Source organism: Variovorax brevis (genome assembly GCF_030317105.1).
GTDB lineage: Bacteria > Pseudomonadota > Gammaproteobacteria > Burkholderiales > Burkholderiaceae_C > Variovorax > Variovorax brevis.
The window spans coordinates 56395-112749 of sequence record NZ_JASZYG010000006.1; the positions used below are offsets into that span (position 1 = coordinate 56395).

Here is a 56355-nt window from a genome sequence, read left to right on the forward strand (position 1 = left end):
CCGCGCGCTGGTCACCTCGATCGAGGACGCCATCAACAAGAGCCTCATCATCAAGTGGGTGCCGGTGACGCCGGCCTCGCGCATCGATGCCGTGGTCAATGGCCAGGTCGACCTGGAATGCGGATCCACCACCAGCAACGTCGAGCGCCAGCAGCGCGTGGCTTTTTCGCCGACGATGTTCGTGTCCGGTACCAAGCTGATGGTCAAGACGGGTTCGCCGGTGAAATCGTTTCGCGACCTCAAGGGCAAGAAGGTGGTGGTGACATCGGGCACCACCAACGAGAAGACCATGCGCGACTTGAACAGCAAGTTTTCAGTCGGCATGGAGATCCTTGTGGCGCCCGAGCACGCCGCTTCATTTGCATTGCTGGCTAAAGGTGAAGCCGATGCTTTTGCGACAGACGACGTTTTGCTCTACGGGCTGATTGCGCAAAACGCCGCCAAGGCCAATTACACGGTGCTTGGCGACTTTCTTTCGTACGACCCCTACGGAATCATGTTTCGAAAAGGCGACACGCAATTGGCAAAGGTCGTCAATGATTCCTTTCAGGTGCTCGCACAGGACGGCGAAATCGAACGGCAATACAAGCGCTGGTTCCTGCGCAAGTTGCCCTCGGGCACGAGCATCGATTTGCCAATGAGCGCTCAACTGGAATCCATCATCCAGACGATGAGCGTGAAGGCGGAATAGGCCTTCGTCCCGGCGGCAGAAGAGGCCTTGTTGCGCAAGGCCAATTCGGCGACAGCATGCCGATGGCACACACGTCATCGGTGATTGCTCGCATTGCAGCATTCACGTTTTTCAAATGAAATGCCGCCCAGGCGCACAGACTCAAAAGGTCTGTGCGCCTTTTCAATAATGATTCAAAAAGGGATACAAATGAAAAGAAAGCTGCCGCAGGCCGCCTGGATATTGATTGCCATGGCGGTTGGCATCGGGTTGGGCTACATGGTCTTCAAGAGCTTCCCGGACAAGAAGGCCGCCGCGGAAATCGCCGGCTACATCTCCATCATGTCCGACATCTTCCTGCGCCTCATCAAGATGCTGATCGGGCCGCTGGTGTTCTCCACGCTGGTCGTGGGCATCGCGCACATGGGCGATGCCGCTTCGGTGGGTCGCGTGTTCGGCAAGGCGTTGGGGTGGTTCGTGACCGCATCGCTCATCTCGCTGGTGCTGGGGCTGGTCATGGCCAATCTGCTGCAGCCCGGCGTCAACCTGGGATTGCCGTTGCCGGACATCGGGGCTTCTGCGAACCTTGCGACATCCAAGTTCACGCTCAAGGACTTCGTCAGTCACCTGGTGCCGAAGTCCTTCGCGGAGGCGATGGCGCACAACGAGATCCTGCAGATCGTCGTGTTCTCCATGTTCTTCGGCGTGGCCTGCGCGGCGCTGGGCGAAAAGGGCAAGACACTCGTTGCGGCCATTGACGAACTCTCGCACGTGATGCTCAAGATCACCGGCTACGTGATGAAGCTCGCACCGCTGGCGGTGTTGGCCGCCATGGCGGCAACGGTGTCGGTCAATGGTCTGGAGATCCTGCTGAAGTTCGCCGTATTCATGGGCGACTTCTACCTCGGCCTGTTCGTGCTCTGGGGCTTCCTGATCGCCGCAGGCTTCCTCTTCCTGGGGCCACGTGTGTTCAAGCTGATCGTGCTCATCAAGGAAGCTTTCATGCTTTCCTTTGCCACGGCCAGTTCCGAAGCGGCCTATCCGAAGATCCTCGACGCCCTCGATCGCTTTGGCGTCAAGCGCAAGATCTCCAGCTTCGTGATGCCGATGGGCTATTCGTTCAACCTCGACGGCTCGATGATGTATTGCACCTTTGCCGTGCTCTTCATCGCACAGGCCTATGGCATCGAGTTGTCGCTGGGCACGCAGGTCACCATGCTGCTGATCCTCATGATGACCTCCAAGGGCATGGCCGGCGTGCCGCGCGCATCGCTGGTGGTGATCGCGGCCACGCTGAACCAGTTCAACATTCCCGAGGCCGGCCTGCTGCTGATCCTGGGCGTGGACACCTTCCTGGACATGGGTCGCTCGGCCACCAACGCCGTGGGCAACTCCATCGCGACGGCCGTGGTGGCCAAGTGGGAAGGCGAACTGGTGTCGGAGCAGGAAGCTGAAGTCATTGCCAGGGACCTGGACAGCGCAGCGTCTGCCGCGGCCGCCAGGCCCGCGCACGCCTGAGGCCCGCGCATGAATGGCTTTGCGAAAGCATTCGGGCCGCTGGCCCGGGTCATGGCACTGCTGGGCGCGGCACTTCTGCTCGCGTCCTCGTCGGCGCACGCCCAAGTCGGCGGCCTCACCGGAACGCTGGCCAAGGTACGCGCCAGCGGAACCATCACGCTGGGTTATCGGGAATCTTCCATTCCCTTTTCCTACCTCTCCACACGCAACGAGCCGATCGGCTACTCGATCGAGCTGTGCCACGCGCTGGTGAGCGCCATCGAGGACGCGGTCAACAAGAGCCTTGCCGTCAAGTGGGTTCCAGTGACTGCGGCCACGCGCATGGACGCGATCGCCAATGGCCAGATCGACCTGGAGTGCGGCTCCACCACGAGCAATGTCGAGCGACAGAAACGCGTGGGCTTTTCGCCGACGATCTTTGTCTCCGGCACCAAGCTGATGGTCAAGAACGGTGCGCCGGTGCGTTCCTTTCGCGACCTGAAGGGCAAGAAGGTGGTGGTCACGGCGGGCACGACCAACGAGAAGACCATGCGCGACCTGAACGAGAAGTTCGGGGTGGGCATGGACATCGTCGTCTCACGCGACCATGCCGAATCCTTTGCCCTTCTCTCGAAGGGACAGGCGGACGCCTTTGCGACGGACGACGTGCTGCTCTACGGCTTGCTGGCGCAAAACGCCGCCAAGGCGGAGTACACGGTGCTGGGCGACTTTCTCTCGTACGACCCTTACGGCATCATGTACCGCAAGGGCGACGAACCCCTCGCCAGGGTGGTGAAGGACGCCTTTCAGGTGCTGGCCGAAGACGGCGAGATCGACCGGCAGTACAAGCGCTGGTTCATGCGCAGGCTGCCCTCCGGCGCCAGCATGGACCTGCCAATGAGCCCGCAGCTCGAACCCATCATCCACACGATGGCGATGAAGGCCGAGTAGGCCTTCGGCAAGCGATCAGGACGCGTCGGCCAGCGAGTCGGCGCGTGCCTGCGCCGTCGCGAAATCGAGGTCGCCGGAATAGATGGCGCGGCCGCAAATGACGCCTTCGACGCCGTCCGGCTCCACGGCGCACAGCTTGTCGATGTCGTCCATGTTCGACAGGCCCCCCGAGGCGATCACGGGAATCGTGAGCGCCTGCGCCAGCCGCACGGTCGCCTCGATGTTGATGCCCGACAGCATGCCGTCGCGGCCGATGTCGGTGTAGATGATCGACTCCACACCGTAGTCCTCGAACTTCTTGCCAAGGTCGGCCACTTCGTGGCCGGTGAGCTTGCTCCAGCCGTCGGTGGCCACCTTGCCGTCCCTGGCGTCCAGGCCCACGATGATGTGCCCACCGAAGGCGCTGCACGCGTCCTTCAGGAAACCCGGATTCTTGACCGCGGCCGTGCCGATGATCACGTAGCGCAGGCCATCGTCGATGTAGCGCTCGATGGTGTCCAGGTCGCGGATGCCGCCGCCGAGCTGCACCGGGATGTCGTCACCCACCGCACGCAGGATCGAACGGATCGCGCCGTGGTTCTGGGGCTTTCCGGCAAATGCGCCATTGAGGTCCACCAGGTGCAGGCGACGCGCGCCGGCATCGACCCACTTGCGCGCCATGGCGGCCGGGTCTTCACTGAAGATGGTGGATTGGTCCATGTCGCCCTGCTTGAGGCGAACGCAGTGGCCGTCTTTGAGATCGATTGCAGGAATCAACAGCATGGCAAATGCCCCACGGGCGGGGGCTAGGGGTTCCAATGGAGAAAGTTTCGGTAGAGCTGCAACCCGTGGTCCGCACTCTTTTCGGGGTGGAATTGGGTTGCAAAAATATTATCGCGGGCAATTGCGGCGGTAAAGCGGGCGCCGTAGTCGGCCTCGCCAACGCTGTGGCGAGATTCCGTGGGTCGGGCGTAGAAACTATGGACGAAGTAGAAGTAGCTCAAATCGGGAATACCCGCCCACAGCGCATGAGATTGCGCCTGCTGCACCTGGTTCCAGCCCATTTGCGGCACCTTGAAACGACTGCCGTCGGGTTGCAGGCGCCCTTCGAGCTCGAACTTGACCACCCGGCCGGGGATCAGGTCGAGACCGTCCGTGGCGCCTTCTTCGCTGTGCGACAGCAGCATCTGCATGCCCACGCAAACGCCAAAGAGCGGCTTGCTGGCGGCCGCTTCAAGTACCGATTCCTGCAAGCCGGAATCGCGCAGCTCACGCATGCAATCGGGCATGGCGCCCTGCCCCGGCAGCACCACGCGCGTGGCGGCACGAACCACTTCGGGGTCCGAGGTGACGAACACTTCCACGCCGACCTGATCGGCCGCGTGCTGAACCGCCTGCGACACCGAGCGCAGATTGCCCATGCCGTAGTCAACAACCGCTACTGAATTGGCCATGCGTTCTAGAGCGAACCCTTGGTCGATGGGATGACGCCCGCGGAGCGGGGATCGAATTCGAGCGCGCCGCGCAGCGCGCGGGCGAAGGCCTTGAACACGGTTTCGCACTGATGGTGCGCATTGACACCCTTGAGGTTGTCGATGTGCAGCGTGACGAAAGCGTGGTTGGCGAAGCCCTGGAAGAATTCGTAGGTGAGCTGGCTGTCGAAGGTGCCGATCATGCCGCTGGTGAAGGGCACGTCCATGACCAGGCCGGGCCGCCCCGAAAAGTCGATGACCACGCGCGACAGCGCCTCATCGAGCGGCACATAGGCGTGGCCGTAGCGGCGGATGCCCTTCTTGTCGCCCACGGCCTTGGCCACGGCCTGACCGAGCGTGATGCCGACGTCTTCCACCGTGTGGTGCCCGTCGATGTGCAGGTCGCCCTGGCACTCGATTTCGAGGTCGATCAGGCCGTGCCTCGCGATCTGGTCGAGCATGTGGTCGAAAAAGCCGATGCCGGTGGAAAGCGCGGCCTTGCCGGTGCCGTCGAGATTGACGCGCACCCTGATCTTGGTTTCGGCCGTGTTGCGGGTGACTTCCGCGGTGCGGGCGCCGACAGAGGTGACTGCTTCAGGTGCCGTAGGGGTGTTCATAGGGACTGTTCCAGAGCCGCCATCATCTGCCGATTTTCGTCGGGCGTCCCGACGGTCAGGCGCAGGCAGTTGGCCAGCAGGGGGTTCATTTTAGAAACGTTCTTCACGAGTACGCCGCGAGCCTTCATCGCCTCGAAGGTCTTTGTCGCGTCGGGTACACGCACGAGGATCATGTTCGCCTCGCTGGGCCAGCTTTTGACCGAGGGCATCCGGGCCAGGGCCTCGAAGATCGCCCGGCGCTGGGCGCGGATTTCCGTCGCCTGCGCGGCGAACACGTCGGCGTGCTCCAGCGCGAACAGCGCGCACTCGCAGTTGAGCACGCTGATGTTGTAGGGCGGACGCACCTTGTCGATTTCGGCGATGAGCGCCGCCGGACCCATGAGGTAGCCCAAGCGCACGCCGGCCAGGCCGAACTTGCTGAGGGTTCGCATCAGCAGCACGTGGCCGTGGCGGGCGATGCGGTCGAGGTAGCTGCGGCCGGCGAAAGGCTGGTAGGCCTCGTCGATGACCACCAGACCACCCTGCTCACCCTGGGCCGCGATGATGCGGTCGATGACGGCGTCGTCCCACAGGTTGGCGGTCGGGTTGTTCGGGTAGGCGAGGTAAACGATGGCCGGGCGTTCGCGGGAAATGGTTTCCAGCATGGCCGCCTCGTCGAGCTCAAAATCGGCCGTCAGCGGCACACCGATGAAACGCAGGCCCTGGAGCTGCGCGCTCATGGCGTACATCACGAAGCCCGGGACCGGCGCGAGGATCGACGCGCCCGGCAGGTCGCAGGCCATGGCAAGCAGCGAGATCAGTTCATCCGAGCCGTTGCCCATCATGAGCGCGAAGCCGGCGGGCAAGCCGGCGTGTTCGGCCAGCGCCTTCTGGAGGTCCGCGCCGCGATCACCGGGATAGCGGTTGATGGCCAGGCTGCCCAGTCGCTTGCCCAGCTCGGCCTGCAGTTCGGGCGGCAGGCTGAACGGGTTCTCCATGGCGTCGAGCTTCATGAGCCCGCGCGCATCCTGCACGGCGTAGGCGTGCATGGACTGCACGTCGGCGCGGATGCGTTGCAGGGCGGAAGGTCGGGCGTCGGCAGGTGGATTCATTTCGTTCAGCGGGTGCAGCGGAAACTGCTGCGCAAGGCGGATTCGACGACCAGCTCGACCGGCATGTCGGCTTCGTAGCTGTCGGCGTTGCGGGTGAGTTCGGATTGGTAGAGCGATCGTGCCATGGAGGGCTCCAGCCGGCGCCCTTCGACGCAAAAGGTCGGGGTTTGGCCGTTGCGCCTCGCATTGTCGCTGGCTTCGCGCAGGCCCTCCATCACGCCCACGAGGTAGTAGTTGGCGTAGAGCTTGCCGTCTTTTTCGTTGGCTTCGAGCGAGCGCAACTCGCGAATCGACATCGCCTGCGATGCCGTGGCGACAAAAAGCAGGCACAGGGCCACCGGGAGCGCCAGCGCGGCGCGAAGCTTTCGCATGTCAGCGCAGGCGCATCCGGGCGGCTTCCGCGTGCGCGTTCAGGCCTTCGCCTTCTGCGAGCGTGACGGCAATCTTGCCCAGCACCTGCGCGCCGGCTTCGCTGACCTCGATCAGGCTGCTGCGCTTCTGGAAGTCGTACACCCCCAGCGGGCTGGAAAAACGGGCCGTGCCGCTGGTGGGCAACACGTGGTTGGGGCCGGCGCAGTAGTCACCCAGGCTTTCGCTGGTGTAGGCGCCCAAAAAGATGGCCCCCGCGTGGCGCAGCAAGGGCTCCCAGCGGTGCGGCTCGCGGCTGCTCACTTCCAGGTGCTCGGGCGCGATGCGGTTGCTGATCTCGCAGGCTTCTTCCATGCTGCGCGTGTGGATGAGCGCGCCGCGGCCGTTGAGCGAGGCCGCGATGATTTCGGCCCTTGGCATGGTCGGCAACAGCCGGTCGATCTCGGCTTGCACCTTGTCGAGGTAGGCGGCGTCGGGGCTCAGCAGGATGCTTTGCGCCAGTTCGTCGTGCTCTGCCTGGCTGAAGAGGTCCATCGCAACCCAGTCCGGCGGCGTGCTGCCGTCGGCCAGCACCAGGATTTCGCTGGGGCCGGCAATCATGTCGATGCCCACGGTGCCGAACACGCGGCGCTTGGCCGAGGCGACATAGGCATTCCCGGGGCCGGTGATCTTGTCGACGGCAGGCACGGTGGCCGTTCCGTAGGCCAGCGCGGCCACCGCCTGGGCGCCGCCAATGGTGAAGGCCCGCGTCACGCCAGCCACGTGCGCGGCCGCCAGCACCAGCGGATTCTTTTCGCCGCCCGGCGTGGGCACCACCATGATGATTTCGCCGACGCCGGCGACGTGGGCCGGAATCGCGTTCATGAGAACGCTGGAGGGGTACGCGGCCTTACCGCCAGGCACGTAGATGCCGACGCGGTCCAGGGGCGTCACCTTCTGGCCCAGCAGCGTGCCGTCTTCGTCGCGATAGCTCCAGCTTTCGCCCGAGGCCTTTTTCTGCGCGTCGTGGTACTTCCGCACTCGCGCGGCCGCGGCCTCGAGGGCATCGCGCTGCGCCGCGGGCAGCGATTCGAAGGCGGTGCGCAATTCATCGGCGCCCAGTTCGAGCGCGCCCATGCCGGCCACGTCAAGCCGGTCGAAGCGCGCCGTGTATTCGAGCACCGCGGCATCGCCCCGCTCGCGCACGTCCGCCAGGATGTCGGCCACGCGCTGCTCGATGGCCGCATCCGTGTCCGCCGACCAATGCAGACGGGCCTTGAAATCGGCTTCGAATGTGGCGGATGCGGTCGACAGACGCGCGGGAGCGGCGGCGGGTTTCTTCATGGATTCAACGGGCTTCGAGGGCAGCGGAAAAGGCGTCGATGATGTGGCGGATCGGCTCGCGCTTGAGCTTGAGCGCCGCCTGGTTGACGACCAAACGGGCGCTGATGTCCATGATGCGCTCGACTTCCAACAGGTGATTGGCCTTGAGCGTGTTGCCGGTCGACACCAGGTCGACGATGGCGTCTGCAAGCCCCGTGAGCGGCGCAAGTTCCATGCTGCCGTAGAGCTTGATGAGGTCGACGTGCACGCCCTTGGTGGCAAAGAATTCGCGCGCCAGGCCCACGTACTTGGTGGCGACCTTGATGCGCGAGCCCTGGCGCACGGCCGAGGCGTAGTCGTAGTCGCCGCGCACGGCCACGCTCAGGCGGCAGGCTGCGATCTTCAGGTCCAGCGGCTGGTACAGGCCCTGGTTGCCATGCTCCAGCAGCACGTCCAGCCCGGTGACGCCGAGGTCGGCGCCGCCGTACTGCACGTAGGTGGGCACGTCCGAGGCGCGCACCAGCACCACGCGCACGTCGGGGCGCGTGGTCGCGAGGATGAGCTTGCGCGATTTCTCAGGGTCTTCCGTGACCTCGATGCCGGCTGCCGCCAGCAGCGGCATGGTCTCTTCGAAAATCCGGCCCTTGGACAGCGCGAGGGTGATCAATTGGCTTTTCCTGTGACGCGTTCGATGTCGGCGCCGATGCCGCGCAGTTTGGTTTCCATGCGGTCGTAGCCGCGATCGAGGTGATAGATGCGATCGACCAGCGTTTCGCCATCGGCCACCAGGCCGGCAATCACCAGGCTGGCGGAGGCGCGCAGGTCGGTCGCCATGACGGTGGCGCCCGACAGTTGCGGAATGCCTTCGATCACGGCGACCTTGCCGTCGGTCTGGATCTTCGCACCGAGCCGGTGCAATTCATCGACGTGCATGAAACGATTTTCGAAGATCGTTTCGGTGACGGTCGAGGTGCCTTCCGCAATCACGTTCAGCGCCATGAACTGGGCCTGCATGTCGGTCGGAAAGCCGGGATATTCCGTGGTGCGAAAGCTCTGCGCCTTGAGCCGGCCGTTGGACTGCACGCGAATGCCGCCATCGACGGCCGCAACCTGTGCACCCGCTTCTTGCAGCTTTTCGATCACGGCGTCGAGGTGATCCGCACGGCCGTGGCGCAGGAGCACGTCGCCGCCCGTGGCCGCGACGGCGCAAAGGAAGGTGCCGGCTTCGATGCGGTCGGCCACCACCTGGTGCGTGCAGCCATGCAGGCGCTCCACACCTTGAATATGGATGCGGCTCGTGCCGTGGCCTTCGATCCTGGCGCCCATGGCGATCAGCATTTCGGCCAAGTCGCCGATTTCCGGCTCTTGTGCGGCGTTTTCGAGCACCGTTTCGCCTTCGGCCAAAGCGGCGGCCATCAGGAAGTTCTCGGTCCCCGTGACAGTCACCATGTCGGTCGTGATGCGCGCGCCGTGCAGGCGCTTGCGGCCGCCGGCCAGCGTGGCAACCATGTAGCCGTGCTCGACGGCGATGTCGGCGCCCATGGCCTGAAGACCCTTGATGTGCTGGTCCACGGGACGCGAACCGATGGCGCAGCCACCCGGCAGCGATACCTTGGCGTGACCGAATCGCGCGATCAGCGGGCCCAATGCCAACACCGATGCGCGCATCGTCTTCACGAGGTCATAGGGCGCTTCGGGATTCGTGAGGTCGCGCGCGTCGAGGCGAACGGTGCCGTTGTCGTCGCGATCAGCCTTGACGCCCATGTTGCGCAGCAGCTTGAGCATCGTGGCCACGTCTTGCAGACGCGGCACGTTGTGCAGGACGACCGGTTGATCGGTCAGAAGCGCTGCACACAGTTCAGGCAGCGCGGCGTTCTTGGCGCCGGAAACGGTAACTTCGCCGCGGAGCGTGCGCCCGCCGCGAATGAGCAATTTGTCCATAACAATCCCAGATAAGAAGGAGCTAGCGCGGTTGGGATGCCCACTCGGCCGGCGTGAAAGTTTTCATCGAGAGGGCGTGAACCTCGTCGGTTTTGATTTTCTCACCCAAGGTCTTGTAAACCAGTTGATGGCGCTGGATCGAGCGCTTTCCTGCAAACTCTCCGGAAACAATTGTGGCAAACCAATGCCGCCCATCACCCTCCAACGTGATGTGTTCGCACACCAGGCCGTTTTCGATGATGGATTTCAGTTCTTCGGCGGTCATTTCTTATCCTCGAATCTTGTAGCCGATGCGCAGCAAGTGCACGGCAATGGCGCTGATGACGAGCCAGGCGGTCCCGACGATGCCCAGGCTCAGCCACGGCGACGCATCGCTCACGCCGAAAAAGCCATACCGGAATCCGTCGATCATGTAGAAAAAAGGATTCAGATGGCTCACGTGCTGCCAGAAAGATGGCAGCGAGGAAATCGAATAGAACACGCCGGACAGGAAGGTCATCGGCATGATCAGGAAGTTCTGGAACACCGCCATCTGGTCGAACTTTTCCGCCCACAGGCCGGCGATGAGGCCCAGCGTTCCCAGCATGGCGGCGCCCAGGAAGGCGAACACCACGATCCAGAGCGGCGCCACGAAATCGGGCATGGCGAAGAACATCGTGACGACGAACACGCCAACGCCCACCGCCAGCCCGCGCACGATGGACGAGCCCACGTAGGCAAAAAACCAGCCCCAATGCGACAGCGGCGTGAGCAGCACGAACACGAGGTTGCCCATGATTTTGCTCTGGATCAGCGAGGACGAGCTGTTGGCAAAGGCGTTCTGCAGCACGCTCATCATCACCAGGCCCGGAACCAGGAAAGCGGTGTAGCTCACCGTGCCGTAGACCTTCACGTGGTCTTCCAGCACATGGCCGAACACCATCAGGTAGAGCACGGCGGTGAGCACCGGCGCGCCCACGGTCTGGAAGCCGACCTTCCAGAAACGCAGCACTTCCTTGTAGAGCAGCGCGCGCCAGCCGGTGGCAGTGATCATCATGACTGCCCCCTCGCTCGGCACTTCGTGTCCTCGCTGCCCCCCGAGGGGGAGTTCGCTTGCTTGGGGCGGCCCGGCACTGAAGCTGTTGCCCCCACGCTCGGCACTGGCGTGTCCTCGCTGCCCCCCGAGGGGGCGTTCGCTTGATTGGGGCGGCCCGGCACTGCGCTCATCGCGCCACCTCCAGCGGGGTTTGCTCACCAGCCATCAGGTCGATGAAGACGTCTTCCAGGTCAGCCTTGCGCATTTCGACGTCCTCCACGGCCAGGCCCGCCTCGCGGACGGCGGCCAGCAGTTGCTCGACTTCATGGGCGTTCTTGGCGGGCAACTGGACGATGCGCCCGGTAATTCGCGCGTGCTGCGCAATGGCCCAGGGCAAGGTCCCGTCCGTCTTGAAGCGCAGCACGTTGCTTGCGGCGGAACTCAGAAGAGCGCTCGTGCTGTCCAGCGCAATCACGCGGCCCTGCTTGAGCATGGCGATGCGGTTGCACAGCGCCTCGGCCTCTTCGAGGTAATGCGTCGTCAGGAGCACCGTGCTGCCTTGCTTGTTGAGCTTGGCGACGAACTGCCACAAGGTCTGCCGAAGTTCCACGTCGACGCCTGCCGTTGGTTCGTCCAGCACGATCACCGGGGGCTTGTGCACCAGCGCCTGTGCCACCAGCACGCGCCGCTTCATGCCGCCGGAGAGCTGGCGCATGTTGGCGTTGGCCTTGTCGGTCAAGCCGAGGCTGTGCAGCAGCTCGTCGATCCACGCGTCATTGTTCTTGATGCCGAAGTACCCCGACTGGATGCGCAGCGCCTCGCGCACATTGAAGAAGGGGTCGAACACCAGTTCCTGCGGCACCACGCCCAACTGGCGCCGTGCCTCGGCAAAGTGGTTTTGCACGTCGAAGCCGTGCACGCAGACGGCACCGGCCGTGGGGCGCGACAAGCCGGCCAGGATGCTGATCAGCGTGGTCTTGCCGGCGCCATTCGGGCCGAGAAGCCCGAAAAATTCACCGTCTTCGATGTCGAAGCTGATCTCGTCGAGGGCACGCAAACCTTGCTTGCCTTGGGCTCGCTGTTGGCGTGAAGGGGGATAGGTCTTGGAGACAGACTGGAACGAGATCGCGGGCATGGGAGCCCGGGATTTTACGGGCCCGGAGATTTCCGCGCCCTTTAACGGCTGTTACGGGCCGCCGCCCGCGATCAAGGCGCGGCTGGCAGCAGCGCCGCGACGCCGTACAGCGTCGCCAATTCGCGCAGGCGCGCAGGCAGAGCCTTCACCGCAAATCCGCGGCCCGAGGCGTTGGCTTCGCGGCGGCAATCGAGCAGCACCGCGAGCGCCGATGAGTCGAAATGCGTCAGGGCGCTGGCATCGACCACCGTCGCGCTGCCGTTTTGCCCGGCCATGCCCTGTTGCAGCATGCGCATGCAGGCGGGCGCGTCTTCGTGCATGAGCTTGGCGGGAAGAACCAGCATGATGGTGATGAACTCGCCCTGCCCGGTGATCAGCTCTTGGACGCGCTGGACTTGTTGCGCGCGGCCAGCGTGGCGATCAGACCGTCGATGCCCTTGGTGTTGATTTCCTGCGCGAACTGCGTGCGGTAGGTATCCACCAGCCAGATGCCCAGCACATTGAGGTTGTAGATCTTCCAGCCGCCCGCTTCGCCGGGCGTCTTGACCAGGCGGTAGTCGAGCTGCACCGGCTCGCCGCTGCCACGCACCTCGGTGCGAACCAGCACTTCCTTGTCATCGGGCGAACCGCGGAAGGGACGCACGGTGACCTCCTGGTCCGTCACCTGATCGAGCGCGCCCGCATAGGTGCGCACCAGGAGCGTCTTGAATTCTTCCTGCAGGCGCTTTTGCTGCTCGGGCGTGGCTTCGCGCCACTTCGGGCCGACCGTGGACGCGGTCATGCGCTGGAAGTCGACGTTGGGCATGATCATGGTGTCGACCAGGACCATGATCTTGTTCACGTCACCGGCCTTGATGGACTTGTCGGTCTTGAGCTTTTCAAGCACATCGACCGTCAGGCGCTTGACCAGGGCATCCGGCGCCTCGTCCGCCGCGCGCGCCGGCTGAACGAACGCCACTGCGGCGCTGAACAGCATGACGCTTGCCAGCATGAACTTGCCCCAACTGCGGCGTTGAACTGCTTTATTCATTGAAAAACTTTCCCTTGATGATTTTTGAGTGGATATCGAGCCTGCGATTGGGGCCATTGTTGCGCGCAAGGTTCCCGCGCGGGTTTACCGCATGCAACCAGATGCAAAGCTTCAGTAAAGCCCGGCTTATTTGCTTTGATCCGGCGGATTGCCGTCGTAGACGTCATTCAGGCGCCGTTGCAGGAAGATGTCACGCGTGAACGAATACTTGTCGAGCGCCATCTGGCTGAGCATGCGATCGACCTTCAGCAGGTCGGTGCGGGCATCGATCAGTCGCATGCCGTAGAGCGAGTTTCGCACCGGAATGTTGTCCACATTGGAGATCAGGCCGCCCTGATAGTCCACGGGCAATGCGGCCGCGTCCCGCACGGTGGAAGGCCCCAGCAGCGGCAACACCAGGTAGGGACCGCTGGGCACGCCCCAGCGCCCGAGCGTCTGACCGAAATCTTCGCGGTGCCGCTCGATGCCTATTTCGCTGGCAACATCCAGGATGCCGCCCAGTCCAAAGAAGGTGTTGACGTTGACGCGCATGAAGGTTTGCGCGCTTTGCTGCGCACGCAACTGCATCACGCTGTTGGCAAAACTCCAGACGTCGACCAGATTGTTGAAAAAGTTGCCCACGCCGGTACGCACCGTCAGCGGCACGACCTTTTCGTAGGCGATGGCCACGGGACGCATCACCGCATCGTCGATCACGTCGTTGACGCGGGTCACGCCGCGGTTGAAGGGCTCCAGCGGATCGGCCGGATTGGCGTTGGGACCGGTGGCGCAAGCCGCCAGCGAAAGGGCAGCCAGCAGTGCGCCCGCGCGCAGCACACGATTCGCCGCAGGTCGCACGGCTGGCAGATTGGCAGAAAGCTTCATTTCTTGTTGTTGGATGACTCGGGAGACGAACTGCCCTCGGTAGCCTTGCTGTAGAGGAATTGGCTGATCAGATTTTCCAGCACCACCGCCGATTGCGTCGACGTGATCGTGTCGCCGGGTTGCAGGTTGTTGGCATCGGCACCCGCCTCGATGCCGATGTACTGCTCGCCCAGCAGGCCGCTGGTCAGAATCTTGAGCGAACTGTCCTTGGGGAAACTGTAACGGCTTTGCAATGCAAGCGTCACGCCAGCCTGGTAGTTCTTGTCGTCGAAGGCGATCGACTCGACCCGGCCCACGACCACGCCGGCGCTCTTCACCGCCGTTTGCGGCTTGAGGCCACCGATGTTGTCAAAACGCGCGTTGACCAGATAGGTCTTCTGGAAGTTCAGGCTCAGAAGGTTGGCCGACTGCAGCGCCAGGAACAACAGCGCCGCCGCGCCGATCAGCACAAACAGCCCGACCCAGATGTCACTGCGGGAACGTTGCATGGAAAACTCCTAAGCTCTCTTGAACGGGCTCAATTCCGTTCGGGAATCTGCGCGTGTGGGGTCGCGCTTTCATATGTTGAACATCATGGCGGTCAGCAGGAAGTCGAGCCCGAGCACCGACAACGACGACATCACCACCGTGCGCGTGGTCGCCCGCGAAACGCCTTCGGGGGTGGGATTGGCCTCGTAGCCCTGCAGCAAGGCGACGAAGGTGACGGTCAGGCCGAACACCACGCTCTTGATGACGCCGTTGCCCACGTCGCGCCACACATCGACACCGCCCTGCATCTGACCCCAGAATGCGCCCGGATCGACGCCCAGCATGATGACGCCCACCACGTAGCCGCCCATCACGCCGACCGCGCTGAAAACCGCTGCCAGCAGGGGCATGGTGATGACGCCGCCCCAGAATCGCGGCGCGAGGATGCGCTCCACCGGATCGACCGCCATCATTTCCATGGCGCTGAGTTGCTCGCCGGCCTTCATCAGGCCGATTTCGGCAGTCAGCGAGGTTCCGGCCCGTCCGGCAAACAGCAGCGCGGCGACCACGGGACCCAGTTCGCGGACCAGCGCCAGGGCCACGAGCAGCCCCAGTGCATCGGCGGAGCCATAGCGCTGCAAGGTGTAGTAGCCCTGCAGTCCGAGCACAAAGCCGACGAACAGGCCCGACACCGCAATGATGGCCAGCGAGTAGTTGCCCAGGAAATGGATCTGGTCGCGCACCAGCCCAAAGCGACGCAGTGCGCTGGCGCCGCGAAACAGGAGGCGCACGAAAAAGCGCGCGGCGTGGCCGATGTCCGCCAGCTTCGAGCGCACGGCAAAACCGACGTCCGCGGGATTCCAGAAACTCATTTGCCAACCCCCACGCTCGGCACTTCGTGTCCGTCGCTGCCCCCCGAGGGGGCGCGAGCTTGCTTGGGGCGGCCCGGCGCTGCGCTCATGCCCTGCCCCCGCTCGAATTGCCGAAATCATCCTCGACGCTCACGGCGGGATAGTGAAAGCGCACCGGCCCGTCCGGCAGCGCGTTGACGAACTGGTGCACCAGCGGATCGCTGCTTTGCCGCACTTCGCTGGGCGTGCCCTGCGCCGCGACGGTGCCATTGGCCAGCACCACGACGTGGTCGGCAATGCCGAAGGTCTCTTCCAGATCGTGCGACACCACGATGCTGGTGAGCCCGAGCGTGTCGTTCAGGCGACGGATCAGCTTGGCGGCCGTTCCCAGCGAGATCGGGTCCAGCCCGGCGAAGGGTTCGTCGTACATCACCAGGTCGGGGTCCAGCGCAATGGCGCGGGCCAGCGCCACGCGACGCGCCATGCCGCCGGAGACTTCGCTGGGCATCAGGTCGCGCGCACCGCGCAGGCCGACCGCATCCAGCTTCATGAGGACGATGTCGCGCACCAGCGATTCCGGCAAGGGCGTGTGCTCGCGCAGCGGAAATGCCACGTTGTCGAACACGCTCATGTCGGTGAACAGGGCGCCGAACTGGAACAGCATGCCCATGCGGCGCCGCGCCTTGTAGAGCGCGGTCTGGTCAAGGCTGGGGATGTTCTGGCCGTCGAACAGGACTTCGCCCTGCTGCGGGCGGATCTGCCCGCCGATGAGGCGCAGCGCCGTCGTCTTGCCGCCACCCGACGCACCCATGATGGCCGTCACGCGCCCCTTGGGCACGGCGAAGGACACCCCGTCCAGGATGGCGCGCGCGTCATATCCGAACCGGACGTTGCGAAATTCGACGAGTGATGAGGAGGCCAAGGCGTCAATCGAGCAAAAAAAGAGCCGGGCCGCCTCAAAGGGCTCCCGGCTTGCGGATTCTTGATGATAAATGATGCCAGTTGATGCCGGCATCACGCGGTTTCAGCGAGGTAGGTCGCTGAAACCCATCAGGAACTCATCGACTGCGCGTGCTGCCTGACGGCCTTCACGGATCGCCCAGACGACCAGCGATTGACCGCGGCGCATGTCGCCAGCCGCGAAAACCTTGCGAACGTTCGTTGCGTAGCCGCCCACGAATTCGACCGAGGCTTTGGCATTGCCGCGCGCATCCTTCTCGACGCCGAAGGCATCGAGGATGGAAGCGACCGGGCTCACGAAGCCCATCGCCAGCAGCACGAGGTCGGCCTTGAGCGTTTGCTCGGAGCCCGCCACTTCGACCATCTTGCCGTCCTTCCACTCGACGCGAACCGTCTTGAGGCCGGTGATCTTGCCCTTTTCGCCGATGAACTCTTTGGTGGAGATGGCGAATTCGCGCTCGCAGCCCTCTTCATGGCTGGAGCTGGTGCGCAGCTTGATCGGCCAGTAGGGCCAAGTCAGCGGACGGTTTTCTTCTTCCGGGGGCTGCGGCATCACCTCGAACTGGGTGACGCTGGCGGCGCCGTGGCGGTTGCTCGTGCCGACGCAGTCGGAACCCGTGTCGCCGCCACCGATGACGATGACGTGCTTGCCGTCGGCGCGGATCTGGCCCTTGACCTTGTCGCCGGCATTGATCTTGTTCTGCAGCGGCAGGAACTCCATCGCGAAATGGATGCCGTCGAGGTCGCGGCCCGGCACCGGCAAATCGCGCGATTGCTCGGCGCCGCCCGTCAGCACGACGGCGTCGAAATCCTTGTCGAGTTGCTCGGGCGTGACGACTTCCTTGGCCCAGTTCGTGACCTTGGAGCCCTTGCCCAGCGCATCCTTGGCGGCGCCGACGACCACGCCGGTGCGAAAGACGACGCCTTCGGCCTTCATCTGCTCGACGCGGCGGTCGATGTGCGACTTCTCCATCTTGAAGTCGGGAATGCCGTAGCGCAGCAGGCCGCCGATGCGGTCGTTCTTTTCGAACAGCGTCACGTCATGGCCGACACGCGCGAGTTGCTGCGCCGCGGCCATGCCGGCCGGGCCCGAACCCACCACGGCGACCTTCTTGCCCGTCTTGTGGCGAGCTGGACGCGCGCCCACCCAGCCCTCTTGCCAAGCGCGGTTGATGATGGCGTGCTCGATCGACTTGATGCCGACCGGGTCGTCGTTCACATTGAGCACGCAGGCAGCCTCGCAGGGCGCCGGGCAGATGCGGCCGGTGAATTCCGGGAAGTTGTTGGTCGAGTCGAGCACCGCAAAAGCGCTCTGCCAGTCGTTGCGGTAAACGAGGTCGTTGAAGTCCGGAATGATGTTGTTGACCGGGCAGCCGCTGTTGCAGAACGGCGTGCCGCAGTCCATGCAACGCGCGCCCTGGATCTTGGCCTGCGTGGCGTCGAGGCTGACAACAAATTCCTTGTAATGCTTGAGACGCTCCTCGACGGGCTTGTAGCCCTCTTCGATGCGCTCGTGTTCCATGAAGCCGGTGATTTTTCCCATCGTGCTGTCCTCTGTTCTTTTTTATGTGCCGCCGATCAGACGGCTGCCGGCGTGCGCATGGCGTGCGGCTCGAGGCCGACGTGCGCGTTGTTGCCGCTGCTGGTCACTTCCACCTTGCGGTCGTGGATTTCGGCGAGTGCGCGCTTGTACTCGTTCGGGAACACCTTGACGAAACGCGTGCGCGCCGTTGCCCAGTTGTCCAGGATCTCGCGGGCGCGCTTGCTGCCCGTCCAGCGGTGGTGGTCTTCCAGGAGCTTGCGCAGTTGCGCTTCGTCCGTCTGGCCCCCGTGCCAGATGGCGCGGTTGATGCTCGCGGTCTGCTCGGCCGAGGTCAGCACCTTGTCCAGCGAAACCATCGACAGGTTGCAGCGCGAAGAGAACTCGCCGTCTTCGTCGTAGACGAAGGCCACGCCGCCGCTCATGCCGGCCGCGAAGTTGCGGCCGGTCTTGCCGAGCACCGCCACCGTGCCGCCGGTCATGTATTCACAACCGTGGTCGCCGGTGCCTTCGACGACGGCCGTGGCGCCCGAGAGGCGCACCGCGAAACGCTCGCCGGCCACGCCGCTCAGGAAGGCCTCGCCGGTGGTCGCGCCATACAGCGCGGTGTTGCCGACGATGGTGTTCTTCGTGGCTTCGCCGCGGAAGTCCAGGCTCGGGCGCACCACGACGCGGCCGCCCGACAGGCCCTTGCCGGTGTAGTCGTTGGCATCGCCGATCAGGTACAGCGTGATGCCGCGTGCCAGGAAGGCGCCGAAGGACTGGCCGCCCGTGCCTTCCAGCTGGATGCGGATCGAATCGTCGGGCAGGCCCTGCGGATGCACCTTGGTCAGCGCGCCGGAGAGCATCGCGCCCACGGAGCGGTTGACGTTGCGGGCCACTTCCATGAACTGGACCTTCTCGCCCTTGTCGATCGCGGGACGCGAGCGCTCGATGAGCTTGACGTCCAGGCTCTTTTGCAAGCCATGGTCCTGGTTTTCGACGTGGTGACGCGGAACGTCGGCTGGCACATTCGGTTGCGCGAACAGGCGGCTGAAGTCCAGGCCGCGCGCCTTCCAGTGCTCGATGCCCTGGCGGGTGTCGAGCAGGTCGGCGCGACCGATCAGGTCGTCGAACTTGCGCACGCCCAGCTGGGCCATGATCTGGCGGACTTCCTCGGCGACGAAGAAGAAGTAGTTCACCACGTGCTCGGGACGTCCCGTGAACTTCTTGCGCAGCACCGGGTCTTGCGTGGCCACGCCCACCGGGCAGGTGTTGAGGTGGCACTTGCGCATCATGATGCAGCCTTCGACGATCAGCGGCGCCGTGGCAAAGCCGAATTCGTCCGCGCCCAGCAGCGCGCCGATGGCGACGTCGCGGCCGGTCTTCATCTGGCCGTCGGCCTGCACGCGAATGCGGCCGCGCAGGCGGTTGAGCACCAGCGTCTGCTGCGTTTCGGCCAGGCCGATTTCCCACGGGCTGCCCGCGTGCTTGATCGACGACCAGGGCGATGCGCCCGTGCCGCCGTCGTGACCGGCGATCACGACGTGGTCGCTCTTGCACTTGGCAACGCCTGCCGCGATCGTGCCCACGCCCACTTCGCTCACCAGCTTCGTGCTGATGCTGGCGTGCGGCGCGACGTTCTTCAGGTCATGGATGAGCTGTGCGAGGTCTTCGATCGAGTAGATGTCGTGGTGCGGCGGCGGGGAGATGAGGCCCACGCCGGGCACCGAGTAGCGCAGCGCGCCGATGTAGTTCGACACCTTGCCGCCCGGCAGTTGGCCGCCTTCGCCGGGCTTGGCGCCCTGCGCCATCTTGATCTGGATCTGATCGGCCGATTGCAGGTATTCCGCCGTGACGCCAAAGCGCCCCGACGCCACCTGCTTGATGCGCGAACGCAGCGAGTCGCCGTCTTGCAGCGGCAGGTCGACCTCGACGTTGGCTTCGCCGATCACGCTCTTGAGCGTGTCGCCCACCTTGACGGGGATGCCCTTGAGCTCGTTGCGGTAACGCGCCGGATCCTCGCCGCCTTCACCGGTGTTGCTCTTGCCGCCGATGCGGTTCATGGCAATGGCCAGCGTGGAGTGTGCTTCCGTGCTGATGGAGCCAAGCGACATCGCGCCGGTCGCGAAACGCTTGACGATTTCGGCCGCGGGTTCGACTTCGCTCACGGGAATCGCCTTGGCCGGATCGAACTTGAACTCGAACAGGCCACGCAGCGTCAGGTGACGACGGCTCTGGTCGTTGATGAGCTGCGCGTATTCCTTGAAGGTGTTGAAGTTGTTGGCACGCGTGGCGTGCTGCAGCTTCGCGATGGCGTCGGGCGTCCACATGTGCTCTTCGCCGCGGGCGCGCCAGGCGTATTCACCGCCGGCGTCCAGCATGTTGGCCAGCACCGGGTCGTCGCCGAAAGCCGCCTTGTGCATGCGGATGGCTTCCTGCGCGATCTCGAAAACGCCGATGCCTTCGACGCGGCTTGCGGTGCCGGTGAAGTACTTCTCCACCGTTTCGCTGTTCAGGCCGATGGCTTCGAACAGCTGCGCGCCGCAATAGCTCATGTAGGTGCTCACGCCCATCTTGGACATGATCTTCGACAGGCCCTTGCCGATCGCCTTGACGTAGTTGTAGATCGCCTTGTCGGCGCTCATGTCGCCGGGCAGGTCTTCGTGCATGGCGGCGAGGGTTTCCATCGCCAGGTACGGGTGCACGGCTTCCGCGCCGTAGCCGGCCAACACGCCGAAATGGTGCACTTCGCGCGCCGATCCGGTTTCCACGACCAGCCCCGCCGTGGTGCGCAGGCCTTCACGAACGAGGAACTGGTGAACGGCCGACAGCGCCAGCGCCGCCGGAATGGCCACCTGGGTCGAGCTCACGCCGCGGTCGCTCACGACCAGGATGTTGTGGCCGCCCTTGATGGCGTCCACCGCTTCGGCGCACAGCGAGGCCAGCTTGGCTTCGACACCCTCTTCGCCCCAGGCGAGCGGATAGGTGATGTCGAGCATGTAGCTCTTGAACTTGCCTTGCGTGTACTTGCCGATGTCGCGGATCTTCGCCATGTCGGCGAAGTCGAGGATCGGCTGGCTCAACTCGAGCCGCATCGGCGGGTTGACCTGGTTGATGTCCAGCAGGTTCGGCTTCGGGCCGACGAAGGACACCAGCGACATCACGATCGCTTCGCGGATCGGGTCGATGGGCGGGTTCGTCACCTGCGCGAACAGCTGCTTGAAGTAGTTGTAGAGCAGCTTGTTCTTGCTGGAGAGCACGGCCAGCGGGCTGTCGTTGCCCATGGAGCCGATGCCTTCCTCGCCGGCTTGCGCCATGGGGCTCATCAGGAACTTGATGTCTTCCTGCGTGTAGCCGAAAGCCTGCTGGCGGTCGAGCAGGCCGACGGCGCTGTGCGGCACGACCACCGCCTCGGCGTTGACGTTGTCCAGCTTGATGCGCAGGTTCTCGATCCACTGCTTGTAGGGCTTGCTGTTGGCGAGGGTGGACTTGACTTCCTCGTCGTCGATCATGCGGCCCTGTTCCAGGTCGATCAGGAACATCTTGCCGGGCTGCAGGCGCCACTTGCGAATGATCTTCTGCTCGGGCACGGGCAGCACACCCGACTCCGACGCCATGATGACCAGGTCGTCGTCGGTGACGCAGTAGCGCGAGGGGCGCAGGCCGTTGCGGTCCAGCGTGGCGCCGATCTGGCGGCCGTCGGTGAACACGATCGAAGCCGGGCCGTCCCACGGCTCCAGCATGGCAGCGTGGTATTCGTAGAACGCGCGGCGACGCGGGTCCATGGTGGCGTGTTGCTCCCACGGCTCAGGGATCATCATCATCACGGCCTGGCTGATCGGGTAGCCGGCCATCGTCAGCAGTTCGAGGCAGTTGTCGAAGGTGGCGGTGTCGGACTGGCCGGCGAAGCTGATCGGGTACAGCTTGGACAGGTCGTCGCCCAGCACCGGAGACGACATCACGCCTTCGCGCGCCTTCATCCAGTTGTAGTTGCCCTTGACCGTGTTGATTTCGCCGTTGTGGGCGACATAGCGGTAGGGGTGGGCCAGCGGCCATTCCGGGAAGGTGTTGGTCGAGAACCGCTGGTGCACCAGGCCCAGCGCCGAGATGCAGCGCTTGTCCTGCAGGTCGAGGTAGTAGGTGCCGACCTGGTCGGCCAGCAGCAGGCCCTTGTAGACCACCGTGCGGCTGGACATGCTCGGAACGTAGTATTCCTTGCTGTGCTTGAGCTTGAGGCGCTGGATGTTTGCGCTGGCGGTCTTGCGGATGACGTAGAGCTTGCGCTCCAGCGCGTCCTGCACGATCACGTCGTCGCCGCGGCCGATGAAGACCTGGCGCAGGATCGGTTCCTTCTTGCGCACGGCCGGCGACATGGGCATTTCGCGGTTGACCGGCACGTCGCGCCAGCCGAGCAGCACCTGGCCTTCGGCCTTGATGGCGCGTTCCATTTCCTGCTCGCAGGCCAGCCGCGATGCGTGTTCCTTGGGCAGGAAGATCATGCCGACGCCGTATTCGCCCAACGGCGGCAGTGTCACGCCCTGCTGGGCCATCTCGTCACGGTAGAGCGCGTCCGGCAACTGGATCAGGATGCCCGCGCCGTCGCCCATCAACTTGTCGGCGCCGACGGCGCCGCGATGGTCGAGGTTTTCAAGAATCTTGAGACCCTGCTGCACGATCGCGTGGCTTTTCTCGCCCTTGATGTGTGCAACGAAACCGACGCCACAGGCATCGTGCTCATCGGCTCCGGAATAGAGACCGTGTTCTTGAAGGTATTGAATCTCGGCAGCCGTCGTCATGGCGCACTCCTTAAGGTTTTTCTCGCGGGAAGCGAAGGATATTGCGTTGCACAAACAATGCCAAATGCTTTATTTAGGGTCAGATTCCAATTAAATTCCAACTGTTAAAGTCGGACATTAAATGGGGACACATCAAAATCAATAGCGCTGAGGCCGCGTCATAGCTCGCTCACTGGCGCTTTTCTCAGCTCTTTTCGACGCTCGGACGACGTCCCGGGCGGTTCTTCACTAGCCGGCGGTTTGTAGTTTTTTGTAGCAAATCGACAAATTCACTGTCGCCGGCGGCCCATCCACGCAAGGTGGATTCGGTCAAAAGGTTCGTATCGGCTTGCGAAACTCCGGCACGCACCAACTCGGCGTAGGCGGCCTCCCGCGCAAAGGGCGTGTTGCCCAAGGTCCAATAAAGCGGGTGTGGCGTGATCATCTTGTCCGAACGCAAGCCTGCATAGTGGCCATAGCTGGACCACGGGTAGTCGCGCGCCTCGGCGACCATGCCTGCACGCACCGGATTGAGGTCGATGTAGGCCATGCAGGCCAGGAAATAGCGATCGGTCTGGATCAGCGTGGACCGGTAGCGCCCTTCCCAGAGCGTTCCGCTGCGGCCGTGCCGGTCGTTGAAATAGCGCACATAGCGACGCCCGACGGCTTGCATCCATTGCGGCAGACCGTCGCTGGTGGACGGCGTCGCCAGCAGATGAAAGTGGTTGTCCATGAGCACGTAGGCATGCACCGCCACGCCCAGCCGCGCCGCGTGTTCGCCGATCAGGCCCAGCAGAATTTCCCGGTCGGCGCGGTCCACGACGATGAACTGGCGGTTGTTGCCGCGCTGGATCACGTGGTGCGGCTGATCCGCCAAGGCCAAGCGGGGAAGTCGGGCCATGTCAGGCGATGCGAAAGCGGGACTCAGAGAGGGATTGAAGGCCAAACTGCTCGAGCAATCCGGTCAGCCGTGTGGCCGCGCTCGCCTTCTTGTGACCCGTGTGGCGCGCGATGATGAGTTCGTTCTTCATGCTGTGCTCCCACCCCACGAGCTCCGTGACGGTGACCTGGTAGCCGTTCGCTTCCAGGTACAGGCAACGCAGCACGTTCGTGATCTGGCTTCCGATTTCGCGCGTGTGGAGCGGGTGGCGCCAGAGTTCCGCCAGCGGCGTGCGCGACAACGCCAGCGCCTTCGATTCGCGCAGGCAGGCGGCGATTTCCGCTTGGCAGCAGGGCACGAGCACCATGAAACGCGCACGCTTGGCAAGCCCGAATGCGATGGCATCATCGGTGGCGGTGTCGCATGCGTGCAGCGCCGTGACAACGTCAATCTGCGCAGGCAACTCAGAAGAATCCGTCGCCTGCGCCACGCTCAGGTTGAGAAAGGACATGCGGTCGAAGCCCAGCTTGCCGGCCAGCTCCCGCGATCGCTCGACCAGTTCGGCGCGCGTTTCGATGCCGAAGACATGCCCTCCCCCGCGCGCACGGAAGAAGAGGTCGTAGATGATGAAACCCAGGTACGACTTGCCCGCGCCATGGTCCGCGAGGGTGGCGTTGGCGCCCTGTTCCGGCAACTCCAGCAGAAGCTTTTCGATGAACTGGAACAGGTGATAGACCTGCTTGAGCTTGCGCCGGGAATCCTGGTTGAGTCGCCCTTCCCGCGTGAGGATGTGCAGTTCCTTGAGCAGCCCGATCGACTGCCCCGGCCGCAGTTCCTGCAACACTTCGGCCTGGGCCTTGTCGGCCCGGGACGTTTTCAGCGTCGCCTGGCTCATTGCACCGCTCCGTGCGGGCCGACGTCGAGTGCCGCCCAGCCGGCCGCACCGAGCGCCGTTAGAGTCTCGATGTTGCGCTCGAAGATCGCTTCCGCCTCCGGAAAGGCGTCCACGGCGCGGCTCACGCTGTCTTCACGCAGCAGATGAAGCGTGGGGTATGGCGATCGGTTGGTCGCATTGCCGATGTCGTCCGCCTCGCTGCCGGCAAACTGGAAGGCAGGATGAAAGCTTGCGAGTTGCAGCACGCCCTCGTAGCCTGCGCGTCCCAGGCGCCGCTCGGCACGCGCCACGAAGTCGTTGAAATCGAGAAAGTCGGACAAGGTATGGGGCGCAATCAAAAGTGTGGTGTCGCGAACGGCCGCGTCATGGGCCACCAGTTCGGCGGCTTCAAACAGCAACGCGTCCAGCAAGGAGGCGTCGTCATCCGACTGGTAGACGGCATAGTGGATCTGGTGTTTGACGTGCACAGCCTTTGCAAAGGGACAAAGGTTCAGCCCGATCACGGCTTTTTCAAGCCAGCGCAGGGTATCGGCTTTGACGTGGTCGGCGATCTCGGCGGCACGTGACGTAGTTGCGTCCATTTTCAATCACCCTCGCGCTTCGAAACGAAAGCTGCCAACTGCGACGCGGCCAGCATGCCGATCAACGAGCATGCCACCGTACCGACCCACGTCCATTGCCAACCACCGACCTGATGTGCAAGCCACGCCACGGCCGGCGGCGCGATGAACTGGCCGAACGACGACGCCTGCTGCATCAAGCCCACCGTGGTCGACACCGTGGCCGTCGACGGCGCAATCCGCACGGCGAGCATGAACAGCGTGGCCGGAACCATGCCTCCGCCCAGCGAAAAGAGGCACACCGCAGCGTAGCGCAGAGCCGGCGGCAAGCCCAGCGCATCGGCGCCAAGCCCCCACTGCGCGAAAGCGGCGAAGCTGCCACACGCCATCGCGGCAAAGCCCCAACGCAGCAAGCGTCCCGGCGCGACGCCGCGCTGCAGCAGATGACCTCCGGCGATATTGCCGACGATGTTCGTGGCCGCCGCGGCAGAGGTCAACACGGCGGTCCACGTCGCGGCAATGCCCGCGTCCGCGTAGATCGAGGGAAGAAAGCCGATGACGGCCATCCATTGCGAGGAGTACACCGCGAAGGCCAGCGCGAGCATCTGCGGTCCGCGCGCGCCGACTGTCTGGCGCAGGCGCTGCGACCATGCGGCATCATGCGACCGGGCACCGCCGCGTCGTGCGTCCGGCGGGACCACTGACGCCACCCACAGCGCCGCCGCCCCCGACACGGCCGACAGCGCCCACCACCATCCCTCCCAGCCGCTTCGAGCGATGAGCGCGGGGCCCACGAGGAGCCCAAGCGCCACACCGAGTGGCATGTACGCACCCCACATCCCCATGGCTGATTTTTCCGCTCTGGGGGACTCCAACGCGCGGATGAGTCCCGGCCCCGGCATCACGGCCATGAGGAAACCCACGCCTTCGAGTGCGCGCAGCATCAGGAGAAGGGAGACGGCATGGGCACCCTCGCCCACGAAGCCGCCGAGCGCGCTCGCCGCCGTCACGATGGCCAAGCCCGCCAGCATGCTGCGCCGCAGTCCCACGGCATCCGCCACAAGCCCCGCCAGCAGCCCCAGCGTCATGCCCGCGAACTGAACCAGCGACAGGAGGAAGCCTGCTTCGACCAAACCGATGCCCAGGGCGCTCCTCAACGCAGGCAGCGCCGGCGGCAACTTGCCGATGTGGAGCGCCGCGCTGACGCCCGCCACGACGACGGCCAGTGCAGCAACCGGCACCACGCCTGTGCTGCGCACGCTGGAGGGCGACCGCGTGTTCACGCGGTCCACGCCCGCCCCGTCAAGCGTTCGTGCTCGCGCATCGCGAAGCGGTCGGTCATGCCCGCGATGTAGTCGGCGACGGCGCGATGGCCATCCTGACGTTGCGCGAAGGACTCCGGCATTTCGCAGGGCCGGTCGATATAGGCGTCGAACAACTCGCGCACCACGTCCTGCGCCTGCGTGGTGGTTCTCATGACACGCGAATGCCGGTACAGGTTTGCATACAGAAAGCGCTTGAGTTCAACGGATTGGGCGCGCATCGCGTCGCTGAACAGGACCAGCGCCGGCGAGCGGCGTACGGCATCCGCGTCCGCGGGCGCCGCCTCTTCGATCGCGGCACGCGTGGCGTCGATCACGTCGTAGACCTGCGCGCTCAGCATTCGCCGAATGGTTTCGTAGAGCAGGCGCCGACCGGCAAGCGCCGGGTATTCCGCCGTGGCTTCCTGCCGATAGCGCTCGAACAGCTCGATCTCCGCCAGTTGCCCGATGTCGATCAGGCCAGAGCGAACGCCATCGTCGATGTCGTGTGCGTTGTAGGCGATCTCGTCCGCCAGATTGCACAACTGCGCTTCCAGGCTGGGCTGGGTGCGGTCGATGAAACGTCGCGCAACGCCATTGGGCTCCAGTGCCTCGATGCGTTCGGCATTGGCACGCGAGCAGTGCTTGAGGATGCCCTCGCGTGTTTCAAAGCTGAGGTTGAGGCCGTCGTATTGCGGATAGCGGTGCTCGAGCTCATCGACGACGCGCAAGCTCTGCAAGTTGTGTTCAAAGCCGCCGTGCTCACGCATGCATTCGTTGAGCGCGTCCTGCCCCGCGTGTCCGAACGGCGTGTGGCCGAGGTCGTGCGCCAGGGCAATGGCTTCGACCAGGTCTTCGTTCAGGCGCAGCGCCCGCGAGATGGAGCGGCCCAGTTGTGCGACTTCGAGCGAATGCGTCATCCGCGTGCGGAACAGGTCGCCTTCGTGGTTCAGGAAAACCTGCGTCTTGTAGACCAGCCGCCTGAATGCCGTGGAATGAACGATGCGGTCGCGATCGCGCTGGAAGTCATCGCGCGTCGGCGCGGGTGGCTCCGCAAAGCGCCTTCCTCGGGAGGCGAACGGATGGGCTGCGCAGGGAGCGAGGCTCATGTCGCAGCAGCCGAAGCGCAAGGCCGTTTCAGGCCTGGCAGCATTCCGCGAGCACCTCGCGAACGAGTGCATCGGGCGCGCCTCGCACCACCGCCGAACCGGGCGCATCGAGAACGACGAAGCGGATCTCGCCCGCCTCGGATTTCTTGTCGATGCGCATGAGTTCCAGGTAGCGCTCCGCCGTGAGCGCCGGGCCGACGACCGGCAGGCCGGCGCGCTCGATCAGGCGCGTCAGTCGGGCGACGAAGGACGCATCCACGCCGCCCAGGCGCTGCGACAAGTGCGCCGCCATCACCATGCCGCAACCGACCGCTTCGCCATGCAGCCATTCCCCATAACCCAAGCCGGATTCGATCGCGTGGCCGAAGGTGTGGCCGAAGTTGAGAATGGCGCGCAAGCCCGCTTCGCGTTCGTCCTGCCCGACGACCAGCGCCTTGATCTCGCAACTACGGCGCACCGCGTACGCGAGCGCCGACGGGTCGCGTGCAACCATGGCGTCCAGATGGGCCTCGATCCACTCGAGGAAGTCCAGGTCGTGGATCGGCCCGTACTTGATGACTTCGGCCAGCCCCGCGCTCAGTTCACGCGGCGGCAAGGTCTTGAGCGTCGAGAGATCGCACAACACCAGCTGCGGCTGGTAGAACGCGCCGATCATGTTCTTGCCCAGGGGGTGGTTGATGGCGGTCTTTCCCCCCACCGAGGAATCCACCTGCGCGAGCAGCGTGGTCGGCACCTGCACAAAGGGAACGCCGCGCATGTAGCTGGCGGCCGCAAAGCCCGTCATGTCGCCCACCACGCCGCCGCCAAGTGCAAAAAGAACGGTCTTGCGATCGCAGCCGTTGGCCAGCAAGGCGTCGAAGATCAGGTTGAGGGTTGCCCAATCCTTGTGGACTTCGCCATCCGGAAGCTCGAGGACGAACACCTTGCGAAATCGTTCCGCCAAGGTCTTGCGCAAGGCCGCGACGTACAGCGGCCCGACGGTGGTGTTCGTCACGATCAGGGCGCTCGCTGCGTCGGACACACCGGCGAGCTTGCTGGCGTCCTGCAACAGCTCGCTGCCGATCAGAATGGGATAGCTTCGGTCGCCGAGATCGATCTCGACGCGCTCGTGAGGGGCGGTCAATGGCATGGCCGCAAGTTTAGGCGCAGCGCAGGCCCCGTTCAGGCGCCTTGCCAAAAGACACTAAACGGGCGCTTCGCCGGCCGGCGGCACCGCAATGCCGGCGAGTTCAAGTTGCATCACGATCAGGTTGACCAGCATGGCCACGGTCGGCCGGCCGGTATCGACGATGTCGTGCGCCGTCTCGCGGTACAGCGGGTCGCGCACCGCGTGAAGTTCCCGCAGCCGGCCCAGCGGATCTTCAACCTGCAGCAAGGGGCGCTTCACGTCGTGGCGCAGGCGCCGAAACAGATCTTCGGGCGAGGAGCGCAGGTAGATCACATGGAAGTGGTTGCGCAGCTGCTGGCGATTGGCCTCGCGCAGCACGGATCCGCCGCCCGTGGCCACGATGCCCGAGGCCGAGCGCCCCAACTCGGCCAGCACGTCCTGCTCGATGTCCCGGAAGCGCGCCTCGCCTTCCCGCTCGAAAAAATCCCGGATGGAACAGCCGATGCGCTGCTCGATGACCGTATCGGAGTCTGCAAATGGCAACTGCAGTCGCTGCGACAAACGTCGCCCGACTGCAGATTTCCCGGATCCGGGGAGGCCAACCAGTGCTACCGCCACGCAGGTCGGCACGCCACGCGCGTCAGCGCGCGGCGTTGCGGTCGGTAATCATCTTCGGGGTGATAAAGACGAGCATTTCGGTCTTGTTGGCAACGCGATTGCGCGTACGGAACAGTGCGCCAAGGTAAGGCACTTCACCCAGTACCGGTATGCGAGATTCGTCGTTGGTTTCGGTGAGCTCGAAGATACCACCGATGACGACCGTGCCGCCGTTCTCGACCAGCACTTCGGTTTGCACGTGTTTCGTGTTGATCGCGAAGCCCGCCAGGGTTTGCTGGCCCACGGTGTCCTTGTTCACGTCGAGCGTGAGGATGATGTTGCCTTCCGGCGTGATCTGCGGCGTCACCTCGAGCTTGAGGTTGGCCTTGCGGAACGCGATGGAAGTTGCGCCGCTGGACGTTGCCACCTGGTAGGGCAGTTCCGTGCCCTGCTCGATCAGCGCCTTGGTCTGGTCGGCCGTCACGACACGCGGGCTGGACACCACCTTGCCCTTGCCGTCGGCTTCGAGCGCGGAGATTTCAAGGTTGAGAAGTCGCGAGAGGTTCGAGCTGAACAGCGACAGCGCGAAGGTACCCGGCAGGTTGCCCGTGCCACTGGGGCTGACCGCGGGCAGGTTGACGAAGTTGCCGTTGGTGTTCGAGCCGAAGGTGCCCGTGTTGCCGCCGATGCCTGCACCGCCATTGAAGGTGGGCGTTGCGGGCAGCGGACCCGCGGTGACGGTGGGGTTCAAACCGATGGAATTGGTGCCGTTGAGGATGGAGCCACCCAGCTTCACACCCAGCGACTTGCCAAAGGTATCCGACGCTTCGACGATGCGGGCTTCGATCAGCACCTGGCGAACCGGCACGTCCAGCTTCTGGATCAGTTCAGCCACTTGCGCCAGCCGCGAGGGGATGTCCGACACGAAAATCTGGTTGGTGCGCGATTCCGCAATCACGCTGCCACGCGCACTCAGGATGCGGGTAGCGGTTCCGCTGGCCGCGCCGCCGCTCGTGCCGGAACCCGTCAGGCCCTGCGCAATCGCGACAGCCTTCGTGTAGTTCAGCTGGAACGACTGGGTGCGCAGCGGCTCGAGGTTCTCGATGGCGTTCATCGCCTCGAACTCGACCTTTTCCTTGGCGTTGATTTCATCCTTGGGCGCGATCCACAGCACGCTGCCGTTCTTGCGCATGCCCAGGTTTTTGGCCTGCATGATGATGTCCAGCGCCTGGTCCCAGGGCACGTCCTTCAGCCGCAGCGTGAGGGCGCCCGTCACCGAGTCGGAGGTCACGATGTTGAAGTTCGTGAAGTCGGCGATGACCTGCAGCAGCGAGCGGATCTCGATGTTCTGGAAGTTCAGCGACAGCTTCTCGCCGTTGTAGCCGGCACCTTGCGTGAGCTTGGTCGGATCGATCTTGCGGGGACGCACTTCGACGACGAACTGGTTCTCGCTCTGGTAGGCGCTGTGCTCCCATTCGCCCTTGGGCTCGATGGTCATGCGCACCCGGTCACCCTGCTGTTGCGTGGTGATGAGTTGCACCGGCGTGCCGAAGTCGGCGACGTCCAGGCGGCGGCGCAGGCCTTCGGGCAGTGTCGATTTGGTGAATTCGACCACCAGGTTCTTGCCCTGCTGGCGAATGTCCACACCCACCTGGTTGTTGGACAGGTCGACGATCACGCGGCCCGTGCGGTCCGTGCCGAGGCGGAAGTCGATGTCGCGAATCGGCTGCGAGTCGCGGTTGCGGTTCTCGGCAAAGGCCGACGTCGTCGTCGCGGCCTGTGCAGGGCCTGCCACCGGAACCAGCGACACCAGCACCGACTTGCCCTGGAGCTCCGCCTTGTAGTTCGTGGCTTCCTTGAGGTTCATCACCAGGCGCGTGCGGTCACCGGCCTGCACCACGTTCACCGAGCGCAGGTTGCCCTGGTTGACATCGATGGTGGAGCGCCCGATGGCGTTGGTCACGCCGGGGAAATCCAGCGCAATGCGCGCCGGCGTCTGGATCACAAAGCCCGTGGGCAATGCTGCCAATGGTTGCGTCAGGTCAATGCGAATGACTTCGGAGCCCGACTGCATCGAGCTGGTCACTGCTTCGATGGCGTTCTGTGCATGGGCGGCAATGGCCGTTCCCAGCGCAAAAACTGTCGCGCCCATCACGCGTAGCCATTTACCCATCGCGTTTTGTTGTTGGTTCATTTCTTCGACCTCTCTTGCAACTCCAGCGTCGCCGGGCGTTCAATCCACTCACCGGCGGCGTCCTGCACGATTTCACGCAAGCCGAGTTCGGTTTCAGTAATACGGGTGATCTTCCCGTAGTTGAGTCCAAGGTAGTTGCCCACCCGGACTTGATAAAGCAGCTTGTCCACGCTGATGAGCGCCACAGGTTGTCCGCTGCGGCTCAGGCTTCCGACCATTGCCATGGAGTCCAGCGGAAAGGCCTCGAGCGCTTCCTTGCGTCGCGTCAACTCCGGCGCGATCAGCCCGGACATGCTGGGCTGATTGGAGTCGCGGCGCAGCGCCTGCGTCAGCTTCAGGCTGTTGAACGGATCAAAGGCCGCGCCCTCGGTGTACGCCTGCGGCGTGAACTTCTTGGGCTCGGAAATCGGCGGCACGTTCGGGCGCACCTGCGCGCGCTGCTCCGTCATCCATTGCTGGAGTTCTTCGCGATCCGAACCCGAGCAGCCGGCGAGCGTCAGCGTGGCAAGCCCCAGCCAGGCGGCAGTGTGCAGCGCCCTCATGGCTTGCCCTTCTGCGCCGTTGCGCGTTTCTGGGCGGCCTGCTCATCCTGATCGAGGTAGCGGAAGGTCTTGGCCGTTGCATCCATCGTCAGCGAACCATCCTTTTGCGGAACGATCGTCAAGTTGTTCAGCGTCACGATGCGCGACAGGTTGGCGATGTCGGCAGCGAAGGCGCCCATGTCGTGATACCGACCCGTCACGCGCACCGCAATCGGCAATTCGGCGTAGTAGTCCTTGACCGTGACCTGACCGGGACGGAACAACTCGAACTGCAGGCTGCGGCCCAGGCCCGCCTGGTTGATGTCCGACAGCAAGGCATCCATTTCCGCCTTGCTGGGCAATTGCTTTTCCAGGAGGAAGACGTATTGCTGAACCTGCTCGCGCTGTTTCTTGAGCAGGTCGAGGTTGGCCGCTTGCGCCACCTTCTTCGTGTAGTCGGCGCGCAGCGTCACTTCCTTGGCGCGTGCGGCTTCCAGTTCGTCATTGGAATTGGTGAGCCACAGGAACCACAGCGCCACGACGACGGCCGCCATGACCACGATGTAGAGCGCCCAGCGCGGCAGCGGCGGCCACACGGACGGGTCGTTTGGATTCAACCCGCGGAACTGGTCCCCGAAGCGCCGCAAGGATGCAGCGATATCGACTTTTGGAGCGGAGGAGCGTTTGGTTGCCATGCGCTTACCCCTTCGCCGCCGAGGCTGGTGCCTTGACCGCGGGCGCACCCGGCGCGGGCTTCTGCGCGTCCGTCGGACGCTTCAGCCCGATGCGCATCGTGAAGTTGGCCACCCGGCGCTGATCGCGGGCGCTGAGGGCAACGGTCGATGCGGTGATCTCGACCAGTTCCGGCTTCACCAGCCACGGGCTGTTGTTGCCAAGGTTGCGCAGCAACTCGGAAACGCGTTCGTTGGACTGGGCCATGCCCTGCAAGGTGACGGTCTGGTTGTCCTGTTTCATGTTCACCAGATAGACACCATCAGGCATTTGGCGCACGAGCTCGTTGAGCAGGTGCACCGGGAGGTTTCTGTCGCCCTGCAGGTCTTCGACCGCCTGCTGGCGGGCGCGCAAGGCGGCGATCTCGGCTTGCAGCGTCGAGATCTCCTTGATCTCGGCTTCGAGCTTGGTGATCTCGGATTGCAGGTAGACGTTCTTGGACTGCTGGTTCGAGATCTGGGCCTCGTACCAGACGTAGGCCGCACCGGCGATCAGGCCGCCGATGAGTGCCGCCGCGCCCAGCGACGCATAGAAGTTCTCCCGCCGGCGCTTTCGGGCCGCCTCGCGGTGGGGAAGCAGGTTGATCAAAATCACTGCTGGAACCTCCGCATGGCCAGCCCACACGAGGTCAGATAGGACGGCGCCTCGCGACGCACCTTCTTCTCGCGAATCCCGGCGGCGAACTCCATGCCGTCAAACGGATTGACCAGCGAACAGGCAAACGAGGTCTGCCGCGTGACGGCGCTCGTCAGGCCCGGAAGCGATGCCGATCCGCCCGCGAGCAACACATAGTCCACCCGGTTGTAGGGCGTGCTGGTAAAGAAGAACTGAAGCGCACGCGCGATTTCCTGCGCAATGCTCGCCACGAAGGGCTTGAGCACACCGGCGCCATAGTCGTCGGGCAGGTCGCCATTGCGCTTCTTGGTTTCAGCCTCTTCGGCCGAGAAGCCGTACTGGCGAACGATCAGCTGCGTCAGCTGCGCGCCGCCAAACGCTTGATCGCGGTCGTACAGCACTTCCTGGTTGCGCAGCACCTGCATGCTCGTGGTGGAGGCGCCCACTTCGAACAGCGCCACCACGGCATCCCGCCCTTCGCCCGGCAACTGCTCGATCAGGCGCGAGGCAGCCAGCCGCGAGGCATAGGACTCCACATCCAGGATCAGCGCCTTGAGCCCGGCCGCCTCGGCCAGGCCTTGCCGGTCTTGCACCTTTTCCTTGCGCGAGGCGGCAATGAGCACCTCGACGTCGCCGGAAGAGTTGGCGCTCGGCCCCATCACGCAGAAGTCCAGACTCACTTCGTCGAGCGAGAAGGGAATGTATTGGTTGGCCTCGGACTCGACCTGAATCTCAAGCTCCTGCTCGCTCAAGCCGCCGGGCAGGATGATTTTCTTGGTGATGACGGCCGATGGCGGCAAGGCCAAGGCGGCGTTCTTTGTGCGCGTTCCGCTCTTGCGGACCACGCGCCGGACCGCGTCGGCCACTTCGTCGAACTTCTCGACGTTGCCATCCGTGATCCAGCCGCGTTCCAGCGGTTCGATCGCACAGCGCTCGAGCAACAACTTGCCCGACGCGTCGCGCCCGAGCTCGACCAGCTTGACGCTGGACGAACTGACGTCGAGACCGAGCAATGGCCCAGGCTGACGGCGAAACAACGATCCAAAAGCAGCCAAGTTCGATCCCGATTAAGTTGTAACGATTCGAAAAATGTGCATGAAATTTCCGTCTGAGGCACATGCTAGCAGCAAGGTTTGTGACGATCCAAGCTGGAAGATGTGGTCTAGGTCACATTCGTTGTCAAAAGCTGACGTAAATGTTGGTCCGTGCAACTTAGATCACAAATTGGAGTACTTGGGACTTAAGACGCTTTGACGACGCCCGGCACCGGAGTGCGTTTTTATAATGTGCATTGACTTCGTCTGCCTACATGCCCGCCACAAATCGCCCGACCGGGCCCTCGCCCAAGAGCCCCCCACCTCCTTCCAAGCGCCCGACGTGGTTGACATGGCTGCTGCGCCTCGTGATTTGGAGCTTCGGCATTGCCGCTGCCGGTGTGCTCTCGCTGCTGTTCGTCATTGCCGTGGCATTGGCCGTCGCATATCCGAATTTGCCCGATATTTCCGAGATGTCGGAGTACCGCCCCAAATTGCCGCTGCGGGTATTTTCTTCCGAAGGGGTGCTCATTGGTGAGTTTGGTGAAGAGAGGAGAAATCTCACCCCTATTGACACGATTCCCAAAGTGATGAAGGACGCCGTCCTCGCAGCCGAGGACTCGCGCTTCTATTCGCACGGCGGCGTGGACTACAAGGGCGTCATGCGGGCGGGGGTCGCCAATTTGAGCCGCGTCAAGAGCCAAGGCGCATCGACCATCTCCATGCAGGTCGCGCGCAACGTCTACCTCAGCTCCGAGAAAACCTTCACGCGCAAGATCTACGAGATCCTGCTGACCTTCAAGCTGGAGCACGTGCTCACCAAGGACCAGATCCTGGAGATCTACCTGAACCAGATCTACCTTGGCAACCGCGCCTATGGTTTTGCGGCGGCCTCGGAGTCCTACTTCGGCAAGCCGCTCAAGGACATCTCCATTGCCGAAGCGGCCATGCTGGCCGGATTGCCCAAGGCACCGGGCGCCAACAACCCCGTCAACAACCCCAGCCGTGCGCGCGGCCGCCAGTTGTATGTGATCGACCGCATGGTCGAGGCCGGCTTCATCACGGAGGCGCAGGCAGACGTTGCGCGCAAGGAGCAACTCCATTTGCGCGATGGCCAGGACCCGAACAAGCTGCACGCCGAATACGTGGCAGAGACCGTTCGCCAACTGATGTACGCGCAGTACGGCGACACCACCTATACACGCGGCCTGAAGGTCTACACCTCCATCGTCGCCGCCGACCAGACCGCTGCCTACCGCGCCCTGCGCAAGGGCATCATGGACTACGAGCGCAAGCAGATCTATCGCGGCCCCGAGAAGTTCATCGACCTGCCCAACGATGCGCGCGACCAGGACGACGCCGTCGACGATGCGCTGTCCGACCACCCCGACAACGACGACGTGCTGGCCGCGGTCGTCCTCAAGGCGACCGCCAAGCAGGTGGACGCCGTTCGCGCCAACGGCGACGCCATCCAGATCACCGGCGAGGGCCTGCGCCCTGCGCAATCGGGGCTCTCGGACAAGGCGCCGCCCAACATCAAGATTCGCCGGGGCGCGGTCATCCGGGTCGTCAAGACGCCCAAGAACACCTGGGAGATCACGCAGCTGCCGGAAGTGGAAGGCGCCTTCGTCGCCATGGACCCGCGCGACGGTGCGGTCAAGGCACTGGTCGGCGGTTTTGATTTCGGCAAGAACAAGTTCAACCACGTGACGCAGGCGTGGCGCCAGCCGGGCTCGAGCTTCAAGCCTTTCATCTATTCGGCCGCACTCGAAAAGGGCTTCACGCCGTCGACCGTCATCAACGACGGCCCGCTCTTCTTTGACGCAGGCACCACCGGCGGCCAACCCTGGGAGCCCAAGAACTACGGCGGCGGCTTTGATGGCCCCATGTCGATGCGGCGCGCTCTGGCCAAGTCCAAGAACATGGTGTCCATCCGCATCCTGCAATCCATCGGCACGCACTACGCGCAAGACTGGATCACCAACTTCGGCTTCGATCGCGAGAAGCACGCCGCCTACCTGCCGATGGCCCTGGGCGCCGGTTCGGTGACGCCGATGCAAATGGCGGTGGGCTACTCGGTCTTTGCCAACGGCGGCTATCGCGTGAACCCGTACCTCGTCACGAAGATCACCGACCATCGCGACAAGGTGCTCGTCGACAAGCAGCCGCCCCTGCTCAACGAAACGATCCGCGCCATTTCCGCGCGCAACGCTTTCGTCATGGACAACCTGCTGCAGGAAGTCGCCCGCTCCGGCACGGCCGCCAATGCGCAGCGGATGCTCAAGCGCCCCGACCTCTATGGCAAGACGGGCACGACCAACGATTCGCTCGATGCGTGGTTTGCCGGCTTCCAGCCGACGATGACCGCGATTTCCTGGATCGGCTACGACACGCCGCGCAGCCTCGGGGACAAGGAAACCGGCGGCGGCCTGAGCCTGCCCATCTGGATCAACTTCATGGAGACCGCCATCAAGGGTGTGGCCGTGAGCGAGTATCCGGCGCCCTCAGGTGTCGTGAACGTCGGCGGCGAGTGGTACTTCGACGACTACGCGCCGGGCAGGGGCGTTGCAAGCTTGGGCGTTGAAGCCGCCGCCGCGCCCTCAAGTTCGGGCTCGGGTTCCAGTTCCTCGAATGAATCCTCGGGCGGCGGTGGTGCTGCACCTGCCCATGAACAACAACCGCCGCCTGAAGAACGCAATCGGATTCTGGATCTGTTCAGGAACTGACGGGCATCAGGACGGGGCCTGACCCCGTCTTCTTCGCTGCGCTGCGTTATGCCGGCAAGAACTCAAGCGCTTGGCCCGCTTGCGCTGTCGCCTCGCGCGACAGCGTCTCGAAGAACTCATCGCGCGTCTTGGTGTCTCGCCAAGCCTGTCCGTCATGGCGATAGTGGTAGCCGCCCGAACGTGCGGCGAGCCAGATTTCCTGCAAGGGTTTTTGCAGGTTGATGATCAACTGGCTGCCGTTGCGAAAGGTGATCGTGATCATGCCGCCCACCCGCTGGTTGTCGATATCGGCATCGGTCGCGTCGTTGATGCGGTCGCAGGCACGCTCGATGGCTGCCAGCGCCGCTTCAGCGCGGTCCATGTACTCGGGGTCGGTCATTACAATTTCGATATGTTGAGAGTTCGTCAAATTCTAGTGAGCGCCATTGGCCTTTCGGTGCTCGGGGTCGGACTGGCCGGATGTGGCCAGCGCGGCCCCCTGCGCCTGCCGACGGAACCCGCCGCGGCCAATCGCGCGACTTTGCCGCAAACGCTCACCCCTTCCATCCCGGGCACGGGTTCCAAGACTGATTCCACGAAAGCGCCTGCCGGCGCACCTGCGGCTCCTGCGGCCAACGCGCCGGCCGGATCGACTCCATGACCCACCCCTCCCGCCTGCCAGGCCACCCGCACATTGCCCGCCTGGACAACGCACTGAAAGTAGAAGGCGTCTCGCTGGACGCCCTCGCCCGTGAACACGGCACGCCGCTGTTCGTGTATTCGAAGCAATGGATGCTCGACGCGCTTGCCGCCTACCAGCGTGGCTTCGCCGGGCGCGACGCGCTGGTCTGCTACGCGATGAAGGCCAATTCGTCGCTGGGCATCCTGCGCGTGTTCGCCGAGGCGGGATGCGGATTCGACATCGTCTCCGGAGGAGAACTCGGGCGCGTGCTCGCCGCAGGCGCCGTTCCGGCCAAGGTCATCTTCTCCGGCGTGGGAAAGACGCGAGCCGAAATGCGCCAGGCCTTGCTGGCCGGCATCGGCTGCTTCAACGTCGAAAGCGAAGAAGAACTGGACGTGTTGAACGCGGTGGCCGTGGCCGAAGGCAAGCGTGCCAAGGTGAGCATTCGCATCAACCCCAACGTCGATCCCAAGACGCATCCCTACATTTCGACGGGCCTGAAGGGCAACAAGTTCGGTATCGCGCACGACCGCGCGGTGGTGGCGTATCGGCATGCGGCGTCGCTGCCCGGCCTCGAAGTGGTGGGTATCGATTGCCACATCGGTTCCCAAATCACGGAAGCGTCGCCCTACCTTGACGCAATGGACCGCATCCTCGATCTGGTGGAGAGCATCGAGGAAGCCGGCATTCCCTTGCACCACATCGATTTCGGCGGGGGTCTGGGTATCGACTACAACGGCGACACGCCTCCCGCGGCCGATGAACTCTGGAAGCAACTGCTGGCCAGGATCGACGCACGCGGCTTTGGCGACCGCAAGATCATCATCGAGCCGGGCCGCTCCATGGTGGGCAATGCCGGCGTCTGCGTGACCGAGGTGATCTACACCAAGCCGGGTGAAGACAAGAACTTCTGCATCATCGATGCCGCCATGAACGACCTGCCGCGCCCGGCGATGTATCAGGCCTACCACGCGATCGTGCCGGTGACGCAGCGCTTCTCCGATGCGACGGTCTACGACGTGGTCGGCCCGGTGTGCGAAAGCGGTGACTGGATCGGCCGCGATCGCGCGCTGGCGGTGGAATCGGGCGACCTGCTGGCCGTGCTGTCGGCAGGTGCGTATTGCATGAGCATGGCCAGCAACTACAACACGCGCGGTCGCGCCGCTGAAGTGCTGGTCAGTGGCGACGAAGCCAGGTTGATTCGCCGCCGCGAAACGGTGGAAGACCAGCTGCTCGCCGAACGCGTCTGACGCCAGCGCAGGCGTCAGCGCTTATCGCGTCGACGGCTGCGGCGGGCGCGAGACGGAGGGCGTCGACTTCAGCTTCTTGCTCGCGTAGTTCCACACGCGCCACGCCAGCAGCGCACCGATGATCGCGGCGTACACGAACACTTCATTGAAGTTGTTCTTGCCCGCGCGCATCCAGAAGAAGTGCAGCAAGCCCAGGCAGGAGATCACATAGACCAGCTTGTGCAGCAGCTGCCAGCGCTTGGCGCCCATCGCCTTGATGGCGCGGTTGAACGAGGTGGCGGCCAGCGGCGTCAGCAGCAGGAAGCCCGTGAAGCCCACGAGGATGAAGGGCCGCTTGGCGATGTCCTTGGCGATGTCGGCAAACTCGAAGCCCATGTCGAACCAGCTGTAGCTCAAGAGGTGCAGCACGACGTAGAAATAGGCGAAGAGCCCCAGCATCCGTCGAAAGCGCGCGAGTGCATTCCATTTGGTGATGACGCGCAGCGGCGTCACCGCCAGCACGATGCAGATGAAGCGCAGCGTCCAGTCGCCGTTCTTGCGGATCAGGTACTCGGCGGGATTGGCGCCCAAGCCGTTGGTGAAGGCGCCGTAGACCATCCAAGCGAACGGCAAAAGGCACAGCACGAACAGCACCGGCTTCACGGCCGGATGCATGAGCAGCTTGTTCATGGCCGCGCTCAGTAGTTCTTTTTCAGGTCCATGCCCGCGTAGAGCTGGCCGACCTGCGCTTCGTAGCCATTGAACATCTGGGTCTTGGTGCGCTTGGCGAAGAGGCCCGAGCCGTCACCGATGCGGCGCTCCGTGGCCTGGCTCCAGCGCGGATGGTCCACATTGGGATTCACGTTGGAATAGAAGCCGTATTCCTGCGCGGCGGCCTTGTTCCAGGCGGTGCCCGGCTCCTTTTCGACAAAGCGGATCTTCACGATCGACTTGGCCGACTTGAAGCCGTATTTCCACGGCACCACGAGGCGCACCGGCGCACCGTTCTGGTTGGGCAATACTTCGCCATACATGCCGAAGGCCAGCAGCGTGAGCGGATGCATGGCCTCATCCAGGCGCAAGCCTTCGGTGTAGGGCCAGTCGAGAACGCGCGAGCCCACAAAAGGCATCGTCTTGGGATCGGCCAGCGTGACGAACTCGACGTACTTCGCGTTGCCTTGCGGCTCGACCTTCTTGATGAGTTCGGCCAGCGAATAGCCGACCCACGGAATCACCATGGACCAGCCTTCGACGCAACGCAGGCGGTAGATGCGCTCTTCCTGCGCGCTGAGCTTGATGAGGTCCTCGATGCCGTACTTGCCCGGCTTCTTGACCAGCCCTTCCACCTCGACGGTCCAGGGACGCGTCTTGAGCGTGCCGGCATTCTTGGCCGGATCCGCCTTGTCGGTGCCGAACTCGTAGTAGTTGTTGTAGCTGGTGGCGTCCTTGTAGTCGCTGAGCTTTTCCATGGTCTGCGCACCGGCGACCGTCGACGGCACACCCTTGAGCGGCGCCAGCTTGCCCGGAGCAGTCGTCGCCGCCCATGCATCGCGGCCGGCCCAGGAAGCCAGTGCCGCGCCGGCAACGCCGCCGGCCATGAGCTTGAGCATGTCACGCCGGCTTTCGTAGACACCGCGCGGCGTGATTTCGCTCGCAACAGGATGCTGGAAGCCGTTATCGCTGGATCGAATCAACATGTTTGCCTTTAGATCAATGTGTGAACACTACTTCGTGTGTCCCACTGAATTGGTTACGCCGGCAGCCGAATGGTTCAAGCAGCCGGCGCAAAAGGCGATGCTCAGAGCGTGCCGTAGCTGTGCAGCCCGCTCAGGAACATGTTGACCCCCAGAAAAGCGAAGGTCGTCACCGCCAATCCGGCCAGCGCCCACCAGGCCGCGACGGTGCCGCGCAGGCCCTTCACGAGGCGCATGTGCAGCCAGGCTGCGTAATTGAGCCACACGATCAACGCCCAAGTTTCCTTGGGGTCCCAGCTCCAGTAGCCGCCCCAGGCGTCGGCTGCCCACAGCGCACCCAGCACCGTGGCGATCGTGAAAAACGCAAAGCCGACCGTGATCGACTTGTACATCACGTCGTCCAGCACCTCGGGTTGCGGCAAGCGAGCGGCGATGCGCTTGCGGGCCATGAGAATGCCTGCGGCGATCAGCGCGGAAATGGCCGCGTAGAACACCCAGTAGCTGCCGCCCGCCTCTTGCGCACGCTGGCGAAACGCCACAGGGACAAAGCACAAGGCAACACCGAGCAGCCAGATCGGCGTCAGCTTGTGCCAGCGCGTTTCATTGGCCTGTTGCTTGATGAGATAGGCGAAGGCGACCATCGCCGCCAGCGAAAAAGTGCCATAGCCGATGAAATTGGCGGGCACATGCAGCTTCATCCACCAGCTCTGCAGCGCCGGCACCAGCGGCTGGATTTCATGCGCCTCGCGAACGAGGGTGTACCAAAGCAGAAAGCCCACGGCCGCACTGACCACCAGCATGACGAAGGCACCCAGCGAGCGCGTGCCGTAGCGCGATTCGAAGTAAAGATAGAAGGCCGTGGTGATCCAACTGAACAGCACGAAGACTTCGTACAGGTTGCTGACCGGGATGTGGCCGATGTCCGGACCGAGTTGGTGGCTCTCGTACCAGCGCACCATCGTGCCGATCAGGGCCATCGTCACGGCCGCCCAAGCGATGCGCGAGCCGATGAGGTCCATGGCGTCGGCCTGCTTGCCGCCGAAGAAGCCCAGCCAATAGAAGGCCGTGCTCATGAAGAAGAGCACGCTCATCCACAGGATGGCCGACTGGCTCGACAGGAAATACTTGAGCCAGAACACCGTGTCGGCGCGCGCAAGATCACCCTGGTACGACGCGATGGCCAGCAAGGATGCAGCCGCCACCACGATGGCGAGGACACGCAGCGGACGCCAGAAAAAGCCGAGCCAGATGCCCGCCACCATGGCCGCTCCGAGAATCGCTTTCTCGTAGTAGTCCATCGTTCCCGAATAGCGCGCAAACGCAAACAACCCGCCAGCCACGACCAGCGCGGCGAACACCCAGTCGAATGCATTGCGGCGAGAGAGCCAGCTGTCGTTGAGCGTGAGGGTGGTGGTCGTCATGGCGCCGAATCCTTCTTGATGGCCAGCAGCTTGTCTTTGAGATTGTCGAATTCGCGGTCGCTGTCGATGTTCTTGCGATTGACCGACAGCGCCAGCGTGGCGGCCGTCGCGCCGGCCTGCTGTGTGGAGGGCGCCAGCCAGATCCAGAGCCGACGCTCACGCACGTACAGCATGGCAAAAATACCGACGATCAGCAACAGGCAGCCCAGATAGACGATGTTCTTGCCAGGGGCACGGGCCACCTGGAAGACGCTGGCCTGCACCTGCTTGAAGTCGGTCAGCATCATCGCAACGGGCGCGGGGTAGAAATAGGCATCGCTGATGGCCAGCACCGCCTGTGTCAGGAAGGCCTGGCTGGAGTCGGCGGCCGGCAGTGCCGCCAAGCCGGCCTTTTCGCGGCTCAGGTTGAGCACTTCGAACAACACGTCGTTGAGAATGCGCACCAACACACCGCCCGCACGCTCGCGCTCGGCCTCCGGCACGTTGCCTTCGATGAACTCGGCAATCGCCTGCCAACCGCCCGCGCTGGTGGCGTCGGCCTTGGCCCGCTCCGCGCCCGCAAAGAGGGCCAGCGCGCGCGTCGCGGAGGTACGCAATTGCTCGGCCATCTCCGGCCGCTTGGCGTCGGCCATTCGCACGATGTAGCGGTCGACGGCCTGCGAGCGGAGTTGCGGGTCGGACAGCGCATTGCGCATGCGCACGAAGCTGTCCATCGAGCCGTTTTCGTCTGCCGGCACGCGCAGGTAGCGGAAGGGTTCGTCAAGCTTCTCGCGCACACCCAGCAGGAACACCGGGGAGCCGTCGCCGGTGTCGACCGGCACCATGTAGTTCTGGAATTCGCGCGCCTGCCCCGCGGCGTCGCGCAGCTTGTAGCCGATGCTCGGGCCGACGTTGCGCAATTCCTTGGGCTTGTTCGTCTTGTTGGCCGCGCCCAGTCGCGACTCGATGCCATGCGCCAAGTCGACCTTGCGCACGTCCGCCCCGCTGCCGGACTGCGGCGACGCAAAGTTCTCGACGTTGATGGTGCGCAGCGCCGTGTACTCCAGCGTCAGCTGCTCCTTGCCGTTGGTGATTCGCGACGTGCCGCCGATCGTGCCTTCGATCTCGAAGGGCTTGGCGCCCGAGCCAATCGGCACCGCCTTGAGCGTGACCGTCGAGCCGCCATCGTCAAAGCTGGACTGGTAGATCTCCACGCCCTTGTAGCTGGCGGGGTGGTTCACCTCGATGCGCGCGGGGATCTGCGCGCCCGTCTCGCGGTCGTGCAGCACCACTTCGCTCGCGAAGAGCTTGGGCATGCCGGTGGAGTAGTAGTCGACGATGAACTTCTTGAGCTCGATCGAGAACGGCAGGTCTTGCAGCAGCACGCCGTCGGACTGGTTCAGGATGGCAACGCTCGACCGCTGTCCTTCGGGCACCAGGATGTTTCCACGGAAGGTCGGGTTGCCGGGCGACAGTCGATGCTGCGGCGGCACGTCGGCAATCAGGCCGCCGCCTGTGTAGACGCTCTTGCCGTTGAACCAGGTCTGCGCCCGCACGACCAGGTCGCCGTCCAGCAGGCCGCCGATGCACACCAGCACGATGGCACTGTGCGCAGCGATGTAGCCCAGCTTGTGCGCCCCGCCCGCGCGCGCGGCCACCATCCAGCCGGACGCGCCGGTGGCGACGCCGTCGACCATCGACTGCTCACGGCGTTGCAGCTTGACCTTCCAGCCGCCGCCCACCAGCAACTGGCCGATGCGGTTGGCGGCGTTCTCGGGCGACTCCGCCAGCGTCGCCTCGGCCCGCTGGCCGAACGCACGCAGGCTGCTTTCGCGGATGTCTTCCTTGACGGTCTTGAGCTCGTTCAGGATGCGCGGCGTGTTGCGCGCGATGCACAGCGAAGTGCTGATTACCAGGAACAGCAGGATGAGCAGGAACCACCACGCGCTGTACACCGCGTCCAGGTTCGCCGCACGGAACACGACGGACCAGAAGGGCCCGAACTGGTTGACGTAGTTGGAGAAGGGCTCGTGCTGCTTGAGCACGGTGCCGATGATCGACGCGATGCAAATGATCGTGAGCAGCGCGATCGCAAAGCGCATCGACGACAACAGCTCCACCGCGACGCGGACCGCATGGGGGCCGCGATGTACGCGAATGCCGTGGGTAGAAACTGACATGAGGATGTAGGGCGCGCCGGGGACCAAGAAACAAAGGCGGGCGATCCTCCTGGATCAGCCCGCCCTGTTGGGTTTGTTCGTCTGCAGTTAGTTCAAGATTCGCGCCGGTGCATCAACGAAGACCGGCGATGTAATCGGAGACCGCCTTGATTTCGCGGTCGTTGAGCTTGGCGGCCACGTCGTGCATGGGCACGCTGTTGGCGCGGGTGCCGTCACGGAAGGCCGTCAGTTGCGTCACGACATAGTCGGACTGCTGGCCGCCCAGGCGGGGGTACTGGGCCGGAATGCCTGCGCCGTTGGGGCTGTGGCAGCCTGCGCATGCCGCAATTTCGCGATCGGCGACGCCGCCGCGATAGATTTTTTCGCCCAGGGCCACCAGGTCTTTTTCCTTCGCGAAGCCCGGCTTCATTTTCTTGGAGCCGACGAAGTAGGCGATGTTTCGCATGTCTTCGTCGCTGAGCGGCGTCGCGAACACCTTCATGATCGGGCTCTTGCGCTTGCCGGACTTGAAGTCTTGCAGCTGCTTGATGATGTATTCCGGATGCTGCCCTGCCAGCTTGGGGTTTGCCGCGATGGCCGAGTTGCCGTCGGCGTTGTGGCAGGACGCGCAGCTCTGGCTGTTCGTCGGGGTGGCGTTGTAAATCGTGTCACCCTTCGCCGGGTCTGGCTTGGCCGGCTTGGGCGCCGCCGCCGCCGGGGCGGCAGCGTGCTCATCAGCCGCGAAGCTGGCACTGGCACTGAACAAAGCGGACGCGGCCATCAAGGCTGCGAGCAGAGAGTGAGCAAACGACTTCATATCGAGGGGCTTGGTTTTAGGGCGCAAAACCTCACGATTCTACAATGGCCCCCCAACCCGAAAACGCACCAATGACCACCCCGCCATCGAAACCGGCCGCGCCCTCCGCAACAAAGGACGCCGCAGCCGACCGCGCCCGAGTGGCCATGGGATGGCTGCACACAGCGCATTTCCTGACGAGCGCCCCGCAACTCGAACATCTGCCCGCCCTGGACCTGCCCGAAATCGCTTTCGTGGGTCGCTCCAACGCCGGCAAATCGACCGCCATCAATACGCTCACGCAGCAGACGCGGCTTGCCTTTGCCTCGAAGACGCCCGGTCGCACCCAGCACATCAACCTCTTTGGCGTGGGCAAGCAAAAGGTCGACGACGCCGTGCTCGCCGACCTGCCCGGCTATGGCTACGCGGCCGTGCCGAAGGAAGCCAAGCTGCGCTGGCAGCGCGTGATGGGCAACTACCTCATGACGCGCCAGTCGCTCCGGGGTGTGGTGCTGATGTGCGATCCCCGCCACGGACTCACCGAGCTCGACGAAATCCTGCTCGACGTGATTCGCCCCCGGGTCGAACAAGGACTCAAGTTCCTCGTGCTGCTGACCAAGTCCGACAAGCTCACCCGCTCCGAAGGCGCCAAGGTGCTGTCGATTACGCGACTGCAGGCGGGCGGCGGCGAGGTCAAACTCTTCTCCGCACTCAAGCGCCAGGGCGTCGAAGAAGCCGCCGAACTGCTCTGGCAATGGGTGCATCCCGCAGAAAGCACCGCCTCGGAGGAGACCTGAGGCGCCCGTAACAACGGAGACCTCGATGATCGAAACCTTCCAGCGCGACCTGCCCAACGGCATCACCCTCAGTTGCAGGGCGGCCGGCCAGCCGGGAAGGCCGCTGATGGTTTTCCTGCACGGCTTTCCGGAAGGCGCGTTCATCTGGGATTCGCTGCTCGCGCACTTCTCGCAGCCCGAGCACGGCGGTTTTCGCTGCGTGGCGCCCAATTTGCGCGGGTTTGAAAAATCCAGTTCGCCGGTCGAGGTCGAGGCCTATCGTGCGAATCTGCTGATCAAGGACGTGCTGGAACTGGCGGCCCTCGAAACCGGCAACGCCACGGGCAGGATCGACACGCTGGTCGCGCACGACTGGGGCGGCGCCTTTGCCTGGGGCTTGGCCAACCAGCACCCGGACCGCCTCGACAAGCTTGTCATCATCAATTCGCCGCACCCCGGCACCTTCCTGCGCGAACTGCGTGACAACCCGGCGCAGCAGGCGGCCAGCGCGTACATGAACTTCCTTGCGCGCCCGGACGCCGAGCGACTGTTGGCCGAGGACGACTTCAGGCGCATGTGGCCCTTTTTCCTGAATATGGGCGCGGGAGCGGATCGCTTTGGCTGGCTGACCGAAGCGGTCAAGGACCAGTACCGCAAAGTGTGGAATGCCGGTCTCACCGGCGCCTGCAATCTCTATCGCGTGACGCCGCTGAAGCCGGCACGGGCGGGCGAAGCGCCACGCGACTTTCCCGCCGTGCCGCGCGAGCGGTTCACGGTGGATGCCCCCACGCTGGTCGTGTGGGCGCTCGACGATGCGGCCTTGCTGCCGGGCCTGCTGGATGGACTGGAAGACTTCGTGCCACGCGCCGAGATCCACAAGGTGCCCAACGCCACGCATTGGATCGTTCACGAACAGCCGGCCTGGGTGGCCGGCGAGATCGAGCGGTTCATCGGCCGGCACGACCGGCACTGACGCTTCAATAGACCGGCGCTTCGCCGGTCGGACGCGTCTTGAACCGTCGATGCACCCAGTAGTACTGGGACGGCATCGTTCGGATGTAGGCCTCCAGTTGCGCGTTCATGTGCGTGGTGTCGGCCACGATGTCGCCGGTGGGAAAGTCACGCCACGGCGGCAGGAGTTCGATCTCGTAGCCTTCGGGTGTCACGCGCGAGAGCACCGGCATCACGGTCGCACGGCCGAGTTGGGAGAAGCGCGACAACGAAGGCACCGTGGCGGACGTGATCCCGAAAAAGGGCACGAAGATCGACTGGCTCGGGCCAAAGTCCATGTCGGGCAGCAGATAGAGCACCTCGCCCTTGCGCAGGCGGCTGAGCACCGGCTTGACGCCGTCGGTTCGCTCGAGCGCCGTCACGGTGCCGAATCGGGTTCGCCCCTCGCGCGCCCACTGGTCGATCATCGGGTCGCGCTGGGTCGTGTAGATGGTCATCGACGGGCGCGACATGTGCATCGTCAGCGTGGTGGCCGCAGCGTCGAGTCCGTAGAAATGCGGCGCGAAAAGAATGATGGCCTTGCCGCCTTTTTCCAGTTCAGCCAAGTCTTCCGGCGCGCCACGAAGGGCAAGCCGGCGCTCGACCACGTCGCGCGGCGCGTGCCAGAGCCAGGCGCGATCGAGCCAGGATTGCGCGACGTAGACAAAGGTCTCCTTCGCAATGCGCCGTCGCTCGTCTTCCGACTTTTCCGGAAAGCAGACCCGGAGGTTGACGTCCACCACGCGCCGGCGGGGCACCGCGACCACGTACAGCAAACGCCCCAAGCCTGCTCCGAATGCGCGAAGCGCAGGCAGCGGAACATGCGCCAGTACGCGCATCAGCCCGATGCCCAGTCGTGCTGACAGACTCATCTGTTTTCTTCCTGAGTGACTTCGCCGCGCGGCTCCTTGTAGCGCGCGTAGTCCCACACGTATTGACCCGGCAATTCGTGGATGAGCTTGTCGATGCCGATGTTCATGGCGGTCGCGGCCGCTTCGGGCGTGGCCTTCGGGTCATTGAGCGCCGTGCGGTCCAGCGCTTCGAAACGGATGGCGTAACCCTTGCCCGGCGCCAAGCGCTCGCACACCGCGAGAAAAACCTGTGCACCGGTTTGCTGCGCCAGGCGCGGCAGCAAGGTCATGGTGTAGGCAGGCCGACCAAGAAATGGCGCCCACACGCCCTGCCCTTGCGGCGGCACCTGGTCGGGCAGGATGCCGGTGTAGCCGCCCGAGCGCAGCGCGCGCATGAGGCCACGCACGCCGGCGGTGCTGGTGGGCAGCATCTTCAGGCCGCGCCGGTCGCGCGAGCCCGTCACGAGTTCAGTCATCCACGCCTTGCGCGGTGGTCGGTACAGGGCCGTCATGGGGCCATGCGCGTCCACGAATCGCTCGCCGATCGCCTGGCCCAGCATTTCCCAGCTGCCGATGTGCGGGGTGATGAAGATCACCCCGTGTTTGGCTTGCAGCGCCGCTTCCACGGCCTCGACGCCCGTCCAGCTCCTGATGTGCGGCAGCACGCTTTCTCCCTGCGGGCGCAGCCAGAGCCAGGGGAGTTCCGCCAGCGCGGCGCCGGCTGCACCGATGGCAGGCTTGTACTGCGCGGGCGTGAACCCGGCCGCCTCGGCATTTGTCCTGAAACGCGCCCTGTATGTGGATGAGCCCCACCACACCAGCCAGCCCAGAAGCTTGCCAATGCGGTGCATCAGCGGCAGCGGCACACGGGCAAGCAGACGAAACAGCGCAATCATCAAATGAGAAGAGGGAATCAATATCCGGACGATTCGCCGTGAATAGGTGCAGCGGTTGCACGTCGGCGTGGCTCTTATAGAATGCAAATTGTCGCTGAGTTATGGAACTACTTGCAGGGCGACGTTAAACATCACTGCTAAAGCGTTCGCCAGAGCTCCTCCCGGGTTGGCAACGCGCCAATTGTCATAACAGGAGTTTTTTCAACATGGCGAACGACTTTCTCTTTACCTCCGAATCGGTTTCCGAAGGCCATCCCGACAAGGTCGCGGACCAGATCTCGGACGCGATCCTCGACGCGATCTTCGAACAGGACCCGCGCAGCCGCGTCGCCGCTGAAACGCTGACCAACACCGGCCTCGTGGTGCTTGCCGGTGAAATCACCACCAACGCGCACGTGGACTACATCCAGGTGGCGCGCGACACCATCAAGCGCATCGGCTACGACAACACCGAATACGGCATCGACTACAAGGGTTGCGCCGTGATGGTCTGCTACGACAAGCAGTCCAACGACATCGCGCAAGGCGTGGACCACGCAAGCGACGATCACCTGAACACCGGCGCCGGCGACCAGGGCCTGATGTTCGGCTACGCCTGCGACGAAACGCCCGAGTTGATGCCCGCGCCCATTTACTACGCGCACCGCCTCGTGGAGCGCCAGGCGCAACTGCGCAAGGACGGCCGCCTGCCTTTCCTGCGCCCCGACGCCAAGAGCCAGGTCACGATGCGCTACGTGGACGGCAAGCCGCACAGCATCGACACCGTCGTGCTCTCCACGCAGCACAGCCCCGACCAGAGCGAAACGCCCACCAAGATGAAGTCTTCGTTCACCGAAGCCATCATCGAAGAGATCATCAAGCCGGTCCTGCCCAAGGAATGGCTGAAGGAAACGAAGTACCTGATCAACCCGACAGGCCGCTTCGTCATCGGCGGCCCGCAGGGTGACTGCGGCCTGACCGGCCGCAAGATCATCGTCGACACCTACGGCGGCGCCTGCCCGCACGGTGGCGGCGCGTTCTCGGGCAAGGACCCGTCGAAGGTCGACCGCTCGGCCGCCTACGCCGCGCGCTACGTGGCCAAGAACATCGTGGCTGCCGGCTTGGCGCGCCAGTGCCAGATCCAGGTGGCCTACGCGATCGGCGTGGCCCGTCCGATGAACGTCACGGTGTACACCGAAGGCACCGGCGTGATCCCGGACGACAAGATCGCCGAACTGGTGCAGGAGCACTTCGACCTGCGTCCGAAGGGGATCATCCAGATGCTGGACCTGCTGCGGCCGATCTACGGAAAGACGGCCGCCTACGGGCACTTTGGCCGTGAAGAGCCTGAGTTCACTTGGGAAAGCACGAAGGCCGCAGCGCAGCTGCGGGCGGCAGCTGGCCGCTAAGGCCAGTTGAGAGCTGCGAAGCAGATCGTCCGGGTTTCGGCGCAGCCAAAGCACGAAGGCCGCAGCGCAGCTGCGCGCTGCCGCAGGCCTCAAGTAATCTGCGACCGCTTGAGCAGGTCACGGACTTCATCGTCCGAGGTCTGGTCAAAGTCCCGATACCAGAGCCCGACCGCGTGAAAGGGCTCGGGCGTTTCCACGCACACCACCTCGTCCGCTTGCAAGCTCAAGCTGGCAACCGCGTCCTGTGACCCCACAGGCACCGCAACCACCACACGCGCAGGCTCACTCAAACGCACGCTTTGCACCGCCGCGCGCATCGTGGCGCCCGTGGCAAGGCCATCGTCCACCAGCAGGACGACGCGATCCTTGATCGTCGGGCGCTTTCGATCCCCACGGTAAAGCTGCTCGCGACGCGTCAATTCAGCCTGCTCGCGGCGCACTGCTTCTTCCACCGCCTCTTCCGACACAGGCCACATGCCGGCCACATCGGACATCACGCGAATGCCGCCGGACGCAATGGCGCCCATCGCAAACTCCTCCTGGCCGGGATAGCCGAGCTTGCGCACGATCAGAACATCGAGCGGCGCCTGGAGTTCATGCGCGACTTCGGCCGCAACCGGCACGCCACCGCGCGGCAAGGCCAGCACGAGCAGGTTCGGCTGGCCGCGCCATGCCGCCAGTGCCTGCGCGAGACACTTTCCGGCGTGGCGCCTATCGTCGAATTTCATGGGGTCTGAGGCCCCCCCGAAAGAGCCTCAGAAACGATACGCCGCGCCCACCCCTGCTGTCCAGTTCCGGCCCGGCGCGGGCTCGATGTAGCGCCCATTGCCCTCGTTGACGATGACGGAGCCGATGTATTGCTTGTCGAACAGGTTGTCCACGCGGGCAAAGGCGTTGAACTCCCATCTTTGCCACTTCTGGACGTAGCCGGCATGGATGGCCGCGACGGCATAGCCCGGCGCGCTGACGGTGTTGGTGTCGTTCGCGTAGATCTTCGCGACGGCGCGCATTTCAACGCCGGCGCGGAATCCCTCAGGTGGCACATAGCCAAAGGACGCAAAGAACATCTGCGGCGCCACGCCGGGAATCTGGTTGCCGGCCTGCACAACGGCCGGCGGGCTGCCGACCACCGTCACGCAGCAGAAGCTGTCGGAATAGCGCGCGCGCAACCATGTGTAGGCCACTTGAGTCCGCCAATGGCTGGCGGTCTCCTGCGTCCAGGCCAGTTCGGCACCGTCGCGCTTGGTGCTCGGGGCGTTGCGATAGGTCGTGCGGCCGTTGGCGTTGGAATCCACGACGATTTCATTGCTCGTGCGCGTCTCGAACAGGGCCGCGGTGAAGAAGCCGCTCGCGATGCGCGACTTGACGCCGATCTCATAGCTGTCGCTCACGGAAGGCTGCAGCGCGAAGTTGAATCCGGGCACGCCATCCGGGCGATAGGAAAGCTCGTTGAGCGTGGGCGTTTCGTAGCCCCGACCCCAGGTCCCGTACAGCGAGACGTCCTGGGTCGCCGCGTAGCGCAGCGCCACGACGGGCAAGACCTTGCTGTAGTCGACCGTTCCGCTGTCGTTGCCGTTGGGCGGGCGGATGTAGTGGTCCTGCGAATCGAAATTCACCGTGCTGTAGCGCACGCCGGCTTCCAGCGACCACTTGTCGCTCAGGTGCAAGGTGCCCTGCATGTACGGATCGACGTTGTGCACCTTGTTGGTCTCGTCGCGGCGAAGCGCGCCTTGCACACCCAGCGTCGAGCCGATGAAGTTCTGGTAGCCCCTGCGCTGTTCGTTGAGGGTGTCGTAGGCCAAGCCCGTCGCCAGTTCGAAGGCCCGGCCCGCCACTTGCCCGCGCGTGGTCCAGCGCGCGTCCAGGCCGTTGTAGTGGCGCTCCAGATCGATGACGCCGCCGGGGCTGAGCGGCGACGCCTGCTGCGCCACGGGAATCGACTGGAACTGGGTGATGCCGCGCTCGCCGCTGTAGACCAGCAGGCGCAGGTCGTTGTCGGCATTGAGCTTGCGCTCGTAGAGCAGGCCCGCCTGCATCTGGTCGACTGTCTTGCGCGTGTTGAACTGATTGGCTTGCGGCGACGCGGCTCGCGGATTGGCCGCGTATTGCGCCGGCGTGAGCCCCATGGGGTCGTCCGCGCGGACGCGCACGCCGTTCATGACCACGGTGAGCTTGCTGTCCTCGCCCAGCGCGATGCCCAGCTTGCCGTTGACGATGTCGCGTCGGGCCGCACTGTGTTCGCGATAGCCATCCGTCTCGAAGTGGCTGCCGCTGAGCAGGTAGTTGACGGCCCCCGAGGAGCCGCCGATTTTCAGGCTCTCGCGCCAGGTTCCGTAGCTTCCGGCCATCACCGAAAACCCGAGGCGCGGCGGCCCTTCGCCGTCTTCCGTGAAGATCTGCATCACCCCGCCGGATGAATTGCCGTAGAGCGCCGAAAAAGGCCCGCGTAGCACCTCGACCCGGTCGGTCGAGCCAATGTCGATGTTGGACGTCTGCCCTTGCCCGTCCGGCAACGTGGCCGGCACGTTGTCGACATAGATGCGCACCCCGCGCACGCCGAAGGTCGAGCGGGCGCCAAAGCCCCGCACCGAAATCTGGAGGTCCTGCGCGTAGTTCTGCCGGTTCTGGATCTGCAGTCCGGGCACGCTGCCCATGGCCTCCGACAAGTTGACCTGCAGGTTCTGGTCACGCAGCTGGTCGCCATCGACCACGTCCACCGAGGCCGGCAATTGCAGGGGTGAGACGGCGCCGCCGGGCGTCGACACCGTGACCTCGCGCAGCGTCGGCGTCGCGTTGGTTGCGGTGGGCGTCGAGGGGTCCGGCGCGCCCGGAGTCTGGGCCTGCGCCGAGACGGCGATCATCACGAGAGCGGCACTTGCCAAGTGTTTCATCGGGGGAATTCTGCGGTGCAATGCGAAATGGGCACCCCCTCCGCAACCCGAATATCGGACGCGACGGACGCGGAATGGCTACGATTCGCCGCACTTCGATTCCGTTGATGTCATTGAGACTTGCGCATCTGTTGCCGCGGTGGCTGGCCGCATGTGTGCTCATCGCATGGCTGTGCGGCTGCGCTGGCTTGCCGCCGCGTAGCCCGGTGGCGGCCGTGCAGGCGATTGCCGCATCGCCCGACAACGCACTGGGCCGGGCCGCGGCCAGCCTCGACAAGAACCGCGACGGCCTTTCGGCCTTCCGCACGCTGATCCAGGCGAGTTTCGCGCTCGATGCGCGGCTTGAATTGATACGCCGCGCGCAGTCCTCGATCGACCTGCAGACCTATCTGGTCGGCAGGGACAAGACCGGCCTGCTGATCCTGCGCGAATTGCGCGATGCGGCTCGGCGCGGCGTTCGGGTGCGCCTGTTGCTCGACGACTTCTACACCTCGGGGCTGGATCCCGCGCTGCAGGGCCTGTCGGCCGAGCCGAACGTGGAGGTCCGGCTTTTCAATCCCTTTTCGGGCGGGCGCGCGCACTCCGAGACGCGTTTTCTGGAGTTCGTGGGCAACTTCAGCCGCCTGAACCACCGGATGCACAACAAGCTCTTCATCGCGGACGGCGCCATGGCGATTGCCGGTGGCCGCAACCTGGCGGATGAGTATTTCCTGCGCAGCAACGGGCCAAACTTCATCGATTTCGAACTGCTCATGGCCGGCCCGGTCGTGGCACAGTCGGCCGCGATTTTCGACAGGTACTGGAACAGCGACGTCGTCTATCCCTTGCGCCAGATGGCGCCGGCCGATGCGCCGGCGGACGCGCTGCGCGACAGCTTTGAAAGCCTGACAGCCGATGCGTGGGCCAGCCGCCCCGCGCCGCTGACCGACCTCGATTTCTTCGGCGACCCGTCGCTTGGCACCCAGCTCGACGGCGGCGACCTGCCCTGGATTCGCGCACACGCCACGGCCGCCGCCGACAGTCCGACCAAGGCGCTCGGCGACCCACCAACCCGCAAATCCCTGGCCGACCGCTCCTATGAATTGATCGACGCTGCGCGGTCTCAGGTGCTGATGGTCTCGCCCTACTTCATTCCGGGCGACGACGGGATGGAGCGAATCCGCTCGGCGCACCAGCGCGGCGTGCGCTTCACCGTGGTCACCAATTCGCTGGCCGACAGCGACGAACCGCTGGTGAACATCAACTACAACCGCTACCGGGTCGAACTGCTGAAACTCGGCGTGGACCTGCGCGAAGTAAGCACGCGACAGCTCACGCGCAACCCGGAACTGCGCCGGCTACTGCGCAAGGCGCGCGGCCGGATGCACGCCAAGCTGGCGCTCATCGACCGCGAATGGGTGCTGGTCGGATCCATGAATTCCGACCCGCGCTCGGCGCACCTGAACACCGAGTTCGGCGTCAGCATCCAGAGCTTCGAGCTGGCGCACGCCGTGATCTACGGCTACCAGCTGGACGACATCGAAGGGGTGTACCGCGTCGTCCTGGCGCCCGATGGCAAGCGCGTGCGCTGGATCGGCACCGGCGACGCCGAGAACGAAGAGCTCGACGACGAACCCGATTCGAGCCTGCTGACGCGGCTGCAACTGCTGCTGTTCTCGTGGTTCGTACCGACCGACCAGTTGTAACGGGACGCGCTGACGCTGCAGCGCACAATCGCAGGCTTTGGGTGCGCGTGCGCCCCCAAGGCTCTGGAGTTCTTTTGTTGCCCCCCGTTTCGACCCCTCATCCGCTGGCCAGGCGCAGCACCGTCTTTCTGCTCGCGCTGTTTTGCTGCCTGCTCTGGGGAAGCTCCTTCCCGGCCATCAAGAATGGCTATGCGCTCTTTGCCATCGCGCCGGGCGACACGCCCTCGCGGATGGTGTTTGCCGGCTGGCGCTTCCTGCTCGCGGGCGTGGTGCTGCTTGTGTATGCGGTGGCAAGCGGCAAGCGCGTGGGCGGATTCTCGTCCCGCACCATGGGTCAGTTCGCGGTGCTCGGGCTCACGCAGACCACGCTGCAATACGTCTTTTTCTACATCGGACTGGCCCACACGACGGGCGTCAAGAGTTCGATCATGAACGCCACGGGCACCTTTTTCAGCGTGCTGATGGCGCATTTCATCTATCACAACGACCGCTTGAGCTTTCGCAAGACGCTGGGTTGCGTCGTCGGCTTTGTCGGCGTGATGGTGGTGAACCTGGGCGGTGGGCTGGGTGGCCTGATGGCATTGGACTTCACGTTGTTGGGTGAAGGCTTCGTGATCATCGCCGCAGGCGTGCTGGCCGCCGCCAGCATTTACGGCAAGCGCATCTCGCAGGGCATCGACCCGATCGTGATGACCGGCTGGCAATTGACCATCGGCGGCGCGGCGCTGGTCGCGGGCGGCTATGCCACCGGCGGGGTGCTGAGCGGCTTCTCGCTGGCGTCGTCCGCCTTGCTGGCTTACCTGGTGGTGCTGTCTTCGCTCGCCGTCTCGATCTGGAGCTTGCTGCTCAAGCACAACCGGGTGAGCATGATCACGGCCTTCAATTTCATGGTGCCGGTGTTCGGCGCGGTGCTGTCGGCGATCTTCCTGAACGAGAGCATTCTGGAATGGCGCAACGCCGCCGCGCTGGTGCTGGTGTGCTGGGGGATCTGGCTGGTGACGCAGGAGCCGGCGCCTCGCGCGGCGCCCGGCGCCACGCAATCCGGTCTCGGCGCGGCAAACTGATTCGGAAAATATGACCACGACGCCTGCCCTCGCAACGCGCCACCTGGCACGGGTGAACGATCTGTTGAAAGACGGTCGCCGGAAGCTGCTCGGACTGGTCGGGCCGCCCGGCGCCGGCAAATCGACACTGGCACAGGGCCTGTTGAACGCCTTCGCCGACGTCGCCCAAGTGGTGCCGATGGATGGCTTTCACTTGGCCAACGTGGAACTGGCGCGGCTGGGCCGTGCGGGCCGCAAGGGTGCGCCCGACACCTTCGACAGCGCCGGCTACGTCTCCCTGCTCCACCGCCTGCGAGGCCAGCGCGCGGACGAAACCGTCTATGCGCCTGAATTCCGCCGCGAGATCGAGGAGCCCGTGGCCGGCGCCATCGCGGTGCATGCGTCGACGCAGTTGGTGATCACCGAAGGCAACTACCTGCTGCTGGACAGTGGCCCATGGGCCGGCATCGCCGGATTGCTGGACGACGTCTGGTACGTGGAGGTCGACGACGGACTGCGCACCGATCGCCTGGCGCAACGTCACGAGCAGTTCGGCCGCAGCCGGGCCGACGCGCTCGACTGGGTGGCGCGCACCGATGCGCCCAACGCGGCGCTGATCGAGGGCACCCGTTCCAGGGCCTCGTACGTGTTTCGTTGGGACCAGGACTGAGGCGCCCTGCCCCCGACAGCCCGGCCCGCCGCACGGTTTCCCCTTGAAACCGCCAAAAATGCCCTTATCATTAGCACTCGCTGAGGTTGAGTGCTAGCAACGGCACCCGGCCTCCAGCGGACCGGCCCCCGGCGCCACGCCAGGGGCTCCGCCTCTTCCCCGTTTCATCTCTGGAGACTCAATTGAAACTTCGTCCTTTGGCCGATCGCGTGATCGTCAAGCGCATTGAAAGCGAAACCAAGACCGCTTCTGGCATCGTCATCCCAGACGCCGCTGCAGAAAAGCCCGATCAGGGCGAAGTCCTGGCCGTCGGCCCGGGCAAGCGCAACGACAAGGGCGAGCTGTCTGCACTGACCGTCAAGGTCGGCGACCGCGTCCTGTTCGGCAAGTACAGCGGCCAGACCGTCAAGGTCGATGGCGACGAACTGCTCGTCATGAAGGAAGA

Annotated in this window: 54 protein-coding genes (2 of these 54 cut by a window edge); 13 read left to right on the plus strand and 41 right to left on the minus strand. The window is 64.2% G+C overall.

The window, feature by feature from the left end:
- The 3 genes from QTI66_RS19830 to QTI66_RS19840 all read left to right on the plus strand — a co-directional run.
- Positions 1–691, plus strand: the 3' portion of a protein-coding gene (locus QTI66_RS19830) for an amino acid ABC transporter substrate-binding protein (protein ID WP_286561572.1). The gene continues 254 nt to the left of window position 1, outside the view; the window shows 691 of its 945 coding nt (coding positions 255–945); its start codon lies off the left edge, out of view; it ends in the stop codon at positions 689–691.
- 189 nt (positions 692–880) lie between these two features.
- Entirely contained in the window at positions 881–2188 is a 1308-nt protein-coding gene (locus QTI66_RS19835) for a dicarboxylate/amino acid:cation symporter (RefSeq protein WP_286561573.1), read from the plus strand.
- A gap of 9 nt (positions 2189–2197) precedes the next feature.
- A complete protein-coding gene (locus QTI66_RS19840; RefSeq protein WP_286561574.1) occupies positions 2198–3118 on the plus strand; it encodes an amino acid ABC transporter substrate-binding protein in 921 nt (306 codons plus the stop codon).
- Between the two features lie 15 nt (positions 3119–3133).
- On the opposite strand, the gene hisA is transcribed toward QTI66_RS19840, so the two are convergent.
- The 31 genes from hisA to QTI66_RS19995 form a co-directional block, all read right to left on the minus strand.
- Positions 3134–3880 (minus strand): 1-(5-phosphoribosyl)-5-[(5-phosphoribosylamino)methylideneamino]imidazole-4-carboxamide isomerase, encoded by a 747-nt coding sequence (hisA, locus tag QTI66_RS19845; RefSeq protein ID WP_286561575.1) that lies wholly within the window; start codon positions 3878–3880, stop codon positions 3134–3136.
- A 23-nt stretch (positions 3881–3903) separates the two neighbouring features.
- Positions 3904–4551, minus strand: coding sequence for an imidazole glycerol phosphate synthase subunit HisH (gene hisH / locus QTI66_RS19850; RefSeq protein WP_286561576.1), 648 nt, complete (start codon positions 4549–4551; stop codon positions 3904–3906).
- A gap of 5 nt (positions 4552–4556) precedes the next feature.
- On the minus strand, positions 4557–5186 hold the full coding sequence (hisB, locus tag QTI66_RS19855; RefSeq protein WP_286561577.1) for an imidazoleglycerol-phosphate dehydratase HisB: 630 nt from the start codon (positions 5184–5186) through the stop codon (positions 4557–4559).
- A complete protein-coding gene (hisC, locus tag QTI66_RS19860) occupies positions 5183–6277 on the minus strand; it encodes a histidinol-phosphate transaminase (protein WP_286561578.1) in 1095 nt (364 codons plus the stop codon). The genes hisB and hisC overlap by 4 nt, the downstream gene beginning before the upstream one ends.
- A 5-nt stretch (positions 6278–6282) precedes the next feature.
- Complete coding sequence (locus QTI66_RS19865; RefSeq protein ID WP_286561579.1) at positions 6283–6648, minus strand: hypothetical protein; 366 nt, start codon at positions 6646–6648, stop codon at positions 6283–6285.
- Position 6649: 1 nt separating this feature from the next.
- Positions 6650–7969 carry a histidinol dehydrogenase gene (gene hisD / locus QTI66_RS19870; protein WP_286561580.1) on the minus strand — a complete coding sequence of 440 codons (1320 nt, stop codon included), beginning with the start codon at positions 7967–7969 and terminating at the stop codon, positions 6650–6652.
- Positions 7970–7973: 4 nt separating this feature from the next.
- Positions 7974–8615, minus strand: coding sequence for an ATP phosphoribosyltransferase (gene hisG / locus QTI66_RS19875; protein ID WP_286561581.1), 642 nt, complete (start codon positions 8613–8615; stop codon positions 7974–7976).
- Complete coding sequence (murA, locus tag QTI66_RS19880; protein ID WP_286561582.1) at positions 8612–9889, minus strand: UDP-N-acetylglucosamine 1-carboxyvinyltransferase; 1278 nt, start codon at positions 9887–9889, stop codon at positions 8612–8614. The genes hisG and murA overlap by 4 nt, the downstream gene beginning before the upstream one ends.
- 22 nt (positions 9890–9911) lie before the next feature.
- Positions 9912–10154: a BolA family protein gene (locus QTI66_RS19885; RefSeq protein WP_286561583.1), complete on the minus strand. Its 243-nt coding sequence runs from the start codon at positions 10152–10154 to the stop codon at positions 9912–9914.
- A 3-nt stretch (positions 10155–10157) separates the two neighbouring features.
- Positions 10158–10922, minus strand: a complete 765-nt coding sequence (locus QTI66_RS19890; RefSeq protein WP_286561981.1) for an ABC transporter permease — start codon at positions 10920–10922, stop codon at positions 10158–10160.
- Positions 10923–11091: 169 nt separating this feature from the next.
- Positions 11092–12039: an ABC transporter ATP-binding protein gene (locus QTI66_RS19895; RefSeq protein WP_286561584.1), complete on the minus strand. Its 948-nt coding sequence runs from the start codon at positions 12037–12039 to the stop codon at positions 11092–11094.
- 71 nt (positions 12040–12110) lie between these two features.
- Positions 12111–12383 carry an STAS domain-containing protein gene (locus QTI66_RS19900; protein WP_286561585.1) on the minus strand — a complete coding sequence of 91 codons (273 nt, stop codon included), beginning with the start codon at positions 12381–12383 and terminating at the stop codon, positions 12111–12113.
- 29 nt (positions 12384–12412) lie between these two features.
- Positions 12413–13030 carry an MlaC/ttg2D family ABC transporter substrate-binding protein gene (locus QTI66_RS19905; RefSeq protein ID WP_444815031.1) on the minus strand — a complete coding sequence of 206 codons (618 nt, stop codon included), beginning with the start codon at positions 13028–13030 and terminating at the stop codon, positions 12413–12415.
- Positions 13031–13195: 165 nt separating this feature from the next.
- Positions 13196–13933 carry an MlaA family lipoprotein gene (locus QTI66_RS19910; protein WP_286561587.1) on the minus strand — a complete coding sequence of 246 codons (738 nt, stop codon included), beginning with the start codon at positions 13931–13933 and terminating at the stop codon, positions 13196–13198.
- Positions 13930–14421, minus strand: a complete 492-nt coding sequence (mlaD, locus tag QTI66_RS19915) for an outer membrane lipid asymmetry maintenance protein MlaD (protein WP_286561588.1) — start codon at positions 14419–14421, stop codon at positions 13930–13932. The genes QTI66_RS19910 and mlaD overlap by 4 nt, the downstream gene beginning before the upstream one ends.
- Positions 14422–14490: 69 nt before the next feature.
- The gene (gene mlaE / locus QTI66_RS19920; protein WP_286561589.1) at positions 14491–15273 is read right to left on the minus strand and encodes a lipid asymmetry maintenance ABC transporter permease subunit MlaE; all 783 of its coding nucleotides are present in this window, start codon (positions 15271–15273) and stop codon (positions 14491–14493) included.
- 85 nt (positions 15274–15358) lie between these two features.
- Positions 15359–16174, minus strand: coding sequence for an ABC transporter ATP-binding protein (locus tag QTI66_RS19925; protein WP_286561590.1), 816 nt, complete (start codon positions 16172–16174; stop codon positions 15359–15361).
- 102 nt (positions 16175–16276) lie between these two features.
- The gene (locus QTI66_RS19930; protein WP_286561591.1) at positions 16277–17755 is read right to left on the minus strand and encodes a glutamate synthase subunit beta; all 1479 of its coding nucleotides are present in this window, start codon (positions 17753–17755) and stop codon (positions 16277–16279) included.
- A gap of 35 nt (positions 17756–17790) precedes the next feature.
- Positions 17791–22530: a glutamate synthase-related protein gene (locus QTI66_RS19935; protein WP_286561592.1), complete on the minus strand. Its 4740-nt coding sequence runs from the start codon at positions 22528–22530 to the stop codon at positions 17791–17793.
- Between the two features lie 184 nt (positions 22531–22714).
- The gene (locus QTI66_RS19940; RefSeq protein WP_286561593.1) at positions 22715–23410 is read right to left on the minus strand and encodes a transposase; all 696 of its coding nucleotides are present in this window, start codon (positions 23408–23410) and stop codon (positions 22715–22717) included.
- 1 nt (position 23411) lies between these two features.
- Positions 23412–24284, minus strand: a complete 873-nt coding sequence (locus tag QTI66_RS19945; RefSeq protein WP_286561594.1) for a class I SAM-dependent methyltransferase — start codon at positions 24282–24284, stop codon at positions 23412–23414.
- Positions 24281–24865, minus strand: coding sequence for a DUF1415 domain-containing protein (locus tag QTI66_RS19950; RefSeq protein WP_286561595.1), 585 nt, complete (start codon positions 24863–24865; stop codon positions 24281–24283). The genes QTI66_RS19945 and QTI66_RS19950 overlap by 4 nt, the downstream gene beginning before the upstream one ends.
- Positions 24866–24867: 2 nt before the next feature.
- Positions 24868–26127 (minus strand): MFS transporter, encoded by a 1260-nt coding sequence (locus QTI66_RS19955; protein WP_286561596.1) that lies wholly within the window; start codon positions 26125–26127, stop codon positions 24868–24870.
- Entirely contained in the window at positions 26124–27254 is a 1131-nt protein-coding gene (locus tag QTI66_RS19960) for a deoxyguanosinetriphosphate triphosphohydrolase (protein WP_286561597.1), read from the minus strand. The genes QTI66_RS19955 and QTI66_RS19960 overlap by 4 nt, the downstream gene beginning before the upstream one ends.
- A gap of 28 nt (positions 27255–27282) precedes the next feature.
- Complete coding sequence (aroB, locus tag QTI66_RS19965) at positions 27283–28383, minus strand: 3-dehydroquinate synthase (protein ID WP_286561598.1); 1101 nt, start codon at positions 28381–28383, stop codon at positions 27283–27285.
- A 54-nt stretch (positions 28384–28437) separates the two neighbouring features.
- Positions 28438–28980, minus strand: a complete 543-nt coding sequence (locus QTI66_RS19970; protein WP_286561599.1) for a shikimate kinase — start codon at positions 28978–28980, stop codon at positions 28438–28440.
- Between the two features lie 22 nt (positions 28981–29002).
- Positions 29003–31153 (minus strand): type IV pilus secretin PilQ, encoded by a 2151-nt coding sequence (locus QTI66_RS19975; RefSeq protein WP_286561600.1) that lies wholly within the window; start codon positions 31151–31153, stop codon positions 29003–29005.
- Positions 31150–31695: a pilus assembly protein PilP gene (locus QTI66_RS19980; protein ID WP_286561601.1), complete on the minus strand. Its 546-nt coding sequence runs from the start codon at positions 31693–31695 to the stop codon at positions 31150–31152. The genes QTI66_RS19975 and QTI66_RS19980 overlap by 4 nt, the downstream gene beginning before the upstream one ends.
- Positions 31692–32369: a type IV pilus inner membrane component PilO gene (locus QTI66_RS19985; protein ID WP_286561602.1), complete on the minus strand. Its 678-nt coding sequence runs from the start codon at positions 32367–32369 to the stop codon at positions 31692–31694. Before QTI66_RS19985 ends, QTI66_RS19980 begins: the two co-directional genes overlap by 4 nt.
- A 4-nt stretch (positions 32370–32373) precedes the next feature.
- On the minus strand, positions 32374–33000 hold the full coding sequence (locus QTI66_RS19990; protein WP_286561603.1) for a PilN domain-containing protein: 627 nt from the start codon (positions 32998–33000) through the stop codon (positions 32374–32376).
- Positions 32997–34076, minus strand: coding sequence for a pilus assembly protein PilM (locus QTI66_RS19995; RefSeq protein WP_286561604.1), 1080 nt, complete (start codon positions 34074–34076; stop codon positions 32997–32999). The genes QTI66_RS19990 and QTI66_RS19995 overlap by 4 nt, the downstream gene beginning before the upstream one ends.
- A gap of 254 nt (positions 34077–34330) precedes the next feature.
- Between QTI66_RS19995 and QTI66_RS20000 the strand changes: the two genes are divergently transcribed.
- Entirely contained in the window at positions 34331–36781 is a 2451-nt protein-coding gene (locus QTI66_RS20000) for a penicillin-binding protein 1A (protein WP_286561605.1), read from the plus strand.
- A gap of 46 nt (positions 36782–36827) precedes the next feature.
- Here the strand turns inward: QTI66_RS20000 and cyaY are convergent, their stop codons facing one another.
- Positions 36828–37160 carry an iron donor protein CyaY gene (cyaY, locus tag QTI66_RS20005; RefSeq protein WP_286561606.1) on the minus strand — a complete coding sequence of 111 codons (333 nt, stop codon included), beginning with the start codon at positions 37158–37160 and terminating at the stop codon, positions 36828–36830.
- A 12-nt stretch (positions 37161–37172) separates the two neighbouring features.
- Here cyaY and lptM point away from each other — a divergent pair, with 12 nt between their 5' ends.
- Both lptM and lysA read left to right on the plus strand, forming a co-directional pair.
- On the plus strand, positions 37173–37421 hold the full coding sequence (gene lptM, locus QTI66_RS20010) for an LPS translocon maturation chaperone LptM (RefSeq protein ID WP_286561607.1): 249 nt from the start codon (positions 37173–37175) through the stop codon (positions 37419–37421).
- Complete coding sequence (gene lysA, locus QTI66_RS20015) at positions 37418–38692, plus strand: diaminopimelate decarboxylase (RefSeq protein ID WP_286561608.1); 1275 nt, start codon at positions 37418–37420, stop codon at positions 38690–38692. The genes lptM and lysA overlap by 4 nt, the downstream gene beginning before the upstream one ends.
- A gap of 21 nt (positions 38693–38713) precedes the next feature.
- Here the strand turns inward: lysA and msrQ are convergent, their stop codons facing one another.
- The 5 genes from msrQ to QTI66_RS20040 all read right to left on the minus strand — a co-directional run bounded on the left by msrQ (position 38714) and on the right by QTI66_RS20040 (position 44741).
- On the minus strand, positions 38714–39361 hold the full coding sequence (gene msrQ, locus QTI66_RS20020; RefSeq protein WP_286561609.1) for a protein-methionine-sulfoxide reductase heme-binding subunit MsrQ: 648 nt from the start codon (positions 39359–39361) through the stop codon (positions 38714–38716).
- Positions 39362–39369: 8 nt separating this feature from the next.
- Positions 39370–40368 (minus strand): protein-methionine-sulfoxide reductase catalytic subunit MsrP, encoded by a 999-nt coding sequence (gene msrP, locus QTI66_RS20025; RefSeq protein ID WP_286561610.1) that lies wholly within the window; start codon positions 40366–40368, stop codon positions 39370–39372.
- Positions 40369–40469: 101 nt separating this feature from the next.
- Positions 40470–41786, minus strand: a complete 1317-nt coding sequence (gene ccsB, locus QTI66_RS20030; RefSeq protein ID WP_286561611.1) for a c-type cytochrome biogenesis protein CcsB — start codon at positions 41784–41786, stop codon at positions 40470–40472.
- Positions 41783–43945, minus strand: a complete 2163-nt coding sequence (locus QTI66_RS20035; RefSeq protein ID WP_286561612.1) for a cytochrome c biogenesis protein ResB — start codon at positions 43943–43945, stop codon at positions 41783–41785. The genes ccsB and QTI66_RS20035 overlap by 4 nt, the downstream gene beginning before the upstream one ends.
- A gap of 112 nt (positions 43946–44057) precedes the next feature.
- Positions 44058–44741 (minus strand): c-type cytochrome, encoded by a 684-nt coding sequence (locus QTI66_RS20040; RefSeq protein ID WP_286561613.1) that lies wholly within the window; start codon positions 44739–44741, stop codon positions 44058–44060.
- Between the two features lie 71 nt (positions 44742–44812).
- On the opposite strand from QTI66_RS20040, the gene yihA reads away from it, so the two are divergent.
- Positions 44813–45517 (plus strand): ribosome biogenesis GTP-binding protein YihA/YsxC, encoded by a 705-nt coding sequence (yihA, locus tag QTI66_RS20045; RefSeq protein ID WP_286561614.1) that lies wholly within the window; start codon positions 44813–44815, stop codon positions 45515–45517.
- A gap of 25 nt (positions 45518–45542) precedes the next feature.
- A complete protein-coding gene (locus QTI66_RS20050) occupies positions 45543–46469 on the plus strand; it encodes an alpha/beta fold hydrolase (protein ID WP_286561615.1) in 927 nt (308 codons plus the stop codon).
- A gap of 4 nt (positions 46470–46473) precedes the next feature.
- On the opposite strand, the gene QTI66_RS20055 is transcribed toward QTI66_RS20050, so the two are convergent.
- Together QTI66_RS20055 and QTI66_RS20060 are read right to left on the minus strand one after the other, a co-directional pair.
- Positions 46474–47358: a lysophospholipid acyltransferase family protein gene (locus QTI66_RS20055; protein WP_286561616.1), complete on the minus strand. Its 885-nt coding sequence runs from the start codon at positions 47356–47358 to the stop codon at positions 46474–46476.
- Complete coding sequence (locus tag QTI66_RS20060) at positions 47355–48233, minus strand: lysophospholipid acyltransferase family protein (protein WP_286561617.1); 879 nt, start codon at positions 48231–48233, stop codon at positions 47355–47357. The genes QTI66_RS20055 and QTI66_RS20060 overlap by 4 nt, the downstream gene beginning before the upstream one ends.
- Before the next feature lie 206 nt (positions 48234–48439).
- Between QTI66_RS20060 and metK the strand changes: the two genes are divergently transcribed.
- Positions 48440–49621, plus strand: coding sequence for a methionine adenosyltransferase (metK, locus tag QTI66_RS20065; RefSeq protein WP_286561618.1), 1182 nt, complete (start codon positions 48440–48442; stop codon positions 49619–49621).
- 89 nt (positions 49622–49710) lie between these two features.
- Here the strand turns inward: metK and QTI66_RS20070 are convergent, their stop codons facing one another.
- Together QTI66_RS20070 and QTI66_RS20075 are read right to left on the minus strand one after the other, a co-directional pair.
- Entirely contained in the window at positions 49711–50349 is a 639-nt protein-coding gene (locus QTI66_RS20070) for a phosphoribosyltransferase (RefSeq protein ID WP_286561619.1), read from the minus strand.
- Between the two features lie 27 nt (positions 50350–50376).
- Positions 50377–52482, minus strand: coding sequence for a TonB-dependent receptor domain-containing protein (locus QTI66_RS20075; RefSeq protein WP_444815032.1), 2106 nt, complete (start codon positions 52480–52482; stop codon positions 50377–50379).
- Between the two features lie 137 nt (positions 52483–52619).
- On the opposite strand from QTI66_RS20075, the gene QTI66_RS20080 reads away from it, so the two are divergent.
- From QTI66_RS20080 to groES, 4 genes are all read left to right on the plus strand, one after another.
- Positions 52620–54197, plus strand: a complete 1578-nt coding sequence (locus QTI66_RS20080) for a phospholipase D family protein (protein WP_286561621.1) — start codon at positions 52620–52622, stop codon at positions 54195–54197.
- A 77-nt stretch (positions 54198–54274) separates the two neighbouring features.
- Positions 54275–55261 carry a DMT family transporter gene (locus QTI66_RS20085; protein ID WP_286561622.1) on the plus strand — a complete coding sequence of 329 codons (987 nt, stop codon included), beginning with the start codon at positions 54275–54277 and terminating at the stop codon, positions 55259–55261.
- A 10-nt stretch (positions 55262–55271) separates the two neighbouring features.
- Positions 55272–55910 carry a nucleoside/nucleotide kinase family protein gene (locus QTI66_RS20090; protein WP_286561623.1) on the plus strand — a complete coding sequence of 213 codons (639 nt, stop codon included), beginning with the start codon at positions 55272–55274 and terminating at the stop codon, positions 55908–55910.
- Between the two features lie 182 nt (positions 55911–56092).
- Positions 56093–56355, plus strand: partial view of a co-chaperone GroES gene (gene groES / locus QTI66_RS20095; protein WP_286561624.1) — the 5' portion only. It continues 31 nt past the right edge of the window; the window shows 263 of its 294 coding nt (coding positions 1–263); the start codon lies at positions 56093–56095; its stop codon lies beyond the right edge, outside the window.

Excerpts from the sequence above, each read along its gene's own strand:
- QTI66_RS19835 (WP_286561573.1), top strand. The coding sequence starts at position 881 with ATGAAAAGAAAGCTGCCGCAGGCCGCCTGGATATTGATTGCCATGGCG.
- QTI66_RS19840 (WP_286561574.1), top strand. The coding sequence starts at position 2,198 with ATGAATGGCTTTGCGAAAGCATTCGGGCCGCTGGCCCGGGTCATGGCA.
- hisA (WP_286561575.1), bottom strand. The coding sequence starts at position 3,880 with ATGCTGTTGATTCCTGCAATCGATCTCAAAGACGGCCACTGCGTTCGC.
- hisH (WP_286561576.1), bottom strand. The coding sequence starts at position 4,551 with ATGGCCAATTCAGTAGCGGTTGTTGACTACGGCATGGGCAATCTGCGC.
- hisB (WP_286561577.1), bottom strand. The coding sequence starts at position 5,186 with ATGAACACCCCTACGGCACCTGAAGCAGTCACCTCTGTCGGCGCCCGC.
- hisC (WP_286561578.1), bottom strand. The coding sequence starts at position 6,277 with ATGAATCCACCTGCCGACGCCCGACCTTCCGCCCTGCAACGCATCCGC.
- QTI66_RS19865 (WP_286561579.1), bottom strand. The coding sequence starts at position 6,648 with ATGCGAAAGCTTCGCGCCGCGCTGGCGCTCCCGGTGGCCCTGTGCCTG.
- hisD (WP_286561580.1), bottom strand. The coding sequence starts at position 7,969 with ATGAAGAAACCCGCCGCCGCTCCCGCGCGTCTGTCGACCGCATCCGCC.
- murA (WP_286561582.1), bottom strand. The coding sequence starts at position 9,889 with ATGGACAAATTGCTCATTCGCGGCGGGCGCACGCTCCGCGGCGAAGTT.
- QTI66_RS19885 (WP_286561583.1), bottom strand. The coding sequence starts at position 10,154 with ATGACCGCCGAAGAACTGAAATCCATCATCGAAAACGGCCTGGTGTGC.
- QTI66_RS19890 (WP_286561981.1), bottom strand. The coding sequence starts at position 10,922 with ATGATCACTGCCACCGGCTGGCGCGCGCTGCTCTACAAGGAAGTGCTG.
- QTI66_RS19895 (WP_286561584.1), bottom strand. The coding sequence starts at position 12,039 with ATGCCCGCGATCTCGTTCCAGTCTGTCTCCAAGACCTATCCCCCTTCA.
- QTI66_RS19900 (WP_286561585.1), bottom strand. The coding sequence starts at position 12,383 with ATGCTGGTTCTTCCCGCCAAGCTCATGCACGAAGACGCGCCCGCCTGC.
- QTI66_RS19905 (WP_444815031.1), bottom strand. The coding sequence starts at position 13,030 with ATGCTGGCAAGCGTCATGCTGTTCAGCGCCGCAGTGGCGTTCGTTCAG.
- QTI66_RS19910 (WP_286561587.1), bottom strand. The coding sequence starts at position 13,933 with ATGAAGCTTTCTGCCAATCTGCCAGCCGTGCGACCTGCGGCGAATCGT.
- mlaD (WP_286561588.1), bottom strand. The coding sequence starts at position 14,421 with ATGCAACGTTCCCGCAGTGACATCTGGGTCGGGCTGTTTGTGCTGATC.
- mlaE (WP_286561589.1), bottom strand. The coding sequence starts at position 15,273 with ATGAGTTTCTGGAATCCCGCGGACGTCGGTTTTGCCGTGCGCTCGAAG.
- QTI66_RS19930 (WP_286561591.1), bottom strand. The coding sequence starts at position 17,755 with ATGGGAAAAATCACCGGCTTCATGGAACACGAGCGCATCGAAGAGGGC.
- QTI66_RS19935 (WP_286561592.1), bottom strand. The coding sequence starts at position 22,530 with ATGACGACGGCTGCCGAGATTCAATACCTTCAAGAACACGGTCTCTAT.
- QTI66_RS19940 (WP_286561593.1), bottom strand. The coding sequence starts at position 23,410 with ATGGCCCGACTTCCCCGCTTGGCCTTGGCGGATCAGCCGCACCACGTG.
- QTI66_RS19945 (WP_286561594.1), bottom strand. The coding sequence starts at position 24,284 with ATGAGCCAGGCGACGCTGAAAACGTCCCGGGCCGACAAGGCCCAGGCC.
- QTI66_RS19950 (WP_286561595.1), bottom strand. The coding sequence starts at position 24,865 with ATGGACGCAACTACGTCACGTGCCGCCGAGATCGCCGACCACGTCAAA.
- QTI66_RS19960 (WP_286561597.1), bottom strand. The coding sequence starts at position 27,254 with ATGAGCCTCGCTCCCTGCGCAGCCCATCCGTTCGCCTCCCGAGGAAGG.
- aroB (WP_286561598.1), bottom strand. The coding sequence starts at position 28,383 with ATGCCATTGACCGCCCCTCACGAGCGCGTCGAGATCGATCTCGGCGAC.
- QTI66_RS19975 (WP_286561600.1), bottom strand. The coding sequence starts at position 31,153 with ATGAACCAACAACAAAACGCGATGGGTAAATGGCTACGCGTGATGGGC.
- QTI66_RS19980 (WP_286561601.1), bottom strand. The coding sequence starts at position 31,695 with ATGAGGGCGCTGCACACTGCCGCCTGGCTGGGGCTTGCCACGCTGACG.
- QTI66_RS19985 (WP_286561602.1), bottom strand. The coding sequence starts at position 32,369 with ATGGCAACCAAACGCTCCTCCGCTCCAAAAGTCGATATCGCTGCATCC.
- QTI66_RS20000 (WP_286561605.1), top strand. The coding sequence starts at position 34,331 with ATGCCCGCCACAAATCGCCCGACCGGGCCCTCGCCCAAGAGCCCCCCA.
- cyaY (WP_286561606.1), bottom strand. The coding sequence starts at position 37,160 with ATGACCGACCCCGAGTACATGGACCGCGCTGAAGCGGCGCTGGCAGCC.
- lptM (WP_286561607.1), top strand. The coding sequence starts at position 37,173 with ATGTTGAGAGTTCGTCAAATTCTAGTGAGCGCCATTGGCCTTTCGGTG.
- lysA (WP_286561608.1), top strand. The coding sequence starts at position 37,418 with ATGACCCACCCCTCCCGCCTGCCAGGCCACCCGCACATTGCCCGCCTG.
- msrQ (WP_286561609.1), bottom strand. The coding sequence starts at position 39,361 with ATGAACAAGCTGCTCATGCATCCGGCCGTGAAGCCGGTGCTGTTCGTG.
- msrP (WP_286561610.1), bottom strand. The coding sequence starts at position 40,368 with ATGTTGATTCGATCCAGCGATAACGGCTTCCAGCATCCTGTTGCGAGC.
- ccsB (WP_286561611.1), bottom strand. The coding sequence starts at position 41,786 with ATGACGACCACCACCCTCACGCTCAACGACAGCTGGCTCTCTCGCCGC.
- QTI66_RS20035 (WP_286561612.1), bottom strand. The coding sequence starts at position 43,945 with ATGTCAGTTTCTACCCACGGCATTCGCGTACATCGCGGCCCCCATGCG.
- QTI66_RS20040 (WP_286561613.1), bottom strand. The coding sequence starts at position 44,741 with ATGAAGTCGTTTGCTCACTCTCTGCTCGCAGCCTTGATGGCCGCGTCC.
- yihA (WP_286561614.1), top strand. The coding sequence starts at position 44,813 with ATGACCACCCCGCCATCGAAACCGGCCGCGCCCTCCGCAACAAAGGAC.
- QTI66_RS20050 (WP_286561615.1), top strand. The coding sequence starts at position 45,543 with ATGATCGAAACCTTCCAGCGCGACCTGCCCAACGGCATCACCCTCAGT.
- QTI66_RS20055 (WP_286561616.1), bottom strand. The coding sequence starts at position 47,358 with ATGAGTCTGTCAGCACGACTGGGCATCGGGCTGATGCGCGTACTGGCG.
- QTI66_RS20060 (WP_286561617.1), bottom strand. The coding sequence starts at position 48,233 with ATGATTGCGCTGTTTCGTCTGCTTGCCCGTGTGCCGCTGCCGCTGATG.
- metK (WP_286561618.1), top strand. The coding sequence starts at position 48,440 with ATGGCGAACGACTTTCTCTTTACCTCCGAATCGGTTTCCGAAGGCCAT.
- QTI66_RS20070 (WP_286561619.1), bottom strand. The coding sequence starts at position 50,349 with ATGAAATTCGACGATAGGCGCCACGCCGGAAAGTGTCTCGCGCAGGCA.
- QTI66_RS20075 (WP_444815032.1), bottom strand. The coding sequence starts at position 52,482 with ATGATCGCCGTCTCGGCGCAGGCCCAGACTCCGGGCGCGCCGGACCCC.
- QTI66_RS20080 (WP_286561621.1), top strand. The coding sequence starts at position 52,620 with ATGTCATTGAGACTTGCGCATCTGTTGCCGCGGTGGCTGGCCGCATGT.
- QTI66_RS20090 (WP_286561623.1), top strand. The coding sequence starts at position 55,272 with ATGACCACGACGCCTGCCCTCGCAACGCGCCACCTGGCACGGGTGAAC.